52 protein-coding genes (1 of these 52 running past the window's edge) are annotated in these 57,671 nt (G+C 53.6%); 37 read left to right on the top strand and 15 right to left on the bottom strand.

Annotation, left to right across the window (positions count from 1 at the left end; all coding sequences use genetic code 11):
* The first annotated feature begins 262 nt into the window (after positions 1-262).
* The 5 genes from ACHHZ7_RS18065 to ACHHZ7_RS18045 all read left to right on the top strand — a co-directional run bounded on the left by ACHHZ7_RS18065 (position 263) and on the right by ACHHZ7_RS18045 (position 7,182).
* Positions 263-1,894, top strand: coding sequence for a sensor histidine kinase (locus ACHHZ7_RS18065; protein WP_003826772.1), 1,632 nt, complete (start codon positions 263-265; stop codon positions 1,892-1,894).
* Entirely contained in the window at positions 1,891-2,610 is a 720-nt protein-coding gene (gene dcuR / locus ACHHZ7_RS18060; protein ID WP_008786975.1) for a two-component system response regulator DcuR, read from the top strand. The genes ACHHZ7_RS18065 and dcuR overlap by 4 nt, the downstream gene beginning before the upstream one ends.
* Positions 2,611-3,327: 717 nt before the next feature.
* A complete protein-coding gene (gene dcuB, locus ACHHZ7_RS18055; protein ID WP_003031873.1) occupies positions 3,328-4,668 on the top strand; it encodes an anaerobic C4-dicarboxylate transporter DcuB in 1,341 nt (446 codons plus the stop codon).
* A gap of 96 nt (positions 4,669-4,764) precedes the next feature.
* Positions 4,765-6,411 carry a class I fumarate hydratase FumA gene (gene fumA, locus ACHHZ7_RS18050; RefSeq protein WP_008786974.1) on the top strand — a complete coding sequence of 549 codons (1,647 nt, stop codon included), beginning with the start codon at positions 4,765-4,767 and terminating at the stop codon, positions 6,409-6,411.
* Positions 6,412-6,558: 147 nt separating this feature from the next.
* A complete protein-coding gene (locus ACHHZ7_RS18045; RefSeq protein ID WP_057068409.1) occupies positions 6,559-7,182 on the top strand; it encodes a DUF2238 domain-containing protein in 624 nt (207 codons plus the stop codon).
* A gap of 20 nt (positions 7,183-7,202) precedes the next feature.
* Here the strand turns inward: ACHHZ7_RS18045 and ACHHZ7_RS18040 are convergent, their stop codons facing one another.
* The 3 genes from ACHHZ7_RS18040 to melA all read right to left on the bottom strand — a co-directional run bounded on the left by ACHHZ7_RS18040 (position 7,203) and on the right by melA (position 10,338).
* Positions 7,203-7,457, bottom strand: coding sequence for a SemiSWEET transporter (locus ACHHZ7_RS18040; protein ID WP_032942140.1), 255 nt, complete (start codon positions 7,455-7,457; stop codon positions 7,203-7,205).
* 2 nt (positions 7,458-7,459) lie between these two features.
* Entirely contained in the window at positions 7,460-8,890 is a 1,431-nt protein-coding gene (melB, locus tag ACHHZ7_RS18035; protein WP_060683115.1) for a melibiose:sodium transporter MelB, read from the bottom strand.
* A 92-nt stretch (positions 8,891-8,982) separates the two neighbouring features.
* Complete coding sequence (melA, locus tag ACHHZ7_RS18030; RefSeq protein WP_008786970.1) at positions 8,983-10,338, bottom strand: alpha-galactosidase; 1,356 nt, start codon at positions 10,336-10,338, stop codon at positions 8,983-8,985.
* A 269-nt stretch (positions 10,339-10,607) separates the two neighbouring features.
* On the opposite strand from melA, the gene melR reads away from it, so the two are divergent.
* From melR to pmrB, 7 genes are all read left to right on the top strand, one after another.
* Positions 10,608-11,540: a transcriptional regulator MelR gene (gene melR, locus ACHHZ7_RS18025; protein ID WP_003826756.1), complete on the top strand. Its 933-nt coding sequence runs from the start codon at positions 10,608-10,610 to the stop codon at positions 11,538-11,540.
* Positions 11,541-11,777: 237 nt separating this feature from the next.
* Positions 11,778-14,045, top strand: a complete 2,268-nt coding sequence (gene adiA, locus ACHHZ7_RS18020) for an arginine decarboxylase (protein WP_020996085.1) — start codon at positions 11,778-11,780, stop codon at positions 14,043-14,045.
* Positions 14,046-14,359: 314 nt separating this feature from the next.
* Positions 14,360-15,121, top strand: a complete 762-nt coding sequence (locus ACHHZ7_RS18015; RefSeq protein ID WP_008786968.1) for an AraC family transcriptional regulator — start codon at positions 14,360-14,362, stop codon at positions 15,119-15,121.
* A gap of 127 nt (positions 15,122-15,248) precedes the next feature.
* The gene (adiC, locus tag ACHHZ7_RS18010) at positions 15,249-16,586 is read left to right on the top strand and encodes an arginine/agmatine antiporter (RefSeq protein WP_003031853.1); all 1,338 of its coding nucleotides are present in this window, start codon (positions 15,249-15,251) and stop codon (positions 16,584-16,586) included.
* 146 nt (positions 16,587-16,732) lie between these two features.
* Complete coding sequence (eptA, locus tag ACHHZ7_RS18005) at positions 16,733-18,370, top strand: phosphoethanolamine transferase EptA (RefSeq protein ID WP_060683114.1); 1,638 nt, start codon at positions 16,733-16,735, stop codon at positions 18,368-18,370.
* Positions 18,371-18,374: 4 nt separating this feature from the next.
* Positions 18,375-19,043 carry a two-component system response regulator PmrA gene (gene pmrA, locus ACHHZ7_RS18000; protein ID WP_008786966.1) on the top strand — a complete coding sequence of 223 codons (669 nt, stop codon included), beginning with the start codon at positions 18,375-18,377 and terminating at the stop codon, positions 19,041-19,043.
* A 9-nt stretch (positions 19,044-19,052) separates the two neighbouring features.
* Positions 19,053-20,126 (top strand): two-component system sensor histidine kinase PmrB, encoded by a 1,074-nt coding sequence (gene pmrB / locus ACHHZ7_RS17995; RefSeq protein ID WP_123969820.1) that lies wholly within the window; start codon positions 19,053-19,055, stop codon positions 20,124-20,126.
* Here pmrB and pmrR read toward each other — a convergent pair.
* Together pmrR and proP are read right to left on the bottom strand one after the other, a co-directional pair.
* Positions 20,120-20,209, bottom strand: a complete 90-nt coding sequence (gene pmrR, locus ACHHZ7_RS17990) for an LpxT activity modulator PmrR (RefSeq protein WP_003826741.1) — start codon at positions 20,207-20,209, stop codon at positions 20,120-20,122. The genes pmrB and pmrR overlap by 7 nt on opposite strands.
* A 465-nt stretch (positions 20,210-20,674) precedes the next feature.
* On the bottom strand, positions 20,675-22,177 hold the full coding sequence (gene proP, locus ACHHZ7_RS17985; protein ID WP_003826737.1) for a glycine betaine/L-proline transporter ProP: 1,503 nt from the start codon (positions 22,175-22,177) through the stop codon (positions 20,675-20,677).
* Between the two features lie 699 nt (positions 22,178-22,876).
* On the opposite strand from proP, the gene kdgT reads away from it, so the two are divergent.
* Positions 22,877-23,875, top strand: a complete 999-nt coding sequence (kdgT, locus tag ACHHZ7_RS17980) for a 2-keto-3-deoxygluconate transporter (protein ID WP_060683112.1) — start codon at positions 22,877-22,879, stop codon at positions 23,873-23,875.
* Between the two features lie 30 nt (positions 23,876-23,905).
* Here the strand turns inward: kdgT and ACHHZ7_RS17975 are convergent, their stop codons facing one another.
* Both ACHHZ7_RS17975 and crfC read right to left on the bottom strand, forming a co-directional pair.
* Positions 23,906-24,799, bottom strand: a complete 894-nt coding sequence (locus ACHHZ7_RS17975; protein ID WP_060683111.1) for a diguanylate cyclase regulator RdcB family protein — start codon at positions 24,797-24,799, stop codon at positions 23,906-23,908.
* On the bottom strand, positions 24,796-27,153 hold the full coding sequence (gene crfC, locus ACHHZ7_RS17970) for a clamp-binding protein CrfC (protein WP_060683110.1): 2,358 nt from the start codon (positions 27,151-27,153) through the stop codon (positions 24,796-24,798). The genes ACHHZ7_RS17975 and crfC overlap by 4 nt, the downstream gene beginning before the upstream one ends.
* Before the next feature lie 541 nt (positions 27,154-27,694).
* On the opposite strand from crfC, the gene ACHHZ7_RS17965 reads away from it, so the two are divergent.
* From ACHHZ7_RS17965 to phnP, 16 genes are all read left to right on the top strand, one after another.
* Positions 27,695-28,030, top strand: a complete 336-nt coding sequence (locus ACHHZ7_RS17965; protein WP_003031835.1) for a zinc ribbon domain-containing protein YjdM — start codon at positions 27,695-27,697, stop codon at positions 28,028-28,030.
* Positions 28,031-28,169: 139 nt separating this feature from the next.
* Positions 28,170-28,619, top strand: coding sequence for a VOC family metalloprotein YjdN (yjdN, locus tag ACHHZ7_RS17960; RefSeq protein ID WP_032942129.1), 450 nt, complete (start codon positions 28,170-28,172; stop codon positions 28,617-28,619).
* 132 nt (positions 28,620-28,751) lie between these two features.
* Entirely contained in the window at positions 28,752-29,540 is a 789-nt protein-coding gene (phnC, locus tag ACHHZ7_RS17955; RefSeq protein ID WP_060683109.1) for a phosphonate ABC transporter ATP-binding protein, read from the top strand.
* Positions 29,541-29,563: 23 nt separating this feature from the next.
* Positions 29,564-30,580, top strand: coding sequence for a phosphonate ABC transporter substrate-binding protein (phnD, locus tag ACHHZ7_RS17950; RefSeq protein ID WP_060683108.1), 1,017 nt, complete (start codon positions 29,564-29,566; stop codon positions 30,578-30,580).
* Between the two features lie 133 nt (positions 30,581-30,713).
* Positions 30,714-31,493 carry a phosphonate ABC transporter, permease protein PhnE gene (gene phnE / locus ACHHZ7_RS17945; protein WP_016155398.1) on the top strand — a complete coding sequence of 260 codons (780 nt, stop codon included), beginning with the start codon at positions 30,714-30,716 and terminating at the stop codon, positions 31,491-31,493.
* A gap of 20 nt (positions 31,494-31,513) precedes the next feature.
* Positions 31,514-32,239, top strand: a complete 726-nt coding sequence (gene phnF / locus ACHHZ7_RS17940) for a phosphonate metabolism transcriptional regulator PhnF (RefSeq protein WP_003826721.1) — start codon at positions 31,514-31,516, stop codon at positions 32,237-32,239.
* Positions 32,240-32,692 (top strand): phosphonate C-P lyase system protein PhnG, encoded by a 453-nt coding sequence (gene phnG / locus ACHHZ7_RS17935; RefSeq protein WP_008786958.1) that lies wholly within the window; start codon positions 32,240-32,242, stop codon positions 32,690-32,692.
* Entirely contained in the window at positions 32,689-33,285 is a 597-nt protein-coding gene (phnH, locus tag ACHHZ7_RS17930; protein ID WP_008786957.1) for a phosphonate C-P lyase system protein PhnH, read from the top strand. The genes phnG and phnH overlap by 4 nt, the downstream gene beginning before the upstream one ends.
* On the top strand, positions 33,285-34,352 hold the full coding sequence (locus ACHHZ7_RS17925) for a carbon-phosphorus lyase complex subunit PhnI (protein WP_003844770.1): 1,068 nt from the start codon (positions 33,285-33,287) through the stop codon (positions 34,350-34,352). The genes phnH and ACHHZ7_RS17925 overlap by 1 nt, the downstream gene beginning before the upstream one ends.
* Before the next feature lie 46 nt (positions 34,353-34,398).
* Entirely contained in the window at positions 34,399-35,190 is a 792-nt protein-coding gene (gene phnJ / locus ACHHZ7_RS17920) for an alpha-D-ribose 1-methylphosphonate 5-phosphate C-P-lyase PhnJ (RefSeq protein WP_234096745.1), read from the top strand.
* Entirely contained in the window at positions 35,187-35,945 is a 759-nt protein-coding gene (gene phnK / locus ACHHZ7_RS17915) for a phosphonate C-P lyase system protein PhnK (RefSeq protein WP_060683107.1), read from the top strand. Before phnJ ends, phnK begins: the two co-directional genes overlap by 4 nt.
* A gap of 317 nt (positions 35,946-36,262) precedes the next feature.
* A complete protein-coding gene (gene phnL, locus ACHHZ7_RS17910; RefSeq protein ID WP_003826708.1) occupies positions 36,263-36,949 on the top strand; it encodes a phosphonate C-P lyase system protein PhnL in 687 nt (228 codons plus the stop codon).
* Positions 36,946-38,082: an alpha-D-ribose 1-methylphosphonate 5-triphosphate diphosphatase gene (gene phnM / locus ACHHZ7_RS17905; RefSeq protein ID WP_060683106.1), complete on the top strand. Its 1,137-nt coding sequence runs from the start codon at positions 36,946-36,948 to the stop codon at positions 38,080-38,082. The genes phnL and phnM overlap by 4 nt, the downstream gene beginning before the upstream one ends.
* 2 nt (positions 38,083-38,084) lie before the next feature.
* Entirely contained in the window at positions 38,085-38,639 is a 555-nt protein-coding gene (phnN, locus tag ACHHZ7_RS17900) for a ribose 1,5-bisphosphokinase (RefSeq protein ID WP_008786953.1), read from the top strand.
* On the top strand, positions 38,626-39,060 hold the full coding sequence (phnO, locus tag ACHHZ7_RS17895; protein ID WP_008786952.1) for an aminoalkylphosphonate N-acetyltransferase: 435 nt from the start codon (positions 38,626-38,628) through the stop codon (positions 39,058-39,060). Before phnN ends, phnO begins: the two co-directional genes overlap by 14 nt.
* Before the next feature lie 8 nt (positions 39,061-39,068).
* A complete protein-coding gene (gene phnP / locus ACHHZ7_RS17890) occupies positions 39,069-39,827 on the top strand; it encodes a phosphonate metabolism protein PhnP (protein WP_060683105.1) in 759 nt (252 codons plus the stop codon).
* 52 nt (positions 39,828-39,879) lie between these two features.
* Here phnP and ACHHZ7_RS17885 read toward each other — a convergent pair whose 3' ends face one another.
* The 4 genes from ACHHZ7_RS17885 to ACHHZ7_RS17870 form a co-directional block, all read right to left on the bottom strand.
* A complete protein-coding gene (locus tag ACHHZ7_RS17885; protein ID WP_008786950.1) occupies positions 39,880-40,221 on the bottom strand; it encodes a HigA family addiction module antitoxin in 342 nt (113 codons plus the stop codon).
* Positions 40,222-40,241: 20 nt separating this feature from the next.
* Positions 40,242-40,544, bottom strand: coding sequence for a type II toxin-antitoxin system RelE/ParE family toxin (locus ACHHZ7_RS17880; RefSeq protein ID WP_032942116.1), 303 nt, complete (start codon positions 40,542-40,544; stop codon positions 40,242-40,244).
* Positions 40,545-40,699: 155 nt separating this feature from the next.
* Positions 40,700-41,029 carry a DDRRRQL repeat protein YjdP gene (gene yjdP, locus ACHHZ7_RS17875; RefSeq protein WP_003031807.1) on the bottom strand — a complete coding sequence of 110 codons (330 nt, stop codon included), beginning with the start codon at positions 41,027-41,029 and terminating at the stop codon, positions 40,700-40,702.
* A 69-nt stretch (positions 41,030-41,098) separates the two neighbouring features.
* Positions 41,099-43,363 (bottom strand): hybrid sensor histidine kinase/response regulator, encoded by a 2,265-nt coding sequence (locus tag ACHHZ7_RS17870; RefSeq protein ID WP_060683104.1) that lies wholly within the window; start codon positions 43,361-43,363, stop codon positions 41,099-41,101.
* 114 nt (positions 43,364-43,477) lie between these two features.
* Between ACHHZ7_RS17870 and ACHHZ7_RS17865 the strand changes: the two genes are divergently transcribed.
* The 6 genes from ACHHZ7_RS17865 to ACHHZ7_RS17840 all read left to right on the top strand — a co-directional run bounded on the left by ACHHZ7_RS17865 (position 43,478) and on the right by ACHHZ7_RS17840 (position 49,699).
* Positions 43,478-45,001: a sugar ABC transporter ATP-binding protein gene (locus ACHHZ7_RS17865; RefSeq protein ID WP_060683103.1), complete on the top strand. Its 1,524-nt coding sequence runs from the start codon at positions 43,478-43,480 to the stop codon at positions 44,999-45,001.
* Complete coding sequence (locus tag ACHHZ7_RS17860) at positions 44,994-45,989, top strand: ribose ABC transporter permease (RefSeq protein ID WP_008786947.1); 996 nt, start codon at positions 44,994-44,996, stop codon at positions 45,987-45,989. The genes ACHHZ7_RS17865 and ACHHZ7_RS17860 overlap by 8 nt, the downstream gene beginning before the upstream one ends.
* Positions 45,990-46,077: 88 nt before the next feature.
* Positions 46,078-47,019 carry an ABC transporter substrate-binding protein gene (locus tag ACHHZ7_RS17855; protein WP_003826688.1) on the top strand — a complete coding sequence of 314 codons (942 nt, stop codon included), beginning with the start codon at positions 46,078-46,080 and terminating at the stop codon, positions 47,017-47,019.
* Between the two features lie 120 nt (positions 47,020-47,139).
* Positions 47,140-47,823 (top strand): D-lyxose/D-mannose family sugar isomerase, encoded by a 684-nt coding sequence (locus ACHHZ7_RS17850; protein ID WP_032942114.1) that lies wholly within the window; start codon positions 47,140-47,142, stop codon positions 47,821-47,823.
* 14 nt (positions 47,824-47,837) lie between these two features.
* Positions 47,838-48,698, top strand: a complete 861-nt coding sequence (locus tag ACHHZ7_RS17845; protein WP_060683102.1) for a ketose 1,6-bisphosphate aldolase — start codon at positions 47,838-47,840, stop codon at positions 48,696-48,698.
* Complete coding sequence (locus ACHHZ7_RS17840) at positions 48,695-49,699, top strand: carbohydrate kinase family protein (protein WP_100247236.1); 1,005 nt, start codon at positions 48,695-48,697, stop codon at positions 49,697-49,699. Before ACHHZ7_RS17845 ends, ACHHZ7_RS17840 begins: the two co-directional genes overlap by 4 nt.
* Before the next feature lie 87 nt (positions 49,700-49,786).
* Here the strand turns inward: ACHHZ7_RS17840 and ACHHZ7_RS17835 are convergent, their stop codons facing one another.
* Positions 49,787-50,518 carry a response regulator transcription factor gene (locus ACHHZ7_RS17835; RefSeq protein WP_008786942.1) on the bottom strand — a complete coding sequence of 244 codons (732 nt, stop codon included), beginning with the start codon at positions 50,516-50,518 and terminating at the stop codon, positions 49,787-49,789.
* Between the two features lie 288 nt (positions 50,519-50,806).
* On the opposite strand from ACHHZ7_RS17835, the gene fdhF reads away from it, so the two are divergent.
* On the top strand, positions 50,807-52,954 hold the full coding sequence (gene fdhF / locus ACHHZ7_RS17830; RefSeq protein ID WP_081003612.1) for a formate dehydrogenase subunit alpha: 2,148 nt from the start codon (positions 50,807-50,809) through the stop codon (positions 52,952-52,954).
* A 91-nt stretch (positions 52,955-53,045) separates the two neighbouring features.
* Positions 53,046-53,729 carry a Sel1 family TPR-like repeat protein YjcO gene (yjcO, locus tag ACHHZ7_RS17825; protein ID WP_060683101.1) on the top strand — a complete coding sequence of 228 codons (684 nt, stop codon included), beginning with the start codon at positions 53,046-53,048 and terminating at the stop codon, positions 53,727-53,729.
* A 78-nt stretch (positions 53,730-53,807) separates the two neighbouring features.
* Here the strand turns inward: yjcO and gltP are convergent, their stop codons facing one another.
* From gltP to nrfF, 3 genes are all read right to left on the bottom strand, one after another.
* The gene (gene gltP / locus ACHHZ7_RS17820) at positions 53,808-55,118 is read right to left on the bottom strand and encodes a glutamate/aspartate:proton symporter GltP (protein WP_020996087.1); all 1,311 of its coding nucleotides are present in this window, start codon (positions 55,116-55,118) and stop codon (positions 53,808-53,810) included.
* A 344-nt stretch (positions 55,119-55,462) separates the two neighbouring features.
* Complete coding sequence (gene nrfG / locus ACHHZ7_RS17815) at positions 55,463-56,074, bottom strand: heme lyase NrfEFG subunit NrfG (RefSeq protein ID WP_060683100.1); 612 nt, start codon at positions 56,072-56,074, stop codon at positions 55,463-55,465.
* Positions 56,071-57,671, bottom strand: partial view of a heme lyase NrfEFG subunit NrfF gene (gene nrfF / locus ACHHZ7_RS17810; protein ID WP_060683099.1) — the 3' portion only. Its footprint extends 613 nt past the window's final position; the window shows 1,601 of its 2,214 coding nt (coding positions 614-2,214); its start codon lies off the right edge, out of view; the stop codon is at positions 56,071-56,073. Before nrfF ends, nrfG begins: the two co-directional genes overlap by 4 nt.

The raw sequence follows: 57,671 nt of genomic DNA, 5'->3' as shown, positions 1-57,671 counted from the left end.
ATGACTGACTGCTGCATTCCACAGCAAAACCCCGCCTTATACCCATTTACGCACAGAGTTATCCACAATCGTAAGGAAATTATCTGTAAGCGTCCCTAAAAAGGGAGAGAATCGGTATGAAAACCTCTATATAGAAAGAAATTCACTCTACGCTATATAAAGAAGAAGGACTGACAACTTAAGCGCCATAATCCCTACCACCTTTGAATTACGCACCCCATCAGGCAATAATACCCGCACAAACCGTGATTTCAGGACCGTGATGAGATACTCCCTGCAACGTACTGCTATACGTAAACGCCCGATGAAGCTTGGCACCACCGTGATCCTCATGGTTAGTGCAGTACTCTTCTCCGTGCTGCTTGTCGTTCATCTGATTTATTTCTCGCAGATCAGCAACATGACGCGCGATGCATTAGCGAGTAAAGCGCTTGCGGTCGCGCGAACGCTAGCCAACTCTCCGGAGATCCGCCAGGGACTAATGAAAAAGCCCGAGGAAAGCGGCATTCAGGCGATTGCCCAGGCGGTGAATAAGAGCAACGACTTTTTGTTTATCGTCGTCACTGATATGCAAAGCATTCGTTACTCTCATCCCGAAGCGCAGCGAATCGGTCAGCCATTTAAAGGTGATGACATATTGCTGGCCCTGCAGGGTAAAGAGAATGTCGCCATTAATCGCGGATTCCTGGCTAAAGCTCTACGTGTATTTACTCCTATCTATGACGAACATCACCGGCAGATTGGCGTCGTGTCGATCGGCCTTGAGCTAAGCCGGGTGACTGAGCAGATCAATAACAGCCGCGGCAGCATCATCTGGTCAATCTTATTTGGCGTACTGGTTGGACTGCTCGGTACATGGGTATTTGTCAAAGTCCTCAAGCGCATTCTGTTTGGCCTAGAGCCTTATGAAATCTCCAATCTGTTCGAACAACGCCAGGCGATGCTGCACTCTATAAAGGAAGGTGTTATTGCCGTTGACGAATGCGGTGAAGTGACCCTGATTAACCAGGCGGCGCAGGAGCTGCTGGATTATCACAAATCACAAGATGATGCCCAGCTCTCCACACTCAGCCATGCGTGGTCACAGGTGGTCGATTTTTCACAGGTACTACATGACGGAACGCCGCGCCGCGATGAAGAGATCATGGTGAAGGATCGGCTACTCTTAATTAACACGGTCCCGGTACTCAGCAACGGTAAAATCATCGGTGCCATTTCAACCTTCAGAGATAAGACTGAAGTCCGAAAACTAATGCAACGTCTGGATGGTATGGTCAACTATGCCGACGCACTTCGTGAACGATCCCACGAATTCATGAATAAATTGCACGTGATTCTGGGATTATTGCATCTGAAAAGTTATAAGCAGCTTGAAAATTACATCCTGAAGACCGCAAACAATTATCAGGAAGAAATTGGCTCACTGTTAGGAAAAATAAAATCACCGGTGATCGCAGGATTTTTACTCAGTAAGATTAATCGCACATCTGATTTAGGCCATAGTCTGGTCATTAGCAATGAAAGCCAGTTACCGGAAAATAGCAACGAAGATCAGGTGGCGGTACTGATTACCGTTCTGGGGAATCTGATTGAAAACGCCCTGGAGGCGCTAGGTCAAGAACCTGGTGGTGAGATCAGCGTATCCTTGCATTATCGACACGGCTGGTTGCATTGCGAAGTGAATGACGATGGTCCGGGGATTGCCCCCGAAAACATTGAGCACATCTTTGAGAAGGGCGTTTCGTCAAAAGGAACCGAACGGGGCGTTGGTTTAGCGCTTGTTAAACAACAGGTTGAAAACGTTGGCGGTAATATTTCCGTCGAGTCTGAACCAGGGATCTTCACCCAATTTTTTGTACAGTTACCGTGGAATGGTGAGAGGGCCAGCAGATGATCAATGTCTTAATTGTCGATGACGATGCAATGGTAGCGGAATTAAACCGCCGTTATGTCGCGCAACTCTCCGGTTTTCACTGCTGCGGCACAGCCTCCACGCTGGAGAAAGCAAAAGAGATAATCTTTCATAGCGGTCATCATATCGATCTGATTTTGCTAGATATTTATATGCAAAAAGAAAACGGTCTGGACCTGCTACCGGTTCTGCACAGCGAAGGTTGCAAGTGTGATGTCATCGTCATCTCTTCCGCCGCTGATGCCACCACCATCAAAGATTCACTTCACTACGGTGTTGTTGACTACCTGATCAAACCTTTCCAGGCTTCCCGGTTTGAAGAGGCGCTCACCGGCTGGCTGCACAAGAAAAATGAAATGGACAAGCATCAGTACTATGAACAGTCTGAGCTTGACCAGCTGATTCACGGCAGCTCTTCCAATGAACAGGAAGCACGGCGCTTACCTAAAGGGTTAACGCCACAAACGTTACGCACGCTGTGTCAGTGGATTGATGAGCACCAGGATCAGGAGTTCTCCACGGATGAGCTGGCCAACGAGGTCAATATCTCGCGCGTCTCTTGCCGTAAATACCTTATCTGGCTCGTCAATTGTCACATCTTATTTACCAGCATCCATTATGGCGTGACCGGCAGACCTGTTTATCGTTATCGTGTGCAGGCTGAACACTACTCATTGCTTAAACAATATTGCCAATAAATACACTTGGGATTATTTGTTATTTGAAAGTAACAATTATTAAAATAATGAAAAATCCCGATTTCACCAGCTGGCACTGTAAAATTATAAATTTGCGTTAGATCAAATATATTTGTATCCGGCATGTTAAATGTATTATTTTAATATTGACAACCATCACACTGTTTTTAATTTCAAAATCGCTAACAAAAGTTAATTAAGTATTATCTAACTCGCAGAGTGTGTATTTTTACCCATAAAGGATTAGTCTGAAATTAACCAGACATACAAAATCTAGACTGGTAGCAATGGAGACCATGCTACGTACCATGGACACCGTACATTTTTGTGAGCAAATAAAAGTATCCGCACGCCGACCTCATCACATTATGAGATGGCGTGACCGTGATCACATAAATAATCTACTCACCCATTCTGTCGGTGGTTCACGTAATAGCGGAAAACGCAAAACAGATAAATTACAGCGTCAACCGCAGCTTTCCATGCCCAGCTCTGCTTCCCATCGCCTGAGGATTCTCTCCTCTGATCAAAGCCACAGAAAAAAGCTAAATATTTCCATAAATTTGAAAAAACATTCTAGCAAGACATTTGAACATTAATCGCAAATACGGACATATCGAATACTGACCATTTTTTGATGCTTATTCTGGCAAAAAAGAATGTGGCACAGATCCATTTTTCAAAAAATTGACTGGGTTTTTCGCGAGGGTAAATAAAATGTTATTTAGTATACAACTTCTCATAATATTAATATGTTTGTTTTATGGTGCCAGAAAGGGCGGTATCGCGCTGGGTTTATTAGGCGGTATCGGCCTGGTCATTCTGGTTTTCGTTTTCCATCTCCAGCCGGGTAAACCACCTGTAGATGTAATGCTGGTTATTATTGCCGTGGTGGCCGCATCGGCAACCTTGCAAGCCTCCGGCGGCCTTGACGTTATGCTGCAAATCGCTGAAAAGCTGCTGCGCCGTAACCCAAAATACGTTTCCATCGTCGCACCTTTCGTTACCTGCACCCTGACGATTCTCTGCGGTACAGGGCACGTGGTATACACCATCCTGCCAATCATTTATGACGTTGCCATTAAGAACAATATTCGCCCGGAACGTCCGATGGCGGCGAGTTCTATCGGTGCACAGATGGGGATTATCGCCAGCCCGGTTTCTGTAGCCGTTGTGTCACTGGTGGCAATGCTGGGTAACGTAACGTTTGAAGGCAAGCATCTCGAATTCCTCGACCTGCTCAGCATCACCATCCCGTCTACCCTGTTGGGTATCCTGGCGATCGGTATCTTCAGCTGGTTCCGTGGTAAGGATCTGGATAAAGATGAAGAGTTCCAGAAGTTCATTTCCGTACCTGAAAACCATAACTATGTGTATGGCGATACCGCCACGCTGTTAGACAAAAAGCTGCCGAAAAGCAACTGGCTGGCCATGTGGATCTTCCTGGCCGCTATTGCCGTTGTTGCCGTGCTTGGCGCGTTCTCTGAGCTGCGTCCTACCTTTAGCGGCAAACCGCTGTCAATGGTGCTGGTTATCCAGATGTTCATGCTGCTGACCGGTGCGCTGATTATTATTCTGACGAAGACCAATCCCGCTTCAATATCTAAAAACGAAGTCTTCCGTTCCGGTATGATCGCGATTGTGGCGGTGTACGGAATTGCCTGGATGGCCGAAACAATGTTCGGCGCGCACATGACAGAAATCGAAGGTGTGCTGGGCAATATGGTGAAAGAGTATCCGTGGGCCTATGCAATTGTTCTGCTGCTGGTATCCAAATTTGTAAACTCCCAGGCAGCGGCGCTGGCAGCGATTGTTCCGGTCGCGCTGGCAATCGGGGTTGATCCCGCGTACATCGTGGCTTCTGCTCCGGCATGTTACGGTTACTACATTCTGCCGACCTACCCGAGCGATCTGGCTGCAATCCAGTTTGACCGTTCCGGCACCACCCACATCGGCCGCTTCGTTATCAACCACAGCTTCATTCTGCCTGGCTTGATCGGCGTAAGCGTATCCTGTGTCTTTGGTTGGATCTTCGCCGCAATGTACGGTTTCCTGTAATCACAGTTCGCGTGCCGTCCACGTTGGTACGGCACGCCACCATGAAGACACAGAGAATTTTAAAATTCCTGAGAAAAATGAAAAGGCTGGAAGCAAATGTCAAAAGTTGAATTCACTTACCAGGCGGCTTTCCCACTGGGGGAAGACAAAACTGAGTACTACCTGCTGACATCCGATCACGTCAGCGTCGGCGAGTTTGAAGGCGAAACAATCCTGAAAGTAGCCCCTGAAGCACTTACGCTACTGGCCCAGCAAGCCTTCCACGATGCCTCCTTCATGCTCCGCCCAGAACACCAACAGCAAGTCGCCTCAATTCTCCATGATCCCGAAGCCAGCGAAAACGATAAGTACGTGGCGCTGCAGTTCCTGAGAAACTCCGAAATCGCCGCCAAAGGCGTGTTGCCAACCTGCCAGGACACCGGTACGGCAATCATCATGGGGAAAAAAGGTCAGCGTGTTTGGACCGGCGGCGGCGATGAAGCGGCGCTCTCCAAAGGCGTATTTAATACCTATATCGAAGATAACCTGCGCTACTCGCAAAACGCGGCGCTGGATATGTACAAAGAAGTAAATACCGGCACCAACCTGCCCGCACAGATCGATCTGTACAGCGTGGACGGTGACGAATACAAATTCCTGTGCGTGGCCAAAGGCGGCGGCTCAGCCAACAAAACCTATCTGTATCAGGAAACCAAAGCGCTGCTGACTCCCGGCAAACTGAAAAACTTCCTGGTTGAGAAAATGCGCACGCTGGGTACCGCAGCTTGCCCGCCGTATCACATCGCATTCGTTATTGGTGGTACGTCAGCGGAAAGCACCCTCAAAACGGTGAAGCTGGCCAGCACACACTACTATGACGCGCTACCGACTGAAGGCAATGCTCACGGTCAGGCGTTCCGCGATCTGCAACTGGAACAAGAACTGCTGGAAGAAGCGCAGAAACTCGGCCTTGGTGCTCAGTTCGGCGGGAAATACTTCGCACATGATATCCGCGTGATCCGCCTGCCTCGCCACGGCGCGTCCTGCCCGGTTGGTATGGGCGTTTCTTGCTCTGCAGACCGTAACATCAAGGCCAAGATCAACCGCGAAGGGATCTGGATTGAAAAACTGGAACATAACCCAGGTCAGTACATTCCGGAATCTCTGCGCCAGGCGGGCGAAGGCGAAGTGGTTAAAGTTGACCTTAACCGCCCAATGAAAGAGATCCTCGCCCAGCTCTCTCAGTACCCGGTTTCTACTCGTCTGTCACTGAGCGGTACTATCATTGTTGGTCGTGACATTGCCCACGCGAAGTTAAAAGAACGTATTGAGTCCGGCGAAGGTCTGCCGCAGTACGTGAAAGATCATCCGATCTACTACGCGGGTCCGGCCAAAACCCCTGCAGGCTACCCGTCCGGTTCTTTAGGTCCAACCACCGCGGGTCGTATGGACTCCTACGTTGACCTGTTGCAGTCTCACGGCGGCAGCATGATCATGCTGGCAAAAGGTAACCGTAGCCAGCAGGTGACTGACGCCTGCCACAAACACGGCGGCTTCTACTTAGGCAGCATCGGTGGACCGGCAGCGGTACTGGCGCAGCAGAGCATTAAGCATCTGGAATGCGTGGAATACCCGGAGCTGGGTATGGAAGCTATCTGGAAAATCGAAGTAGAAGATTTCCCGGCTTTCATTCTGGTCGATGACAAAGGCAACGATTTCTTCCAGCAAATCGTCAGCAAACAATGCGCTAACTGCGCGAAGTAACCCATTCGGCCCGGCACTGGACTGGCACTAAATTTTTGGCGTCAGTCCAGCGATCCCCCCGGGCCAACTTTATCCCCCCATTTACTGGTATTGAATTTTTGCCGTTCACAGGGAATAGTGATCTTTTCCATTACGTGTGAATTCGCAATGCTCCGCACTCTGAACCCCACAATCTTGCGCACCGGTGCATTGATCCTGGCGCTGATTCTTATCTACACCGGTATCTCTGCCTCGGAGAAAATCACCTGGCTGATGGAAGTCACGCCAGTCATTATTGTCGTCCCGCTGTTACTGGCAACCATGAAGCAGTACCCATTGACGCCGCTGCTTTATACGTTGATTTTCTTGCACGCCATCATTCTGATGGTAGGCGGGATGTATACCTACGCCAAAGTCCCCGTCGGTTTTCAGGTTCAGGAATGGCTGGATCTCAGTCGAAACCCCTATGACAAGCTGGGCCACTTCTTCCAGGGGCTGGTACCAGCCCTGACGGCAAGAGAGATTTTAGTGCGCGGCAATATTGTCCGTGGTCGTAAGATGCTGGCATTTTTGGTCTGCTGCGTAGCACTGGCGATTAGCGCAATGTATGAACTGATCGAATGGTGGGCTGCGCTGGCAATGGGGCAAGGTGCGGATGACTTCCTTGGCACGCAGGGTGACCCGTGGGATACCCAGTCGGACATGTTCTGCGCCCTGCTCGGTGCGTTAACAACGGTCCTCGCACTGGCGGGCTGGCACAATCGGCAATTGAAAATGGCCGGAGAGCGCTAACGCTTCTCCGGCAATCTACATTACCTACTGCGATACTTGATAACCAGAATCGGCAAGGCGAACAACAGTGTCAGAAAGTTCGCCATGCTGACGGCAGTATCTTCAATCAATAATCCGTAAATCAGCCACAAAACCAGCCCGCACACAAACATCACATACATCAAACCGGAGATACCTTGCGTGTTGCGGGTGGTAATAACCTTAATGGCTTGCGGTAAGAAAGAGAGCGTCGTCAGGCTGGCCGCCAAATATCCAATCAACGAATGCCATTCCATCGCTACGCCTTCACATCGCCTGGAGCCACTACCGCAATAGCCGGGATATCCGGTTGCTCATAGTGCTGCGGCACCTTGCGATACTTATCCAGTAAATGGATCTGGATCCTGCGCAGGGTGTCGCCATTCAGTCGATAAAAGCGGAAATACAGGACTAAGGTCACCACAAAAAAGAGTGCGGGTAGCGCTATCATAATAAACTGCATGCCAACGATGGTTTCGGCAGACTGCGCGACATTTGGCGCGTAATTAATCACCCCGAGTATCAACGCGATAAAGAAAGCGGCAAATGCTGACCCACCTTTTACCACCATTGTCTGCACCGAATAAGCGATACTTTCACAACGAACATTAAGTTTGTATTCGCCGTAATCAACGGTATCTGCCACCATAATGACCTGCAACACCCAGAAAAGCGCCGAACCAATATTCAGTAAAACACCCGCTATAACAATCAGTAAGATATTATGGAAATCTGCCAGCGCCATCACCAGTAGTACGCTACAGCTAAGCACCGGCAACACCGATGCCCCAGCCCACAAGATCCGTCGTGACAAAGCGTTTACCAGCCGAGGAAAGAAAATCAACGTCAACAGGTTTGCCGCACCTGCGTAAGACATGTAGTACGGGAAGAGACTTGCATCGCCAATGACGTAGGTAAAATAGTAAATGGCAAAGCCAGCAATGATATTGGATGCAATATTGTAAGCCAGTGCCATACCTAACAGGCAGGATAGCTGGTCATTTTTATAGATAAGCCCAACGATCGCTTTCAACCCAAGACGACTGCTGTCTGCCGTGGCCTCACTGTCTGACGAATAAACCTCATGCACATTCCGTAGCGTCACAACGGTGGAAACGATAAAGAACGCGATGAGAATTAGCGTAAACATCTGAAAACCAAAACCACGATCGGCTCCGCCAACATAGCTCACAAAAGGCAGCGTCACGCCTGCGGTAACAAACCCAGAAAGGCTGGCGAAGAAACGGGGGTACGGCACCAGTTGTTCACGCTCGCGTTTATCCAGCGTAATAGTTGGCACCAGTGACCAGAATGGAATATCCATAATGGTGTAGGTCATTCCCCATAATATATACGTCACGCAAACAAATACGACCTGCGCAGTACCCTCAAAAAGATGTGCGCTAAAAAGCAAAAACAGCACCAATGAGTTCGCCAGCGTACCGAGTAAAATCCAGGGTTTAAATTTTCCCCAGCGCGATCGGGTGGCGTTCACAATCCAGCCCATGATGGGATCGTTTACCGCATCCCAAATCCTTGCCGCCAGGAACAACGTTCCGACCAGCCCCACCGATAATCCCACCACGTCGGTGTAGTAATACATCAGGTACATGTACACAATACCGATGGCGAAATCCTTACCAAACGCTCCAAATCCATAACTGAGTTTTGTTGTCAGAGATATGCTCATAGGGTATCGGGTCGCTGTTACCAGCGCCCGCCTTCTGTAAGAGGAAACGTCAGAGGTTAAACGCCGGATACAATGCCCGGCGTGATTGTGTATTAACGGTGCAGCCAGGCCGGCAGCCAGTCGCCGTGAGACGCGATCAGGTCGTCCACCAGCGCATAAATCTCTTCAATCCCCAGTACCGCGGCGGTATGCGGATCCATCATTGCCGCGTGATAAACGCGATCGCGATTCTCCGTCAGGATGGCTTCCGTTAGCAGGGTCTGAACATTGATATTGGTTTGCATCATGGCCGCCAAATGTGACGGGAGAGTCCCGACTTTCGTTGGCTGAATACCATTTGCATCGACCAGACAAGCGACTTCAACGCAGCAGCCTTGCGGCAGGTTATCGATCAGATTGTCATTGCGAACGTTGCCATACACGACGCTCGGTTCACCGGTCCAGATAGCGTTCATGATAGTGCTGGCATATTCGCGCGACGGTTTAATGTCGATCCGCTCAGCCGTTTTGTACTCTTCCAGCTCTTTTTTCCAGTTCGCCAACTGTTCCACACAACGTTTCGGATATTCATCCAATGGCACCTTATAGCGCTCAATCAGATCTTCACGCCCCGGTTTGATAAACCACGGCGTATATTCAGCGAAGTGCTCCGACGATTCGGTGACGAAATACCCCAATTTTTTGAACATTTCATAGCGCACAATGTTCTGGCAACGGGTATTTCCGTGAATATTTGGTTTCGGCGCCTGACCGGATTCATAGGCCGCCAGCAGCTCCGGGTAGAGATTCACATAGGCACCGTCCGCCGTTTTGCGCTCCAGCTCCAGATAAAACGCCATATGGTTGATCCCGGCACTGCGATAGCGCAAAGAAGCAGGGTCGATGTTCAGATCGCGGGCCAACTCCTCCGCCGTCCCCTGCACCGAATGACACAACCCAACCTGCTTAATATGCGGATAGCGCGCATACATTGCCCAGGTGTTCATTGCCATCGGGTTAACGTAGTTAAGCATTGTGGCCTGCGGACAGACTTCGGTCATATCCTCACAAATCTGCCATAAATGCGGGATGGTGCGCAGCGCACGCATAATGCCGCCCGGCCCCAGCGTGTCGGCAATCGTCTGCTCCAGACCATGGCGTTTACACACCGTAAAATCGGTAACGGTACAGGGTTCATAGCCGCCGATCTGGAAAGCGACCACCACAAAATCGGCATCCTGTAATGCCGCTTTTTGATCGGTATAGCAGGTGATTCGTCCAGACGCGCCCGCAGAATCCATCAACTTGCGCACAACAACGTGTGATTCTTCCAGACGCGTAGGATCGAGATCCATCAAGGCGATATGCGCAGATTTAAGCGCATCGCGGTGAAAGACGTCCCCAAGAATATTTTTGACGAAAATCGTGGAACCGGCGCCGATAAAGGTAATTTTGGGTGCAGACATCATGACTCTCCAGAACATTAGTGAACACAGTCATGGTGGCACAGCGCATAGATGAAAACCTCCGACTTCCCTGCTGAGCATTCCCATAAACTCAGATCATCACTCTGCGCCCTATTGGATCTGAGTTTATGGGACAAAATCACCCAAAAAGCAGAGTATGCGGCCGCAAAATGTCGCTATGCTCAATGGTAACGGTCCAATTTGTGTCCTGATTCTCAGCCTTAATACGTGTTAAATGACATGATTCTGATAATTCAGGAAATGGAGCAACCATGAGTACATTACCGACATCGCCTCTCCCTCCCGATCCGCACATGTGCAGTAGCGATGAAGAACAAACCCGCAGCCCGCTATCGCTGTACTCAGAATATCAACGGATGGATATCGAGTTGCGCTCACCGCATGCTATGCCTGCCAGCCACTGGCATGGGCAGGTGGAGATCAATGTTCCGTTTGATGGTGACGTCGAGTACCTTATCAACAACGAAGTCGTGCAGATAAAACAGGGACACATCACGCTATTCTGGGCCTGTACACCGCATCAGCTCACGCGTCCGGGCAGCTGCCAAAGTATGGCTATCTTCAATTTACCGATGCACCTTTTCCTCTCCTGGCCGCTGGATCGCGAGCTGATCAACCATGTTACCCATGGAATGGTCATCAAATCGCTGGCGTCGCAGCAGTTGAGCACCTTTGAGGTTCAGCGCTGGCAACAGGAACTGAGCAACCCGAACGAACAAATTCGCCAGCTCGCCATTGATGAAATTGGTCTGATGCTCAAGCGGTTTAGCCTTTCCGGCTGGCAGCCTATCCTGGTCAATAAAACCTCGCGGACCCACAAAAACAGCGTGTCGCGGCACGCCCAGTTTTACGTCAGCCAAATGCTGAGCTTTATTGCCGACAACTACGATCAGGCGCTCACCATCAACGACGTCGCGGAACACGTGAAGCTCAACGCCAACTACGCGATGGGGATTTTCCAACGCGTAATGCAACTCACCCTGAAGCAGTACATCACGGCAATGCGGATTAATCACGTCCGCGCATTGCTTAGCGATACCGATAAAACCATTCTCGACGTTGCGTTGACCGCCGGATTCCGATCCAGCAGCCGTTTTTATGACACCTTCAGCAAGTTTGTCGGCATGTCGCCGCAGCAGTACCGCAAACTAAGCCAGCAGCATCGGCAAACAATCGCTGGTTGATATCATTCGGCAATATCAGTATCAGCCAAAAAAATATTCCCCCTGTCGATAAACGGCGGTGAAAAACCGCCAACAAGCAAACATAACCTACTGTTTAAAAACAAATTAAACACAAATCAGACTATTTTTCACCCGCTTTACAGCCCATTTTGACAGGATAATACTTGCCTGCGTCACATTCATACGGTGTGTCTGCAATTCATAGATTGCAACCTTTCCACAACCGGGTAAAAGATGATGAAAGTATTAATTGTTGAAAGTGAGTTTCTGCATCAGGACACCTGGGTCGGTAGCGCTGTCGAACGTCTGGCTGACGCATTAAGCCGCCAAAATGTTACCGTCATTAAGTCCACCTCATTCGACGATGGTTACGCAATCCTCGCCGCCAATGAAGCCATTGATTGCCTGATGTTCAGCTATCAAATGGAACAACAAGACGAGCACCTGAACGTCAGGCAATTGATCGGCAAGCTCCACGAGCGCCAGCAAAACGTTCCCGTTTTCCTGCTGGGCGATCGCGAAAAAGCCACCGCATCGCTGGATCGCGACCTGCTGGAGCTTGTCGATGAATTCGCCTGGATTCTGGAAGATACCGCAGACTTTATCGCCGGTCGCGCCGTTGCGGCGATGACCCGCTACCGCCAACAACTTCTGCCACCGCTGTTCAGCGCGCTGATGAAGTACGGCGACATCCATGAATACTCCTGGGCAGCTCCGGGTCACCAGGGCGGCGTCGGATTCACCAAAACGCCGGCCGGTCGTTTCTACCATGATTACTATGGTGAAAACTTATTCCGTAGCGACATGGGTATTGAACGCGCATCGCTCGGCTCGCTGCTGGATCATACCGGCGCGTTTGGCGAGAGCGAAAAATATGCCGCCCGCGTGTTTGGCGCTGACCGCTCCTGGTCCGTAGTGGTCGGGACTTCCGGCTCTAACCGCACCATCATGCAGGCTTGTATGACCGATGATGACGTCGTGGTGCTGGATCGTAACTGCCATAAATCCATCGAGCAGGGGCTTATCCTCACCGGGGCAAAACCGGTGTACATGGTGCCAAGCCGCAACCGGTACGGCATTATCGGGCCTATCTACCCGCAGGAAATGCAGCCTGAAACATTGCAGAAAAAGATCAGCGAAAGCCCGCTGACCAAAGGTAAAGCCGGGCAAAAACCGTCTTACAGCGTTGTGACCAACTGTACCTACGACGGTGTTTGCTACAACGCCAAAGAGGCCCAGGACCTGCTCGCGCAAACCAGCGATCGCATCCACTTCGATGAGGCCTGGTACGGCTATGCTCGCTTCAACCCAATTTACGCCGATCACTACGCCATGCGTGGCGCGCCGGGCGATCATAACGGTCCTACCGTTTTTGCCACCCACTCGACCCACAAACTGCTGAATGCGCTTTCTCAGGCATCTTACATTCACGTTCGTGAAGGTCGTGGGGCCGTGAACTTCTCCCGCTTTAACCAGGCGTACATGATGCACGCCACTACCTCTCCGCTGTATGCCATCTGCGCCTCAAACGACGTGGCGGTTTCCATGATGGACGGTAACAGCGGCCTGTCGCTCACCCAGGAAGTGATCGACGAAGCGGTCGATTTCCGTCAGGCCATGGCGCGGTTGTACAAAGAATTCACCGCCGAAGGCGACTGGTTCTTCAAACCGTGGAACAAAGAGATTGTGACCGATCCGCAGACCGGCAAAACCTATGACTTTGCCGATGCGCCAACCCAACTCCTGACCACCGACCAGAACTGCTGGGTAATGCGCCCGGGTGAATCCTGGCACGGATTTAAAGACCTGCCGGATAACTGGAGCATGCTGGACCCGATCAAAGTCAGCATTCTGGCTCCGGGGATGGGCGACGATGGTGAACTGGAAGAGAACGGCGTACCGGCTGCACTGGTCACCGCCTGGCTTGGCCGTCACGGCATCGTGCCGACCCGTACCACCGACTTCCAGATTATGTTCCTGTTCTCCATGGGGATTACCCGCGGGAAATGGGGCACACTGATCAACACGTTGTGCTCTTTCAAACACCATTACGATGCCAATACCCCGCTGGCACAGGTGATGCCAGAACTGGTTGAGGAACATCCAGACACTTACGCCAACATGGGCATTCACGATCTGGGCGACACCATGTTCGCCTGGCTGAAAGAGAACAACCCTGGCGCACGTCTTAACGCGGCCTACTCCGGCCTGCCTGTTGCTGAAATCACCCCGCGTGAAGCCTATAACGCGATAGTCAGCGATAACGTTGAGATGGTGGCCATTGAAAATCTGCCGGGTCGTATAGCCGCGAATTCCGTTATTCCTTACCCACCAGGAATTCCGATGCTGCTGTCCGGGGAAAACTTTGGCGACGCCAATAGCCCGCAGATTAGTTATCTACGTTCGTTGCAGTCCTGGGACCACCACTTCCCTGGATTTGAACATGAAACCGAAGGAACGGAAATTATTGACGGTGTGTACCACGTTATGTGCGTGAAAGCATAATGTCGTTTTATAGATAGTCCGATGTTTAAGGTAGACATGTCATGCTTGAGTAATTCCTGAGTATTGCTGCAAAACAATAACATTGTCATACCTTTTTGCGCGGGACCACCCCGCGCTTTTTTTATACGCAAATAGCGCCTTTCCACTTGCGTACAAAAATGTGTACATAAGAAAAATCCCGCCAAACATTGTAATTAATTTCAGACACGTTATTTTATTGCAGTCCTGGTTTCATCATACAATTTCAATTTAGCCGATTTGGCTCATCTGATGTTGAGCTACGGTGTTTTATGTTCATATTCCTGGAGTTGGGTATGAGGCTTTGCAGCAAAGAAGCTTGTGTTGTTGTATTAACGGAGAAGGATGTTTGGTTAAGGATTAACGGTAAAGAAGCCATCAGTTTAAAAGCTAATCATATGGCACTGGTGGCATGCGATAATAATATTATCGATTTCTCATCACTTAATAACGCATTGGTCGTACATATCAGCCGCGATATCATTAAAGATTATCTGCGCTTTTTAAATAAAGACCTTTCACAGATCCCACTCTGGCAACGCAGTGCCAGCCCAGTGATGACCGCCGCGTGTCTGACGCCGGATGTCTTCAGGGTGGCAGCCCAACACAGCGTAATGGACACAGTGAACGAAGCTGAAAGAGAGCGTACGCGCTCGCTACTGTTCACGGTGTTATCACGCTTTCTCGACAGCAAAAAGTTTATTTCTTTGCTCATGTATATGCTGCGCAACTGTATCAGCGATAGCGTTTATCACATTATTGAGAGCGATATACATAAAGACTGGAATTTAAGCATGGTTGCCAGTTGCTTATGCCTGAGTCCCAGTTTGTTAAAGAAAAAGCTCAAAAGTGAAAATACAAGTTACAGCCAAATAATTACCACATGTCGCATGCGATATGCCGTCAATCAATTACTGATGGACGGCAAAAACATTTCTCAGGTCTCTCAACTGTGTGGATATAACAGTACCTCATACTTTATCTCCGTATTCAAAGAGTTCTATGGGATGACGCCTCTGCATTATGTGAGTCAACATAGGGAGCCATCCGCCGCCTGATTTTTAATCAGTTAGCAATAAGCCATAATAATATCAGCATTAGCGATACCCCAGCTCCGTCATCATTAAATAGACTTTTGACGAGGTATGATAAGGCGTCATTTATCCTTATCAGGAGTTAAAAAATATGTCGACGGATGCTGATGCTCACAAAGTGGGCTTAATCCCCGTCACCCTTATGGTGTCGGGGAATATTATGGGTTCCGGTGTATTCCTGCTACCCGCAAACCTTGCGTCAACTGGCGGGATTGCAATCTACGGATGGTTGGTCACGATTATCGGTGCTCTGGCACTGTCGATGGTGTACGCCAAAATGTCGTCCTTAGACTCCAGTCCCGGTGGTTCTTATGCTTACGCCCGCCGCTGCTTCGGTCCTTTTTTGGGCTACCAGACCAACGTGCTGTACTGGCTGGCCTGCTGGATTGGTAACATCGCCATGGTGGTCATTGGCGTCGGTTACCTGAGCTACTTCTTCCCCATCTTAAAAGATCCGCTGGTCCTGACGCTGACCTGCGTCGTAGTGCTGTGGATCTTCGTATTACTGAACATTGTCGGACCGAAAATGATCACCCGCGTGCAGGCCGTCGCAACGGTACTGGCACTGGTGCCAATTGTCGGGATTGCCGTCTTCGGCTGGTTCTGGTTCCGCGGTGAAACCTATATGGCAGCCTGGAACGTCAGCGGGATGAACACCTTCGGCGCGATTCAAAGCACTCTGAACGTCACCTTGTGGTCATTTATCGGGGTGGAAAGCGCCTCCGTTGCGGCTGGCGTGGTTAAAAATCCCAAACGTAACGTACCTATCGCTACCATGGGCGGCGTGCTGATTGCCGCTGTTTGCTACGTGCTCTCCACCACCGCAATCATGGGTATGATCCCTAACGCGGCGCTGCGTGTATCAGCCTCCCCGTTCGGTGATGCCGCACGTATGGCGCTGGGTGACACCGCTGGGGCGATAGTTTCCTTCTGTGCTGCTGCCGGGTGTCTTGGTTCTCTGGGTGGCTGGACGCTGCTTGCCGGGCAAACCGCCAAAGCCGCAGCCGATGACGGCCTGTTCCCACCGATTTTTGCCCGCGTGAACAAAGCCGGTACGCCAGTGGCCGGGTTAATTATCGTCGGCATCCTGATGACCATCTTCCAGTTCAGCAGCATGTCGCCGAACGCAGCGAAAGAGTTTGGTCTGGTCTCTTCGGTTTCCGTTATCTTCACCCTGGTGCCGTATCTGTACACCTGCGCCGCGCTGCTGCTGCTCGGCCATGGTCACTTTGGTAAAGCACGCCCGATGTACTTACTGGTCACCTTTATCGCCTTTGTCTACTGCATCTGGGCGGTTGTCGGTTCCGGCGCCAAAGAAGTGATGTGGTCGTTCGTCACGCTGATGATCATCACCGCGCTGTACGCATTGAACTACAACCGGATCCATAAAAACCCGTATCCACTGGATGCCCCGGTAAACAATAACTAACGCCAACAATCGTCGTGGCCCGATGGCGTAAGTTCATCGGGTCAACGTTCTCCTACCGCTCTTCGAAAAATCAACATTAAGAACTTAAGGTTGGCTTAATTTTACTTTGAGAGGATTTGCGCCACATAGTCGATGGAACCCCCTTAATGTTAAAGCTCTTGTTTAAAAGGCCCACTCTCGGGCTAATCAGCTGGCTTCTGCTGATCTCATTTTATCTTGCGACTTTCCTGAACATTGCGTTCTACAAACAAGTGCTGCAAGACCTGCCTCTGGACTCTGTGCGTAACGTGCTGGTGTTTTTATCAATGCCGGTGGTCGCGTTCAGCGTCATGAACATTGTGCTGACGCTGGCCTCATTCCTGTGGCTTAATCGCCTGGTGGCGTGCATTTTCATTCTGGTTGGCGCATCGGCCCAATATTTCATCATGACCTACGGCATCATCATCGACCGCTCGATGATCGCCAATATGATGGACACTACGCCCGCCGAAACCTTTGCTTTGCTGACGCCGCAAATGCTCATCACGCTCGGGGTGAGCGGCATTCTGGCCGCGCTCATTGCCTGCTGGGTAAAAATTAAACCGATCACGCCAGTTATGCGCAGCATACTGTTTCGTGGCGCGAACATTCTGATCTCCGCGCTGCTGATCGTGCTGGTCGCAGCGTTCTTCTATAAAGATTACGCCTCACTGTTTCGCAACAACAAAGAACTGGTGAAATCCCTCAGTCCATCCAACAGCATTGTGGCGACGTCATCCTGGTATTCACACCAGCGACTGGCCCACCTGCCGCTGGTGCGCATTGGCGAAGATGCCCATCGCAATCCGTTGATGGTAAAAGAAAAGCGTAAGAACCTGACGATTGTGGTTCTCGGCGAGACCTCGCGCGGCGATAACTTCTCGCTGTCAGGCTATTCGCGCCAGACCAACCCGCTGCTGGAAAAAGATGATGTGGTCTATTTCCCCCGCACCACATCCTGCGGAACGGCAACGGCAGTATCAGTACCCTGCATGTTCTCGGATATGCCACGCGCGCACTACGACGAAGAACTGGCACAGCATCAGGAAGGCGTACTCGACATCATTCAGCGGGCGGGAATTAACGTTCTGTGGAACGATAACGACGGCGGCTGCAAAGGAGCCTGTGATCGGGTTCCACACCAGAATATGACTAAGCTGAACCTGCCAGGGCAGTGTATTGACGGTGAATGCTACGATGAAATCCTGTTCCACGGGCTGGAAGAGTACATTAATAACCTGCAAGGCGACGGGGTGATTGTGCTGCACACCATCGGCAGCCACGGTCCGACCTATTACAACCGCTATCCTGCGCAGTTTAAGAAATATACGCCAACCTGCGATACCAACGAAATCCAGACCTGTTCGCAGCAACAGTTGGTCAATACTTACGACAACACCATTCTTTACGTTGACTATATTGTTGATAAAGCGATCAATATACTGAAAGAACACCAGGATAATTTCACCACCAGCCTGGTCTATCTTTCCGATCACGGCGAATCCTTAGGGGAAAATGGCGTCTATTTGCACGGCCTGCCGTATTCGATTGCACCAGATACGCAAAAACATGTGCCGATGCTGCTGTGGCTCTCCGAGGATTATCAGCAACGCTATCAGGTCTCTCAGACATGTTTGCAAAAACGGGCAAGCTCAGAAGACTTCTCGCAGGATAATCTCTTCTCAACTCTGCTGGGATTAACGGGCGTGCAAACACAGAAATATCAGGCGGCAGATGATATTCTGCAACCCTGCCGGGGAGGCTAAACGAATGAAAATTCTGATTGTTGAAGACGACACGTTGTTACTACAGGGACTGATACTCGCTGCACAAACAGAAGGCTACGCCTGTGATGGCGTGTCAACCGCCCGTGCAGCCGAGCAGTGTCTGGAGACCGGACATTACAGTCTGGTTGTTCTGGACCTGGGCTTGCCGGATGAAGACGGCTTGCACTTCCTGACCCGCATCAGACAGAAGAAATACTCTCTCCCCGTGCTGATCCTCACCGCCCGTGACACGCTCAAAGACCGGGTCAGCGGGCTGGATGTGGGTGCCGATGACTATCTGGTCAAACCGTTCGCACTGGAAGAACTGCACGCCCGTATCCGGGCACTTCTGCGTCGCCACAACAATCAGGGTGAAAGTGAATTAATTGTCAGCAATCTGACGCTGAATATCGGTCGTCGCCAGGTGTGGATGGACGGACAAGAGGTTATCTTAACGCCGAAAGAATACGCGCTCCTGTCACGCCTGATGCTCAAAGCGGGCAGCCCGGTACACCGGGAAATTTTGTATAACGACATCTACAGCTGGGATAACGAACCGTCTACCAACACGCTGGAAGTGCACATTCACAATCTGCGCGATAAAGTCGGAAAATCACGCATCCGTACGGTCAGGGGATTTGGCTATATGCTGGTCGCCACTGAGGAAAGCTAAGTGAAGCTGCTGCAATATCTAAAACGACCTCTCCCTCTTCGCCAACGGTTAATACTGACGATCGGTCTAATTCTGCTGGTCTTTCAGTTGATTAGCACCTTCTGGTTGTGGCACGAAAGTACCGAACAAATACAGTTATTCGAACAGGCGTTACGCGAAAATCGTAATAACGATCGCCACATCATGCATGAGATCCGCGAGGCCATCGCCAGCCTGATCGTCCCCGGCATCTTTATGGTCAGCCTGGCGCTGCTGATTTGCTATCAGGCGGTGCGACGAATAACCCGCCCGCTGGCAGATCTGCAAAAAGAGTTAGAAGCGCGAGCAGCCGATAACCTGGCCCCGATTGAAATTCACAGCTCAACCGTTGAGATCCAGGCCGTTGTCTCAGCGCTCAATGACCTGGTAACGCGGCTGACCAGCACTATTGAAAACGAACGTTTATTTACCGCCGATGTCGCCCACGAACTGCGCACACCGCTGTCAGGCGTTCGCCTGCATCTGGAATTATTATCCAAAACCCATAAGGTCGACGTTACGCCGTTGATTGCCCGCCTTGACCAAATGATGGACAGCGTATCGCAGCTGCTGCAACTCGCCCGCGTCGGACAGTCGTTTTCGGCCGGGAGCTACCAGCATGTCAAACTGCTGGAGGACGTTATTCTGCCCTCCTACGATGAACTCAGCACCATGCTGGACCAACGTAAACAGACGCTGCTCCTGCCACAAAGCGCGGCGGACGTTGTCGTGCGTGGCGATGCTACGCTGTTGCGGATGCTGCTACGAAATCTGGTGGAAAACGCGCATCGTTACAGCCCGGAAGGCACCCATATTACGATTAGCCTGAACACCGAGCATGATGCCGTCCTGGCCGTCGAGGATGAAGGGCCTGGCATTGATGAAAGTAAATGCGGGGAGTTGAGTAAAGCATTCGTCCGTATGGACAGCCGTTTTGGTGGGATTGGGCTGGGGCTGAGCATTGTCAGTCGCATCACCCAGTTACATCACGGGCATTTCTATCTGCAAAATCGCCAGGGAGCCAGCGGCACTCGCGCATGGGTGGAATTGGCGAAAAATCAGTAAGAGCTCACCCACACATACAAAAAGCTGCTGACGATCAGCACACTGCACACGGTGGTCAAACTTTCATAAATACGGGTTTTCATGACACTCTCCTCCGAAACTATGGAGGAGAGTTTGCCTGACACAGATTAAGCCAACCTTAAGTTGATATCATAAGACACCTTATCCGGCCTACTGAGTACAATGCTGCCCGTAGGCCTGATAAACGTAGTGCCATCAGGCAATAACACGAATGCCCGGGCCATGCGCCGGATGGCGGCTAGCGCCTTATCCGGCCTACGAAAGTACAACACTGCCCGTAGGCCTGATAAACGTAGTGCCATCAGGCAATAACACGAATGTCCAGGCCATGCGCCGGATGGCGGCTAACGCCTTATCCGGCCTACTGAGTACAACGCTGCCCGTAGGCCTGATAAACGTAGTGCCATCAGGCAATAACACGAATGCCCAGGCCATGCGCCGGATGGCGGCTAGCGCCTTATCCGGCCGACTAAGTACGGCGCTGCCCGTAGGCCTGATAAACGTAGTGCCATCAGGCAATAACACCGTTACTCTTCAATACGCGGATGCTGCTGCACCAGACGCGTGCGCTTAACCTGTAGCTCAGCAATTTCCTGATCGATATCTTCGATTTTCTGTTCAATGTTATCGTAGTGTTCGCCGAGGATCTCTTTCGCTTCCTGAATATCCGAAGCAGCAGGTGTCGCGCCTTTCAGCGGCTGATTAGCCGTCTCTTTCATGGTCACGCCGGTAATCAAACCTACTACCGCAATCACCATCAGATAATAAGCAGGCATCATCAGATTCTGCGAGCTTTCCACCAGCCATGCGGCCAATGTCGGAGTCAGACCGGCGATTAATACCGAGATATTAAACGCGGCGGCCAGCGCACTGTAGCGAATATGCGTCGGGAACATCGCCGGTAACGTTGACGCCATCACCCCGGTAAAGCAGTTGAGGATCACCGCCAACATCAGCAACCCGGCGAAAATCAGGCCGATAACATTACTGTTAATCAGAATAAATGCCGGAATCGCCAGCACAAACAGCGCAATACTGCCCATGATCACAAACGGACGACGCCCGAAACGGTCGCTGAGCAAACCCATAATCGGCTGCACAAACAGCATACCAATCATGATGGCGATAATAATCAACACGCCGTGGTCTTCAGAGTAATGCAGGTTATGCGACAGATAGCTCGGCATATAGGTGAGCAGCATGTAGTAGGTGACGTTGGTGGCAATCACCAGACCAACACATGCCAACAGGCTGCGCCAGTGCTTAGTTGCAATCTCTTTAAACGAGACCTTAGGACCTTCCTGCAGACCCTGACGATCGCCCTGCTCCAGTTTATCCACGTGCTGCTGGAACGCCGGCGTCTCTTCCAGCGCATGGCGCAGGTACAGACCAATCAGGCCTAACGGTAGAGCCAGGAAGAACGGAATACGCCAGCCCCACTCAAGGAAGTTATCCTCGCCGACGATAGTTGAGATCAGGACCACCACGCCCGCGCCCAGCACAAACCCGGCAATCGAGCCGAAGTCCAGCCAACTGCCCATAAATCCGCGCTTACGGTCTGGCGAGTACTCTGCGACAAAAATCGATGCCCCGGTATACTCTCCGCCGACCGAGAACCCCTGCGCCATCTTACATAGCAACAGCAGAATCGGTGCCCAGATACCAATTGAGGCATAAGAGGGAATAAGACCGATACAGAAGGTACTGATCGACATAATCACGATGGTGATAGCGAGTATCTTCTGACGACCGTATTTATCGCCGAGCATACCGAAGAACAATCCGCCAAGCGGTCGAATCAGAAAGGGAACAGAGAAGGTGGCGAGTGCAGCAACCATCTGCACGCTGGGGTCAGCCCCCGGGAAGAACACTTTACCTAATGCGTAAGCAACAAATCCATAAACACCAAAATCGAACCACTCCATCGCATTACCTAACGACGCTGCGGTAATAGCTTTTCGCAATTTACCGTCATCAATGATGGTAACGTCGCGCAGCGTTATCGGTTTTATTTTTTTCCTTTTTAGCATACTCGTCCTCATAGACTTAGCCCTGTCACGCTCCAGTTCGAGTCCCCTAACGCCCATGCGTCAGAGTCATCATCGAGCGGGGAATGCACAGGCGCATTCCCTGTAACAAGCGTAGCAGGTTTACTTACACTGACGAGAAACGCACAGTACAACCGAACCTGTTGACGCCTGATTGGGCGGTTAATGACCTCTTTACCCTAACAGCGTTTAAATTTGTGATCAACTTCACATATAGTTTTTCATTTCGTCAACATGCGTAAATTAGGTCATTCTTAGTCAGCTTTTTTACATGTCATGCTTGCGATTTACTGACAATTAAATACAAGAATAAATCGCTTTATTGCACCAACAATCACAGCGGTCACTATTATTCTGCTAGCAAAAAAACCACCTAATCCCTTCACAAAAAGATCACAGCTTTTTTCATAATCAGACCGACCGGGAACTTTTGCTCGGAATATGTGATGAAGATAACTAAAACATCGTTTTATTTTGATTGAATCAATGTTCCCATGAATGCAAACTAATTCCAGACGCAATATCCCTGGGAGCAGCAACACGCTCAACGTATGCCGCGTTAGATTTTATAAAACAAAGAGATAGCGATTTTCTTTGTTAAGAAATACCAGTAACCATTTGAATTTATTAATTTTTACCCTCTTGCGCGAGTTTTAGCAGCGACAAGACATGAGGACGTTTATGAAAATTAAAGCCACGATTGAACGCATCCCCGGCGGAATGATGTTGATTCCTCTGTTATTAGGCGCAGTGTTAAATACGTTAGCTCCGGATACCGGTGCGTATTTTGGTTCGTTTACCAAAGGAATGATCAGCGGAACGGTACCGATTCTGGCAGTGTGGTTTTTTTGTATCGGCGCATCTATTGATTTGCGGGCAACCGGTACGGTATTACGCAAGTCCGGTACGCTGGTAATAACCAAAATAGCCGTGGCGTGGGTAGTGGCAATGATTGCTGCTTCATTTATTCCTGATACCGGTATTCAAACCGGGTTCTTTGCAGGCCTCTCAGTTTTGGCAATTGTCTCCGCGATGGACATGACCAACGGTGGTTTGTACGCCAGCCTGATGAACCAGTACGGCACCAAAGAAGAGTCCGGCGCATTTGTGTTGATGTCTCTGGAATCCGGTCCGTTAATGACCATGGTGATCCTCGGCTCTGCGGGTCTGGCCTCCTTCGAGCCACACCATTTCATCGGCGCGGTATTACCGTTCCTGATTGGCTTTACGTTGGGCAACCTGGATCACGACCTGCGTTCTTTCTTCAGCAAAGCCACACCGGTGCTGATCCCGTTCTTCGGCTTCGCGTTGGGTAACACTATTAACCTGAGCGTGATCGTTGATACCGGTCTGCTGGGTATCCTGCTGGGTGTCGCGGTTATCGTCATCACCGGTATCCCGCTGATTATTGCTGACCGTGTTATTGGTGGCGGGAACGGTACGGCAGGCGTCGCAGCCTCTTCAGCAGCAGGCGCTGCGGTAGCAAACCCGGTGATTATCGCCCAGATTAACCCGGCGTTCGAACCGGTTGCCGCATCCGCTACGGCGCTGGTTGCCGCCAGCGTAATTGTCACCGCCATTCTGGTGCCGATTATCACCGCGCTGTACGCCAAACGTTTTAATAAAAACCTGGTCGTCAACGAAGCGGTGGCCACCCCGGCAGACTCTCTGCACCACTAAACCTGCCTTTATCCTACTCACCAGCCCTGCTCAATTGACGAGCAGGGTCGGTGCAAAAATCTCCTCAACCATCGCATCGACCAGCCGCTTTGCCGAACACAATCGCGGCATCCCCAAGGCCACGTTTTGCCACCGCTGCGTCACCGACCAGCTTACCGGATGGCGTTGCGCATCGCACCAGCTCCCCAGCCAGCTCAGCATATCGTTATACTCGCCCGATCCGCCGACAGCTGGCGTGCTGAGCCAATGATGATAGTAATGACGCGTAGCGGGCGCTGCATTCACGCTGTCCGCCAATGCCTGAGCCGCCATGGTTCGCAGGTTGTCTTTTAGCATTAACACCACATCGGCATTCGCTAACCGGCAGGCATCACCAAAAGCTCCCCAACGTAGCTCCTCCAGCGCGACAAAACAGCGTCCTGGTAACGACCAGCCGTCATACGCGCCAGCCCGCCAGCGGGTAAAAATTTGTTCGCTATGCTCACCCGCCTGAACCGTCAGGCCGCGCTGGGTCAGCGCCTTCTCTTTATACGCACCGCGTTGGGTAAACCAGTCAGTCAGTGAATTTATTTGCTGTAAAAGACCGGGGGTTGAAAGCCCACGCGGGTGTTCGGTTTGTTGCAACAACATCAACCCTTCAACGATCCGTACCAGCGCCAGATGACCCGGATCAATCATGCCTGCCAGCTTCTCCACCAGCTTAAGGCGCATCACCAGATGTTCGCTGGACACTCCCGCCATCACCCACGCACGCAGTTGCGTTTGGGATAGCACCTCCTGCGTCAGACGCGCGCGCAGCCGCTGCTGCTGTTGCAGAAAACCGCCGGAACGTTTGGTTTCATCTCCCTGAACCAGATCGACCATAAACTTCGGGTAGACACACTCCAGCGTCCTCCCGGGGCCTTCCAGTAAAACGTTAGTCATGTGTGCTCGGTTGCAAAAAGGGTATTGATATCGTCACGCAGCAAACGGGAATCTTCATAAAGCCATGCCGCAATCGTAATGCGCTGCTGCAATTGCTCATTCATTGCATTCACCGCCGATTCATTTTGTTGGCGTAGCGTCAGGCTCTCACTCAGACTCGCCTGCAATTGCGCCAGGCACAGAGAGAAATCAGCAAAAAATGTGGCCATGCCAGCCGTAACGGAAATATCGACCTGAGCAGCTAAAGCTTTACGAATTTGTTGGCAAAACTGGGAGACGTACTGCACAAGGTTTTTATGCAATGCGCCCATATCAATGAGATAACGCGTTTTTGTTTCGACGTAATCATTCCATCCCCAGTTGGGTTGATTTAGCCAACGAGAGAAAGTGTCACGCACCACACCGCCAGTAGACGGCGCATTTTCTGCCGGAATATCCTGCTCAATGGCCTCGTTAAACAATTGGCGGGTATTGAAATTAAACATCGCCGTATGGAACGCTGGAAAACGGATCCGCGCACGAAAACCGGCGTGGTTTAGCTCCTCCTTCACCCTTTGTTCAATTGGCCGCATCGCGTCATTTAGCGCCCGGGAGAGCGTCGACTCAAGCTGTTCAAAACGCAGGGCTAAGTCCCGGCTGATGCTTTCCTGCGCCGCCAGCAATACCCCCTCACAGGATGAGCGAATTTTATCTAACACAATTTTCGCCTGCCCTTCATCATGCAGCACCAACATCTCTCCGGCCATTTCTGCCGTATTCACAGCATTCCCCAGACCGTGTTGTGACATCATCAGGACATTTTCTTTGACAAAAAACGTGTTGATACCGCAAAGAATCTCAGTCTGTTGCTCACTGAGATAGGCAGCGGCAGCCTCCAGCGCCAGTTCTACTTCATGGCTGACTTCATCGCTCACCCGCCCCTGGCTCACTTCTAACTGCTGCATATCCTCTTCAATATGCGTGATGTTCAGCCGCAGTTTGTCATAGGCGACCGTTAACCCGTGGGCGCGAAATTCCAGATATTCGTGCACGCTTTGTGCATAGTTCAATAACTTATGTGACGCAGAGCGAAGCGCATACAACGAAGCATTAGCATAAGCGGCGTGGATCACTTTCTGAATTGGCTGTTCAAACAGCGAGTCTTCCCACAACAGGTCGGCGGCATGGCGGATGTGTTCTGTATCGTCAAGATCGGTGGTGCGCCAGCGTCTGCCAAGCGCCGCTTCGGCAAAATCCTGCACCCAACGTTGCTCCTGATGATCCGGCAGTCGCCCGCGCGTCGTCAGCTCATGACGTGCCCTGTTCGCCAGATAGCCCCACATTGAGGAGACCGGATAAATTCTTTCAGGGGCAATTCCGCCTTGCATCAACGTGCCGGAAATCAACGCCCGCACCTGTTCTTCATCATCACTGTTGCGGTCTTTCTGATCGAACTTGTTCACCAGCGCATACAGCGGTACTGACTTGCCGACCGCCATAATCGCCTGACGCACTTCCTCATCGGAAATCGATTTCAGTTGGGTGTAATCCAACACCGCCAGCACCGCAGAGGCCCGCACCAGCTGTTCATTGAGCATTTTTTGTAAGTGCGGTTGTCCTGCCTCGTTCGGCCCCGGCGTATCCAGCAGCGTTAATTGCCCTGGGTAGCTTGCCTGTCCGGCCAAATGGACAAACTCAACTTCAATAACCGGAATATGCTCAATCGCGGCATAGGCGGCAAAAGGAAAATCAACGTCCAATGCTTTTGACAGGCGCACCAGGTCGTTCAGGCTTTTAAGGCAATGGAAAATAGGCTGTGCGCCAAGATAATACCGTTCAAATGCCACACCATTTTCAATATGTTGCAGCAGGACATTCATATCCTTGTCAATTTCCAGGGTCTGCGTAAGACGCAGGCGATCGCACTCGCGCACGCGCTGCTGCAAAACCTTCATTAAGGCATCGATCGGCGCGACATGTGAAAAATGCAGCACCGGCTCTTTCTGCCCCGGCGTATGGCGTATTAGCGTTGGTAACGCCGTCATGGGGCGATTACGATTAGGTAACACCTCTGTCCCCACAATCGCGTTAATCGTCGTCGATTTTCCCGCTTTCATCGTGCCAACAATCGCCAGTACCATTTCCAGACGCGTAATCTTGCGCAGCTCATTATTGAGCGTTGCTTGCTGGACATCCATGCCACGCGCGCTGAAATGCAGGGGCTGAACAATCTGACTGCTATGCTCTCCTTGTTTTAGCGCGACATCATCCAACGAGGTCACGGGCAATTTTTGCAATTGCCTGAGATGTTCAAGCGAGAGCATCAGCAAGCGTTCCGCTTCCTGACTTAATTCATATATTGTCTGTGTGTGCATGGAAAATTTTTCCTTAACGCAAATGGCATTGCTTTTATTTAGCCCAATCGTTTTATTTATAGATTTTTTGGCTTTTATAATTACGTATAGAAATAATTAAAATCAAAACAACCAATTGATATTATTAAAATAAATTTGGTGTATAACCGCTGGCCTGATGCCTCTCACTTATGAAAATAAGTAAGAAAGATAGACAGCGTAGTTCAGTTTTAAAAAATGCCAGCGGAATCCCCCTACTAAATTTAAGGGGTTCAATGATATTCAATCACAATGACTTAGGCATTTCTAAGCAATGTTACCTATGAATATCAGATATTTCGCCTCACCTTATCTTAAATATCTAAGCGTAGCAATTTCCCTTAAAAAATATTCCGCCATACTTTCATTGAGGTGAAAGCAGAGGGTCTTTACAGCAGATCATTTTGCGTAATCGCGCAGTAGTCCCGACAAATGCAGGGATTTTATGTATAATTGCGGCCTTTTTCGGCAATCTGCCATTTTTTGGGCGCATTTGCCCCTGCTGACTTTTGAGGAAATCCACATGTCATTACCACACTGCCCGCAATGCAACTCCGAATACACTTACGAAGATAACGGCATGTTCATCTGCCCGGAATGCGCTCACGAATGGAACGATGCTGAACCGGCGCAGGACAGCGACGAACTGATCGTTAAGGATGCCAACGGCAACCTGCTGGCTGACGGCGACAGCGTTACCGTCGTGAAAGACCTGAAGGTAAAAGGTAGCTCTTCCATGCTGAAGATTGGTACCAAAGTGAAAAACATTCGTTTGGTTGAAGGTGACCACAACATCGATTGCAAAATTGATGGCTTTGGCCCAATGAAGCTGAAATCTGAGTTTGTGAAAAAGAACTGATGCAAATTGCCTGATAGCGCGACGCTAATCAGGTCAACACCAGCTCATCTGCCAGGCGGGAAGCTCATACTTCCCGCCTGGTTTATTTTTGCAGACGCTAACTACACTTAATTGGCTTCTTTTACCTGAGGTAAAGATTATGCCGTTAAGTCCCTATATCTCCTTTGCAGGCAACTGCGCTGACGCTATCGCCTACTATCAAAAAACGTTAGGCGCTGAGCTACTCTACAAAATCAACTTCGGTGAAATGCCCAAATCGGCGCAGGATAGCGAAGATGGTTGCCCTTCAGGCTTGAAATTCCCCGACACCGCCATCGCCCACGCCAACCTGCGCGTTGCGGGCAGTGACATCATGATGAGCGATAGCGCCCCGGACGGAAATGCTCACTACTCTGGCTTCACGCTGGTGCTCGACACGCAAAACGTCGATGAAGGCAAACGCTGGTTTGATAACCTGGCAGCAAACGGAAAAATCGAAATGGACTGGCAGGAAACCTTCTGGGCCCACGGTTTCGGTAAAGTGAGCGACCAGTATGGCGTGCCGTGGATGATCAACGTTGTCAAACAACAGCAACCCCCTACAGAGTAATCCAACGGGAGGCCAGCCCTCCCGTACTGTCATCAAATAGCGCTCAACTCTTCATCGTCGAGTAACCATCCCTTAACGAAAACGTCACATTGATCCGCCACGATGGGGCCACTTTTTTAGGGAGGCCGCATCATGCAAACGATTATTCGCGTCGAGAAACTCTCCAAGTCCTTCAATCAACATCAGGCGCTCAATGCGGTTGATCTGAACATCTGTTCCGGTGAGATGGTGGCTCTGCTTGGGCCGTCTGGCTCCGGCAAATCCACCCTTTTACGTCATTTAAGCGGTTTGATCACCGGTGATAAATCCCCCGGTAGCCGCGTCGAGCTGCTGGGCCGCACCGTTCAACATGAAGGCCGCCTGGCGCGCGATATCCGCAAAAGCCGCGCCCACACCGGCTACATCTTCCAGCAGTTCAATCTGGTGAACCGCCTGACAGTGCTGGAGAACGTCCTGATTGGCGCGCTCGGCAGCACGCCGTTCTGGCGTACCTGTTTTAGCTGGTTTAGCCAGGAACAAAAACAGCGTGCATTACAGGCGCTGACCCGCGTGGGCATGGCGCACTTTGCATACCAGCGCGTTTCCACGCTTTCGGGCGGTCAGCAGCAGCGCGTTGCAATCGCCCGCGCGCTGATGCAGCAGGCCAAAGTGATCCTCGCCGATGAGCCGATTGCTTCGCTGGACCCGGAATCCGCACGCATCGTGATGGACACCCTACGCGATATAAACCAGACCGACGGCATCACCGTGGTCGTCACGCTGCATCAGGTGGATTACGCCCTGCGCTACTGCGAACGCATCGTCGCGCTGCGCCAGGGCAGCGTCTTCTTTGATGGCAGCAGCCAGCATTTTGATAACGATCGTTTTGACCATCTCTACCGCAGCATGAACCGCATCGAACAGAGCGCGCAGGCTGCCTGACATCCCCACAATGAGGAATGGAAATGAGTTATAGAACAATTGCCGCGCTGGCTTTCACCAGCATGTTTAGTCTCAGCACACTGCTCACCCCGGCCCATGCCGAAGAGCAAGAAAAAGCGCTGAACTTTGGCATTATTTCGACCGAATCACAGCAAAATCTGAAGCCGCAGTGGGAACCGTTCCTGAAGGACATGGAAAAATCACTGGGCGTGAAAGTGAACGCCTTCTTCGCCCCGGACTACGCCGGGATCATCCAGGGAATGCGCTTTAACAAAGTTGATATCGCCTGGTACGGCAACCTCTCGGCAATGGAAGCGGTGGATCGCGCTAACGGGCAAGTGTTTGCCCAGACCGTCGCCGCCGACGGATCCCCAGGTTACTGGAGCGTGTTGATCGTTAACAAAGACAGTCCGATCAATAACCTGAACGATCTGATCGCCAAACGTAAGGATCTGACCTTCGGCAACGGCGATCCCAACTCAACGTCAGGCTTCCTCGTCCCCGGCTACTACGTCTTCGCCAAAAACAACATCTCCGCCAGCGACTTCAAACGCACCGTTAACGCCGGACACGAAACCAACGCGCTGGCCGTCGCCAACAAGCAGGTCGATGTCGCCACCAACAACACCGAAAACCTCGACAAGCTGAAAACTTCTGCACCGGAAAAACTGAAAGAGCTGAAGGTGATCTGGAAGTCGCCGCTGATCCCGGGCGATCCGATCGTCTGGCGTAAAAACCTCTCCGAAACCACCAAGGACAAGGTGTACGACTTCTTTATGAATTACGGCAAAACGCCGGAACAGAAAACCGTACTGGAACGCCTGGGATGGGCACCGTTCCGCGCCTCCAGCGATCTGCAACTGGTGCCGATTCGCCAGCTGGCACTGTTTAAAGAGATGCAGGGTGTGAAGGACAACAAAGGGCTGAACGAGGAAGAGAAAACCAGCAAAACCTCGGCATTGAAAGCGCAGCTCGATGACCTTGACCGTCTGACCGCCGCACTGGGCGCTATGACCAGCGTCACCAAAGCGGTGCAGTAAACCTGGTGACCAAATTGTAGGCCTGATAAGCGCAGCGCCATCAGGCAATGCAAGGGATTCCATGCCGGATGGCGGTGCCAGCACCTTATCCGGCCTACAACAGACCCGAAACATCGACACCCAGGAGCTAAACATGCAAACCATCACCGTCGCCCCGCCCAAACGTAGCTGGTTCTCGCTGCTGAGTTGGGCCATTCTTCTCGCCGTGCTGGTGGTCTCGTGGAAAGGTGCCGAAATGGCCCCGCTCACGCTGATCCAGGATTCCGGCAATATGGCGACCTTCGCCGCCGACTTCTTCCCGCCGGACTTCAGCCAGTGGCAGGACTATCTCGGTGAAATGGCCGTCACCCTGCAAATTGCCGTCTGGGGGACTGCCCTCGCCGTTGTGCTGTCGATTCCCTTCGGCCTGATGTGCGCCGATAACCTCGTGCCGTGGTGGATTTACCAGCCGATGCGTCGCCTGATGGACGCCTGCCGCGCCATCAATGAAATGGTCTTCGCCATGCTGTTCGTGGTCGCCGTCGGGTTAGGCCCATTCGCCGGGGTGATGGCGCTGTTTATCCACACTACCGGGGTGCTCTCCAAACTGCTTTCTGAAGCGGTAGAAGCTATTGAGCCAGGTCCGGTAGAAGGCATTCGCGCCACCGGTGCCAACAAAATTGAAGAGATTCTGTACGGCGTTCTGCCACAGGTCATGCCGCTGCTTATCTCCTACTCGCTGTATCGCTTTGAATCCAACGTTCGCTCGGCCACGGTGGTCGGAATGGTGGGTGCAGGCGGTATTGGTGTGACCTTATGGGAAGCGATTCGCGGCTTTCAGTTCCAGCAAACCTGCGCCTTGATGGTGTTAATCATCGTCACCGTCAGCCTGTTGGATTTCCTTTCCCAGCGTTTGCGTAAGCACTTTATCTGATTAGCGAGGCATTGATTGCTATGCACTTGTCTACACATCCGACCAGTTATCCAACGCGTTATCAGGAAATTGCCGCGAGACTTGAGCAGGAGCTACGTCAACATTATCGCTGCGGTGACTATCTGCCCGCCGAGCATCAGCTTGCCGCGCGCTTCGAGGTAAACCGCCACACCCTGCGCCGCGCCATTGACCAGTTGGTTGAACGCGGTTGGGTTCAGCGTCGTCAGGGCGTCGGCGTGCTGGTGCTGATGCGCCCGTTCGATTACCCGCTTAATGCCCAGGCGCGCTTTAGTCAGAATCTGCTGGACCAGGGCAGCCATCCCACCAGCGAAAAACTGCTGGCGGTGCTGCGTCCGGCCTCCAGCCACATTGCCGATGCGCTCAGCATAAACGAGGGCGATAACGTGATTCACCTGCGCACCCTGCGCCGGGTTAACGGCATCGCACTGTGCCAGATCGACCACTATTTTTCCGACCTCTCGCTGTGGCCGCTGCTGCAAGGCTTCAACAGCGGTTCGCTGCATGACTACCTGCGCGAACAGTCCGGTCTGACGCTGCTACGCACGCAAACGCGCATCAGCGCCCGCCGTGCGCAGGCCAAAGAGAGCAAGGTGCTGGAAATCCCCAATATGGCGCCGCTGCTGTGCGTGCGCACCCTGAACCACCGTGAAGGCGAAGAACACGCGGCGGAATACTCCGTCAGCCTGACCCGCGCCGACATGATCGAATTCACTATGGAGCACTGAATGCATTTCGATACCGCCACCCGCCAGCGCTGGATGCGCGCGCTGGCTTACAGCAATGCCGATGCCCTGAACGCCCGCATCACCGCGCTCAAACTGACGCCGGACTATGAACTTATCCGCGCCCCGGAAAGCGGACTGATGCAGATCCAGGCCCGTATGGGCGGTACCGGCAACCGCTTCTTTGCCGGTGACACCACGCTAACTCGCGCAGTGGTACGTCTGAAGAGCGGCACGCTGGGTTACAGCTACCTGCTGGGACGCAATAAACAACATGCCGAGCAGTGCGCGGTGATTGACGCACTGCTGCAGGAACAAACGCATTTCCAGAACCTAATGGAAACCTTAATTGCCCCGCTGGAAGCGGAACGCGATGCGCTGATTAACGCACGCCGTGCCGAAGTCAACGCCAGCCGGGTCGACTTCTTCACGCTGGTACGCGGAGATAACGCATGACACGATCTACAGCACTTCTGACCGCTTTTAATTTACCCGTTCAGGATGCTCAGCAGAGCTTTCGTCGCCTGCTGAAAGCCATGAGCGAACCGGGCGTAATCGTCGCCCTGCATCAACTGAAACACGGCTGGCAGCCGCTGGGTCTGGCGACCACCAGCGTGCTGCTGACCCTGGTCGATGGCGACACGCCGGTCTGGCTGGCGCCGTCGATGGATAACGATATTGCCCGCCAGAACCTGCGTTTTCATACCAACGCGCCGCTGGTGGATCAGCCGCAGCTGGCGGCCTTTGCCGTCGCCGACGAGCGCATCAGCAGCGAACAGCTTAACGCCCTCTCCGCCGGTTCAGCCGTCGCGCCAGAGACCAGCGCCACGCTGATTGTGCAGGTCTCTGGCTTAAGCGGCGGACGCATGCTGCGTCTGACCGGCGCGGGCATCGCCGAAGAGCGCATGATCGCGCCACAGCTGCCGGAATGTCTGATTCACGAACTCACCGAACGCCCGCACCCGTTCCCACTGGGGGTCGATCTGATCCTCACCTGCGGCGAACGCCTGCTGGCTATTCCGCGAACCACCCATGTGGAGGTGTGCTGATGTACGTCGCCGTCAAAGGGGGCGAAAAGGCGATAGCCAACGCCCACGCCCTGCAGGAAAACCGACGCCGGGGCGATGAGACCATTGCTGAACTGAGCGTGGCGCAAATCGAACAGCAGATGAACCTGGCCGTCGACCGGGTGATGACCGAAGGCGGCATCGCCGACCGCGAACTGGCGGCACTGGCGCTGAAGCAGGCCAGCGGCGATAACGTCGAAGCCATCTTTTTGCTCCGCGCCTACCGCACTACGCTGGCAAAAGTGGCGGTCAGTGAACCGGTTAACAGCGCAGAAATGCGCCTTGAGCGCCGAATCTCGGCGGTCTACAAAGATATTCCCGGCGGGCAACTGTTGGGTCCAACCTATGACTACACCCATCGCCTGCTGGATTTTACCCTGCTGGCCAATGGCGAAACGCCGCCTCTGCGCAGCGCAGACGGCGCGCAGGATGCCTCCCCGCACGTTTTTTCCCTGCTGGCCAACCAGGGGCTGGCAAAGCGTGAAGAGGATGATGGCGCGACACCCGACGACATCACCCGCACGCCGCCGGTTTACCCCTGCTCACGCGCTTCACGTCTGCAACAGCTGATGCGCGGTGACGAAGGCTATCTGCTGGCGCTGGCCTACTCCACCCAGCGCGGCTACGGGCGCAATCACCCGTTTGCCGCCGAAATCCGCAGCGGCTATGTGGCACTGGAAACGGTGCCGGAAGAGCTGGGATTTGCGGTTAACGTCGGCGAACTGCTGATGACCGAATGTGAAATGGTGAACGGGTTTGTCGCACCAGAAAACGAATCCCCCCATTTTACCCGCGGCTACGGGCTGGTGTTCGGTATGAGCGAACGTAAAGCGATGGCGATGGCGCTGGTGGACCGCGCCCTACAGGCAGCCGAATACGATGAAACGGTCACAGGACCGGCGCAGGACGAAGAGTTCGTGCTGGCGCATGCGGATAACGTCGAGGCGGCGGGTTTTGTTTCGCACCTCAAACTTCCCCATTACGTCGATTTTCAGGCCGAACTGGAACTGCTCAAACGCCTGCAACAGGAGGCCACCCGTGACCACTAACCTCTCCGGCTACAACTTTGCCTATCTTGATGAGCAGACCAAACGCATGATCCGCCGCGCAATTCTGAAAGCGGTGGCAATCCCGGGTTACCAGGTCCCGTTTGGCGGACGTGAAATGCCGATGCCCTACGGCTGGGGAACCGGCGGCATCCAGCTCACCGCCAGCGTGATTGGCGAGCCGGACGTATTGAAGGTGATTGACCAGGGCGCGGATGACACCACCAACGCCGTGTCGATTCGCAACTTCTTCAAACGCGTAACCGGGGTGAATACCACTGAGCGTACGGAAGATGCGACGCTGATCCAGACCCGCCACCGCATCCCGGAAACGCCGCTGGTGGAAGATCAGATAATCATCTTCCAGGTACCGATCCCTGAGCCGCTGCGCTTTATCGAACCGCGTGAAACGGAAACTCGCACCATGCACGCGCTGGAAGAGTACGGCATCATGCAGGTAAAACTGTATGAAGATATCGCCCGCTTCGGCCATATTGCCACCACTTACGCCTATCCGGTGAAGGTCAATAACCGCTACGTCATGGACCCGTCGCCCATCCCGAAATTCGACAATCCAAAGATGGACATGATGCCAGCCCTGCAACTGTTTGGCGCTGGCCGCGAAAAGCGTATCTATGCCGTTCCACCTTACACCCGCGTGGAAAGCCTCGATTTCGACGATCACCCGTTTACCGTGCAGAGCTGGGATGAGCCTTGCGCCATCTGCGGCTCAACCCACAGCTATCTCGATGAAGTGGTGCTCGATGACACCGGCAAACGCATGTTTGTCTGCTCCGACACCGACTACTGCCGCCAACAGAGCGAGGCCCTCAGCAAATGACGCAACCGCTGCTTTCAGTCAACAACCTGACCCATCTCTACGCGCCGGGCAAGGGCTTCAGCAATGTCTCTTTTGACCTGTGGCCAGGCGAAGTGCTGGGTATCGTCGGCGAGTCCGGTTCCGGCAAAACCACGCTGCTGAAATCGATCTCTTCACGGCTGACGCCGCAGAGCGGTGAGATTTTGTATCAGAACCGTTCGCTGTACGGCATGAACGAAGCCGACCGTCGCCGTCTGCTGCGCACCGAATGGGGCGTGGTGCATCAGCATCCGCTGGATGGCCTTCGCCGTCAGGTCTCCGCAGGCGGCAATATCGGCGAACGTCTGATGGCCACCGGCGCACGTCACTACGGCGACATCCGCGCCACCGCGCAGCGCTGGCTGGAGGAGGTAGAGATCCCTGCCTCGCGTATCGACGATCTGCCCACCACCTTTTCCGGCGGCATGCAGCAGCGCCTGCAGATTGCCCGCAACCTCGTCACCCATCCCAAACTGGTGTTTATGGACGAACCTACCGGCGGGCTGGACGTTTCGGTACAGGCCAAACTGCTGGACCTGCTGCGCGGCCTGGTGGTGGAACTGGATCTGGCGGTAGTGATTGTCACCCACGATTTGGGCGTCGCGCGCCTGCTGGCCGACCGTTTGCTGGTGATGAAGCAGGGTCAGGTGGTGGAAAGTGGGTTAACCGACCGCGTGCTCGACGATCCGCATCATCCGTATACCCAGCTGCTGGTGTCGTCGGTGTTGCAGAACTGATTTTTTGTTGTGCCGGATGGCGGCTGCGCCTTATCCGGCCTACGGAGTGGTATCGCTTGTGCCGGATGGCGGCTGCGCCTTATCCGGCCTACGGAGCGGTATCGCTTGTGCCGGATGGCGGCTGCGCCTTATCCGGCCTACGGAGCGGCATCGCTTGTGCCGGATGGCGGCTACGCCTTATCCGGCCTACGGAGTGGTATCGCTTGTGCCGGATGGCGGCTGCGCCTTATCCGGCCTACGGAGCGGCATTGGTTGTAGGCCTGATAAGCGAAGCGCCATCAGGCAATCGAACGCAAAAATGTCTAAAGAGGCTAAAAATGAACGCGATCCGCGTTGAAAATGTCAGTAAAACCTTTGTCCTGCATCAGCAAAATGGCGTGCGTCTGCCGGTGCTGCAAAACGCCACTCTGGACGTTAAAAGCGGCGAATGCGTGGTGCTGCACGGTCACTCGGGCAGCGGCAAATCCACATTGCTGCGTTCGCTGTACGCCAACTACCTGCCGGATGAAGGACACATCCACATCCGCCACAGCGATGAATGGGTCGATCTGGTGCAGGCCCCGGCGCGCAAAGTACTGGAGGTTCGCCGTTCAACCATCGGCTGGGTGAGCCAGTTCCTGCGCGTGATCCCCAGGATTTCCGCGCTGGATGTGGTGATGCAACCGCTGCTGGATCTGGGGGTCTCCCGTGAGGAGTGTGCAGCCAAAGCAGCTAACCTGCTTACCCGCCTGAACGTGCCGGAGCGGTTGTGGCACCTGGCGCCGTCGACCTTTTCCGGCGGCGAACAGCAGCGCGTCAACATCGCCCGCGGGTTTATCGTCGATTACCCAATTCTGCTGCTCGATGAGCCTACCGCCTCGCTGGACGCCAAAAACAGCGCCGCCGTCGTCGCATTAATTGAAGAGGCGAAAGCCCGCGGCGCAGCAATTGTCGGCATTTTTCACGATCAAACCGTGCGCGACCGCGTAGCGGATCGTCTGCATCTGATGGGAACAACAGCATGATTATCAATAATGTAAAGCTGGTACTGGAAGATGAAGTGGTGCAAGGATCGCTGGAAATCGAGGGCGGGGTCATTCGCACCTTTGCAGAAAGTCCGAGCAGCCTACCTGAGGCGCTGGACGGCGAAGGCGGCTGGCTGCTACCAGGGCTTATCGAGCTGCATACCGATAATCTCGACAAATTTTTCACCCCGCGCCCGAAGGTAGACTGGCCTGCCCACTCGGCGATGAGCAGCCACGACGCGCTAATGGTCGCCAGCGGCATTACCACCGTGCTGGACGCGGTGGCAATTGGCGATGTGCGCGACGGCGGCGACCGTCTGGAAAATCTGGAGAAGATGATCAATGCGGTCGAAGAGACGCAAAAGCGCGGGGTCAATCGCGCCGAGCATCGCCTGCACCTGCGCTGTGAGCTGCCGCATCACACTACCCTGCCGCTGTTTGAAAAGCTGGTCGGCCGCGAGCCGGTAACGCTGGTGTCGCTGATGGATCACTCGCCAGGCCAGCGTCAGTTCGCCAATCGTGAGAAGTACCGCGAGTATTATCAAGGCAAGTATTCGCTCACCGACGAGCAGATGGCCCGCTATGAAGAAGAACAGTTAGCGCTGGCGGCGCGTTGGTCACAGCCCAATCGCACGGCGATTGCCCAGATGTGTCGTGAGCGCCAGATTGCGCTGGCGAGCCATGATGATGCCACCCATGATCATGTGCTGGAATCGCACCAGCTTGGCAGCGTGATCGCCGAATTTCCCACCACCTTCGAAGCAGCTGAAGCCTCGCGCCAGCATGGTATGAACGTACTGATGGGGGCGCCCAACATCGTGCGCGGCGGTTCTCACTCCGGCAACGTAGCGGCGCATAAGCTGGCTGAGCTGGAGCTTTTGGATATTCTCTCCTCCGACTACTACCCCGCCAGCCTGCTCGATGCGGCGTTTCGCGTAGCGGACGACGACGCCAACCGCTTTACGCTGCCACAGGCCATTCGTCTGGTGACCCGCAATCCCGCGCGGGCATTAAATCTCGACGATCGTGGCGTTGTTGCCGAAGGCAAACGCGCGGATCTGGTGCTGGCACACCGCAAAGGCGGCAACATCCATATCGACCACGTCTGGCGTCAGGGCAAAAGGGTATTCTGACTATGGGTAAACTGATCTGGCTGATGGGGCCATCCGGCTCCGGTAAGGACAGTCTGCTGGCCGAACTCCGCCAGCAGGAACCGGCGCAACTGCTGGTGGCGCACCGTTACATCACCCGCGCCGCCAACGCCGGGAATGAAAATCATATTGCGCTGAGCGAACAAGAATTTTTTACCCGCGCCGGGCAGAACCTGCTGGCGCTGAGCTGGCACGCCAATGGCTTCTACTACGGCGTTGGCGTGGAGATTGACCTCTGGCTACACGCCGGTTTTGATGTGGTGGTCAACGGCTCACGGGCGCATCTGCCCCAGGCGCAGGCCCGTTACGGCACATCTTTACTCCCCATTTGCTTACAGGTTTCTCCGGCGATTTTACGCCAGCGCTTGCAGGCTCGTGGACGGGAGAGCGAAACGGAAATCGCCGCCCGTCTTGAGCGCGCAGCCCGCTACGCCCCGTATGACTGCCACGTCCTGAACAACGATGGAAGTTTGCTACAGTCTGTCGATACACTACTCACACTGATGGGACGCAAGGAGAAGAAACATGTCTGTCTGTGAATTACGCCGCGCTACGCTATACGATACCGATGCGGTTTATGCGCTCATCTGTGAGTTGAAACAGGGTCAATTCGACCTGCAGGCCTTTAGTGCCGGATACGCCGCAAATCTGCAAGATCCCAATATGCACTACCAACTGGCGCAGCTCGACGGACAGGTCGTCGGCTTGATCGGTCTGCACCTGCAGTTTCATCTGCACCACGCTAACTGGATTGGTGAAATACAGGAACTGGTGGTGATGCCGCAGGCGCGAGGATTAACGGTAGGCAGTCAGTTACTGGCCTGGGCCGAAGCCACCGCGCGCGAAGCGGGTGCAGAGATGACCGAGCTTTCCACCAGCACTCAACGCCTTAACGCTCACCGTTTTTATCAGCGCGAAGGCTATACCCAGAGCCATTTTCGCTTCACTAAACCGTTGTAGGGGGAGCCATGAGTCTGACCATTACGCTGACGGGAACGGGCGGCGCGCAGCTGGTGCCGACATTTGGCTGCGACTGTGCGGCCTGCCAACGAGCACACTTACAGGCGCAATACCGTCGACGCCCTTGTAGCGGGGTGGTTAAGTTCAATAATGCGGTGACGCTGCTGGACGCGGGGATCCCGCATCTGATGGACGACTGGCCGGCGGGCAGCTTCCAGCAGTTTCTGCTGACTCACTATCATATGGATCATGTGCAAGGGCTGTTTCCGTTGCGCTGGGGTGTGGGGGCGACCATCCCGGTGTACGGTCCGCCGGATGAACAGGGTTGCGACGATCTGTTTAAGCATCCCGGCATCCTCGATTTTAGCCATACCGTGGCACCGTTCGTGGTGTTCGACCTGCAAGGATTGCAGGTAACGCCGCTACCGCTCAACCATTCAAAGCTGACGTTTGGTTATCTGCTGGAGACCGCACATAGCCGCGTGGCGTGGCTCTCCGATACCGCCGGACTTCCCGACAAGACTTTGAAGTTTCTCCACAATAACCAGCCTCAGGTGATTATCATTGACTGCAGCCATGCCCCGCGCGCCGAGCCACCGCGCAATCATTGTGATTTAAACACCGTTATCGCGTTGAACGACGTTATCCGCTGCCCACGAGTGATCCTGACGCATATCAGCCATCAGTTTGACCTGTGGATGATGGAACATCCGCTTCCCGCAGGGTTTGAGGCAGGATATGACGGAATGGAGATTGTGCTGGAGTAAGGAAATTTGCCGGATGCGATGAAAACATCTTATCCGGCCTACAAACAGATGATTAAGCGACTTTTTTTGCGCCGACATCTCGCTGCGCAATAAAATCTTTAACTGAAACAATCCGGTTCAGTTCTTCTTGCGCCCGCATGTCATTTTCAACTTCCCACAGGTCAACCGCCGCCTGTAGGTTACGCCAGAAATCAACGGAGGTATCGAACGCTTTTGCCAAACGAAACGCCATATCCGTTGTTAATTTGCGATTATTGTTGACCAGTGCGCTCACTGTATTGCGGTGAACATGCAGAATTTCAGCCAGATCGTTGATTTTCAGATCAAGCGGTTCCAGGTATTCATATTGCAGGATATCACCCACAGTCGTTGGTTTTCTGGATGCCTGTTTCATATCGTTACCTTACGTTTTCTCTAATAGATGTGTGGATCTAAGTACACATCTTCGGCCTTACCATTAATCCATTTAAATATTAATCGGTACTGCTTGTTTACTCTGATTGAAGAATATTCCTGTAATTTTCCGGTTAACTCTTCATATCTGTTACCGGGTGGCGAGCGCAAATCCCGATGCGAAACAGCCGCATTAATGATATCCAGCTTTCTGGCTAATGCAGTGTGAATATCCGCAGGTATTTTTCTGTGCGATGTCGCCCGTTCAAAAAAATCTTCAAGCCATGTATCCCGAAAATTTCTGATATTTAATGATTTAGACATTCCATTGCCAGCACCACTTCCATAAGCATAGAGAGATTGTAGTGCATACATGCACTGTGCTCAAGTGCATTCATTAACATAAAATGGTGAGCTGTTGGGCGAGCAGGTAAATCCCTGCCAGAAAGATAAAATACCCATAAATTTAATCGTTACCGCTAACGATCGTAATCCTCTTCCATTCTGCGCTCTTCGTCTTCTAACTGACGCCGTTCTTGATCGAGCTGGCGCTGACGGTCATCCAGTTGGCGACGTCGATCTTCAAACTGGCGGCGGCGATTGTCATATTGCCTGCGCCGGTCGTCACTCATCTGGCGCTGCCAGCTTTCATCACGGGAGTCATCATAATCCCGCCCGTTGTCCGGTTTGTATGCGTCGTTAATCGCCTGCTGAATATTACCAATGGCGTCATCGATAATATCCGCCTGTGCCGATACGGTGGTCAGCATTAGCAAACTAAAAAGAAGGAATGTCGCGGAGCGTTGCATAAAACCAGCCTCATCAAGAAACTCGCCCCACGGTAATCAAAGCGTATTTGCGCGGGTAGCGGAGGAATCTCAATTACGCGAATGCCGCAGCGCCTGCGCCAGCTCTCCCCGAGTAAAAGGCTTACGCAATAGCGCCACATCCGGCAACGCCGGGTTATGCGCCGGACGTAAATCCTGACCGCTTATCAGCAGGATGGACAACTGCGGATAATGTGCCTGGGCATGGTTAACCACATCCACGCCGCTTAAACCACCTGGCAGCATTAAGTCGCTGATAAAAATATCAATCTCGGATGAAGCCGCCAGCATATGCATCGCCTGTTCCCCGTTGGCGGCCTCTAACGTCAGGTAGCCCAGCAGGTGTAATTGCTCGCACAACGTCTGACGTACATCGGCTTCATCTTCAAGCACCAACACCAGTTTTTCACCGCTGTTCGCCGCATGTACCGCCACCGGTTCTGCCTGAGCCTGCACCGGCACAACGGCGCGAGGCAGTTGTAGCCTGACCGTCGTTCCCTGCCCGGGAGCGCTTTCAATCTCCACCCGACCACCGGACTGGCGCACAAAACCGTAAACCATCGACAGCCCCAGTCCGCTGCCGCTACCGGTCTGTTTGGTGGTGAAAAACGGTTCGAAGACCTGGGCTTTCACCTCCTGTGACATCCCGCTTCCCTGGTCGGCAACCTCCAGCATCACCATATCCTGCTTGCGCCCATCGCTGCGCGTGACCCGCTGATTCCAGGTACGGATTTTAATCGTGCCCGCCTGCCCGTCCATGGCGTCACGGGCGTTCATCACCAGATTGATAATGGCGTTTTCCAGTTGGCTGACGTCAATCCACGCGGGCCAGGCGGGAGACTGGGCTTCAATCTCCAGCGTCAACGTGGCCGGAAGAGAGTGGCGCATCAGTTCGCCCAGATTTTCCAGCAGCGTTTTCAGCTCCACCGCATGAGGGTGCAACGACTGTTTGCGCGAAAAGGCCAGCAGTCGCTGGGTAAGCAACGCCCCACGCTCGGCGGCTTTTAGCGCCCGATTGACCCGCGGCGCGTCGGGAGAATCCGGATCCACCAGATCCAGACTGCCAATAATAACCGCCAGCAGGTTATTGAAATCATGTGCTAATCCACCCGTCAGTTGCCCCACCGCCTTCAGCTTTTGGCTGTGCAACAGCGCTTCTTCCAGCCCCTGACGTTCGGTGCGATCGATTTCCATCTGGCTGGTTTTTTCTTTGAGCAGTCGGGTGGTGTGCTCCAGCGACGCCGTATTCCGGGCAAAGACGCTAAAGGCGCGGGCCAGCTCGCCTAACTCATCACGCCGCTGCAGGGCCGGGACGCTGACGTCTGATTCACCGTGCGCCAGCCGGGTCATCGCCCGTGAAATGGCCGTCAGGTTGGAACCGAGATTACGGTAGATATACCACCCAGCAAAACCGGTGATCACCACCGCCAGCAGCGCAAACACTAAAATAAACAACGCGCCGGATTGCAGTTCCTGATGGCTTTGCGCCACCCGTTGCTCTGAGATCAGCGCCACCTGCGAGGCATACTGATTGATATCGCTGTTGAGGATCGCCACCAGCGCTTTGATATGAAACATATACCAGTTGATGGCCAAATCGCTCTGCTCCAGCGCGGAAGAGAGCGGCTCCAGCTTATGCAGCTCCTGGTTGAAGTCGTTGAGGATACCGCTAATCAGCGGACTAGCATGGCGCAAGGGAAGCGCAGGCATCACCGCATCCAGTTGTTTCACCACCGAACGCGGCGTGGGCGTGTCGATGGCGGCAACAATTAAGCGGTCCATCTGCCCCAGCAGCGCATCATCCTGCGCGCCGGTCAACTTTTGCAGATGACGTAAATAGCTTTGATTTTGATACAGCGAACTGAGCAACGCGTTACGCTCCAGGTGTCGCCGCTGCCCGCGCTGCAACATCCCTTCTACGCTGCTTTGTAGTTCATTACTGCGCTGGATAATACGCTCGACCAGCACCGGCTCTTGCTGTGCCAGCGGCGCGGTAGCCAGTTGTTCCAGCGACTGCTTCAGCGCCCTTTGCGTCTCCTGCAGCCGCTCCGCTTCCCCTTTGTATTCCAGCGCCCCGACCACCTGCGACAACCGCACCGCCGCTGTCGCCACGTTCGCCGTATCCCGCGCCAGGTTCATGCTGCCGGTCATGTCGTCAACGGTTTGCTGCTGCACCTGCTCCTGAATCTGACTGGCATGCTGAAAACCCAGCACCGCCACGCCGCTCACCATCAGCGTGACTGCCACCACCAGCAGATTGAAGAACAGCAATCGTCCGCGCGCACTGGCGAGAAAGTGACGTCCCGGTTGCGGCATATCACGCTCCGTGAAGAAAAATCGCAATATGACAAATATGAACGGCTTCTGACATTTTGCATTTACATTCCTGTGATGGACTGCTGATATCGGCCACCCCACAGGAGATCCGCCATGAGCAGGACACCGGTTCTGGAGATGCGCAACATTGCTAAAGCGTTTGGCAAATTTTACGCGCTGAAAGGGGTCGATTTAACGGTCTGGCCGGGCGAGATTCATGCCCTGATGGGCGAGAATGGCGCGGGGAAGAGCACCCTGATGAAGATCCTCGCAGGCGCCTATACCGCCACCAGCGGTGAGATCCTGATTGACGGTCAGCCGTTTCACATTCGCGGTCCCAAAGATGCACTTAGCGCAGGCATCACGCTGATTTATCAGGAGATGCAGCTCGCGCCGAACCTGACGGTAGCGGAAAATATCTTTCTTGGCAGCGAGCTGTCGCGCGGCGGGCTGGTCCAGCGTAAAGAGATGGTCATGCAGTCGCAGAAAGTCATCGACCGACTCGGCGCCCAGTTTAAGGCCAGCGACCGTGTGATGACATTGACCATCGCCGAACAGCAGCAGGTGGAAATTGCCCGCGCCCTGCACCGTAACAGCCGCATTCTGGTAATGGATGAACCCACCGCCGCCCTCTCCTCACGTGAAACCCACCGCCTGTTTGAACTGATCATGCGCCTGCGCGATGAGGGGATGGCGATTATCTACATCAGCCACCGCATGGCGGAAGTGTACGAACTCTCGGACCGCGTCAGCGTCCTGCGCGATGGGCAATATGTTGGCAGCCTGACCCGCGACAAGCTCAACGCCTCGGAGCTGGTACGCATGATGGTGGGCCGTCCGTTGAGCGATCTGTTCAACAAAGATCGCGACATTCCCTTAGGTAAAGCACGCCTCAATGTTCATCACCTGACCGACGGCCATAAAGTCCAGCCGTGCAGCTTGCTGGTGCGCTCCGGGGAGATCGTCGGCCTGGCCGGGCTAGTCGGTGCCGGGCGTTCTGAACTGGCTCAGCTGATTTTTGGCGTGCGTAAAGCCATCGGCGGCATGATTGAAGTAGACGGTGAACCAGTAGTGATCCACTCCCCGCGCGAAGCGATTGACCACGGCATTGGCTTTCTGACGGAAAACCGCAAAGAACAGGGATTATTTTTAGAGCTGGCAGCGGCAGAAAACATCACCATGGCAACGCTGGAGCGTGACGCCAACTGGGGCATGCTTGATCGCAAAAAGGCGCAGGCTATTTCCGATGACGCCATCAAGCTGCTCAACATCCGCGTGCCGCACGCACAGGTACGCGCGGGTGGGCTGTCCGGCGGAAATCAGCAAAAACTGCTGATTTCACGCTGGGTCGCGATCGGCCCACGTATTTTGATCCTCGATGAACCCACGCGCGGCGTGGACGTCGGTGCCAAAAGCGAGATCTACCGGATCATGAACGATATGGCGCGCAAAGGCGTAGCGATCCTGATGATCTCCAGCGAGCTGCCGGAAGTCGTCGGTATGAGCGATCGCGTGTACGTCATGCGGGAAGGCAGTATTGCCGGCGAGCTGAACGGACAAAGCATTACCCAGGAAAATATTATGACGCTGGCAACCGGCGTGAACGACTCCCACCATCAGGCGGTGCCCCATGAATAATCCAACCACTCCCCAGCAGGTGGCGAAATCCGCCTCCGCAAAAAAAATGCTGATGAGCGATCTGATGCAAACGGTCGGCATCTTACCGATTCTCATCCTGATTGTGGCGGTATTTGGCTTTATCGCGCCTAACTTTTTTACCGAAAGTAACCTGCTGAATATTACCCGTCAGGCCTCGATCAACATCGTGCTGGCGGCTGGCATGACCTTCATTATTTTGACCGGCGGGATCGACCTCTCGGTTGGCTCGATTCTCGGTACCACCGCTGTCGCAGCCATGGTCGTTTCTCTTATTCCTGAGCTTGCCATGCTATCGATTCCGGCGGCGCTGATGCTCGGTCTGGTGCTGGGATTGTTTAACGGCGCGCTGGTTGCTTTTGCCGGACTACCGCCGTTTATCGTCACGCTTGGAACCTATACGGCGCTGCGCGGTGCGGCCTATCTGCTGGCCGACGGAACAACGGTAATTAACTCCAATATCAGCTTTGAGTGGATCGGTAACAACTATCTCGGCCCGGTTCCGTGGCTGGTGGTCATTGCGCTAGCGGTGGTGGTGGTGTGCTGGTTCATTCTGCGCCGCACCACGCTCGGCGTTCATATCTACGCGGTCGGCGGCAATATGCAGGCCGCACGTTTAACCGGGATCAAAGTGTGGCTGGTGCTGCTGTTCGTCTACGGCATGAGCGGTTTGCTCTCAGGCCTTGGCGGGGTGATGAGCGCCTCGCGGCTGTATAGCGCCAACGGCAACTTAGGCATGGGTTACGAGCTGGACGCCATCGCGGCGGTGATCCTCGGCGGCACCAGCTTTGTTGGCGGGATCGGCACCATCACCGGCACGCTGGTGGGGGCGTTGATAATCGCCACGCTCAATAACGGCATGACGCTGATGGGCGTCTCCTATTTCTGGCAACTGGTGATCAAAGGGGCGGTGATCATCATAGCGGTGCTGATCGACAAATACCGTACCCGACACCATCAAAGTGCATAGACAAGCTTACTGGCCTACTCATTCGTAGGCCTGATAAGCGCAGCGCCATCAGGCGTATAACAACAATACCCTACGTGAGGAAACGAGTATGCGTTTGAAGCCATTAGTAACCGCGCTCTGTGCTGGCGCCCTGCTTGCTGCAGCTCCGTTTGTGCAGGCAAAAGAACTGAAATCGATCGGCGTTACGGTGGGCGATCTGGCCAACCCGTTCTTCGTGCAGATCACCAAAGGCGCGGAGCTGGAAGCACGCAAGCTGGCAGGTGATAGCGTTAAAGTAACGCTGGTTTCCAGCGGCTACGATCTGGGTCAACAGGTGTCGCAGATCGACAACTTTATTGCCGCCAAAGTCGACATGATTATCCTTAACGCCGCCGACTCCAAAGGCATCGGCCCGGCGGTAAAACGCGCGAAAGACGCCGGGATCGTGGTGGTTGCCGTTGACGTGGCGGCGGAAGGCGCAGATGCGACCATTACCTCCGATAACACCCAGGCAGGTGAAATGGCCTGTAAATACATTACCGACCGCCTGAAAGGCAAAGGCAACGTCGTCATCATCAACGGGCCGCCGGTTTCCGCCGTCCAGAACCGCGTGGAAGGCTGCCAGACTGAGTTTAAACGCCACCCTGACATCAAGGTGCTGTCGCATAACCAAAACGCCAAAGGCAGTCGTGAAGGCGGGCTGGAGATCATGACCGCGCTGCTGGCGGCGAATCCGAAGATCGACGGCGTATTCGCCATTAACGATCCGACGGCGATCGGTGCCGATCTGGCGGCAAAACAGGCGCAGCGTAGCGAATTCTTTATTGTCGGCGTAGATGGATCCCCGGACGGTGAAGAAGCGCTGAAGCGCGAAAACTCACTATTTGTGGCGACTCCGGCACAAGATCCGCAGGTGATGGCTGCCAAAGCGGTCGAAATCGGCTATGACATATTGCAGGGGAAACCCGCCCCGAAAGAACCCGTGCTGATCCCAGTGACGATGATCGATAAAAACAACGTCGGCAGTTATAAGGGTTGGACGGTTAAATAGCCCGCCACAACAACGCCGGATGGTGGCAAAAATGCCCTATCCGGCCTACAAGATCGCTATGAATTTGTAGGCCGGATAAGCGCGGCGCCATCCGGCATTATATTAAGGAGGATTCAGCCGATGAAACGCTCCGCAATAAACGAGATCCTTGGCCACACGCGCCAGTTTTTCTCTCAGCACGACGTGCATCTCCCCCCTTTTGCCAGCTTCCCCCCGACCCAATGGCGCAAGCTTGATGCTGCAGCCTGGAGCGAAGTGTTCGACCTTAAGCTCGGTTGGGATGTCACCGCATTTGGCGGCAACAATTTCGCCGCGCAAGGGTTAACGCTGTTCACTCTGCGTAATGGCTCGCCGAAAGGAATGCCTTACGAGAAATGCTACGCCGAGAAAATCATGCATGTTCGCGATGCGCAGGTCACGCCGATGCATTTTCACTGGCGCAAACGCGAAGACATTATCAATCGAGGCGGCGGCAATTTAATTGTGGAACTGTGGAATGCGGGGATCCGGGAACAAACGGAGGAGACCGACGTCAGCGTGGTGATTGACGGCTGTCGGCAAACCCATGCAGCGGGCAGTCAGTTACGCCTGACGCCGGGTGAAAGCATCTGCCTGCCGCCGGGACTGTATCACAGCTTCTGGGCGGAAGAAGGTTTTGGCGACGTGCTGGTCGGCGAGGTTTCTTCTGTTAATGACGACGACCACGATAACCACTTTTTGCAACCGATCGCCCGCTATAACGACATTGAAGAAGACGAGCCGGCGCAGCTGGTGCTGTGTAACGAATATCGCCTGTTCCGCTAACCAAGGAGCGCATTATGCCGTTGATATCTCTCGCTGATGGTCTTGCCCATGCCCGTGAGCATCGTTATGCCTTAGGGGCATTTAATGTTCTGGATTCACACTTCCTGCGCGCGCTGTTTGCCGCGGCAAAGCAGGAACGTTCGCCGTTTATCATCAATATCGCCGAAGTACATTTTAAATATATCTCGCTGGATTCTCTGGTCGAAGCGGTCAAGTTCGAAGCCGCGCGGCATGACATTCCGGTGGTGCTAAACCTTGACCACGGCCTGCACTTTGAGTCGGTAGTGCGGGCACTACGCTTAGGGTTCAGTTCAGTGATGTTCGATGGCTCCACGCTGGAGTATGAAGAAAATATCCGCCAGACCCGAGAAGTGGTGAAGATGTGCCGCGCCGTCGGCGTGTCGGTGGAAGCCGAACTGGGTGCGGTGGGCGGTGATGAGGGCGGCGCGCTGTACGGTCATGCCGACGAGTCGCTGTTTACCGACCCAATGATGGCGCGTGATTTCGTCGACAGAACCGGGATTGACGCGCTGGCGGTCGCCATTGGCAATGCCCACGGCAAATACAAAGGCGAACCGCTGCTCGACTTCCCGCGTCTGGACGCCATTCGCCAGCAGGCGGCAATCCCGCTGGTACTGCACGGCGGCTCCGGCATCAGCGACGACGATTTCAAGCGTGCGATTGAACTCGGCATTCACAAAATCAACTTCTATACCGGCATGTCGCAGGCGGCGCTGTCGGCGGTAGAAACACGGATGGCGAATCGCCAGCCGCTGTACGACGAATTCGCCGAACTGCTGCTCGGCATTGAAGAGGCCATTACCGATACCGTTTCGGAACAGATGCGCATTTTTGGCAGCGCGGGACGGGTCTGATGGAACGCAAAGGCGTTATCGCCGCAGGCAACATGCTGGTCGATCACGTGCATCAAATTGTGCAGTGGCCGGAACGTGGCTGGCTGGCGGAAATCACCCGTAGCGAACGCGCCACGGGCGGTGCGCCGCTTAATGTGCTGCTGACGCTGGCAAAAATGCACACTGGGCTGCCGTTGCAGGCGGTGGGGTTAATCGGTCAGGACAGCGACGGCGACTACATCATGGCGATGCTGGAGCAGTATCACGTTAATCGCCAACACGTGCAGCGCACCACATTCGCCCCCACGTCGATGTCGCAGGTGATGACCGATCCCAGCGGTCAGCGCACCTTTTTCCACTCGCCCGGTGCCAATCGGCTACTCGATCTGCCTGCGTTTGAGCAACTGGATACCTCGATGAAAATCTTCCATCTGGGATATCTGCTGCTGCTCGACAGTCTGGACATGCCGGATGAGGAGTTCGGGACGCGTAGCGCACGGCTGCTGGCGCAAATGCGCGACAACGGCTTTGAAACGTCGCTGGATCTGGTCTCACGCAAGGGCGACCCGCGCTATCAACCGCTGGTGATGCCAGCCCTGCGCCATCTAGACTATCTGGTGATTAACGAGCTGGAAGCCGGGGAGTTCAGCGGGCTGGAGATCCGCCAGCCCAACGGCGAACTGCATATTGCGCACATCGCCACCGCCGCACGCGAATTATTGGATGCAGGTGTACGCCAGCGGGTGGTGATCCACTGTCCGGAAGGTGCCTGGGGTGAAGCGCCGGATCTGCCGGGCGTCTGGATCCCGTCGCAGTACCTGGCGCAGGAGGAGATCGTTGGCAGCGTCGGGGCGGGAGATGCGTTTTGCGCTGGATTTTTGTATGGCTGTCATGAGCGCTGGTCGCTGACGGACAGCGTCAGGTTGGCACACGCCTGTGCGCGGGCAAGCTTGCTGTGCGCGAATGCGATAGATGGCGCGAAGACGCTGGCAGAGTTGAAAGCAGAAATGGCTGACGCCTGATGCGCTACGCTTATCAGGCCTACGGAGTTGTTATCGCTTTTGTAGGCCGGATAAGGCGTTTACGCCGCATCCGGCAACTGCACACGTTCACGCCGCCTTATCGTGATGTTGCACGTCGGCGGCAAACACATAACCCAGCCCGCGCAGGGTTTTGATCAACATTGGCTGGTGCGGGTTGTTCTCTATTTTTCGCCGCAGCCGCATGATTAACACGTCAATAGTGCGGTCAAACACCTCAACGCTGTCGCTGCGCGTCAGCTCCAGCAGTTGTTCTCGGCTCAGCACCCGCCGGGCATTTTGGGCCAGCGCCAACAGCAGGCTGTATTCCCCTTGCGTCAACTCCACCTTCAACTGCTGGGGATTATGTAACTGGCAACCGGCGGTATCGAGATGCCAGCCATTAAAAGAAAGCCCCGTGGTCTGTGGGCCGCCGCTTTCTGCCGTTAACACGCCAACGCGTCTGAGCACCGCCTTTACCCGCGCCACCAGCACCCGCGCATTGAACGGCTTACCGATATAGTCGTCAGCCCCCATTTCCAGCCCAACAACCACATCCGACTCGCTGCCAAGCCCGGTCAGCATCACCACCGGTAATCCGGGTCTCATCTTTTGCACCTGCTGCAACACCATCAGACCGTTGATATCGGGCAACATCATGTCCAGCAATACCAGAGCGATATCCGGCTGAGTCTCAATGCAGCGCAGCGCCTCCTGCCCGGTGTGACAGGCGGTCACCGTAAAGACGTGTTCGCTCAGCACATCCTGTAAAAGCGTGCAGACAGCGATGTCATCATCCACAACCAGTATGGCTGGCTTCATTGTTTTTCCCCATTTCTGGCCAACTTAAATGAGTGTGATTGATTCTGCACAGAGTGACAGCGATAAGGCACAAGGATGTGCGGGAAACATAACCTCGGTCACACTGCCGGGGCGTCACGTATTGGAGATTCGTCACGTCAAATATGACGACAGCCTGTTTTTCGTCAGGGTTTTGCGCAAAATTCGCCCGTAATATCGACTAATGCCCCTGATAAAAACATGGCATAAAAGATGCATAACAAAAACGACAAGCGCGTATGCGCGATTTGATTAACTGGAGCGAGACCGATGAAAAAAGTCGTCACGGTTTGCCCATATTGCGCATCAGGTTGCAAAATCAACCTGGTGGTCGATAACGGCAAAATCGTCCGGGCTGAAGCGGCGCAGGGGAAAACCAACCAGGGTACCCTGTGTCTGAAGGGCTACTATGGCTGGGATTTTATCAATGATACCCAGATCCTGACCCCTCGTCTGAAAACCCCTATGATCCGTCGCCAGCGTGGCGGCAAACTGGAATCCGTTTCCTGGGATGAAGCGCTTGATTACGTCGCCAGTCGTCTGAGCGCCATCAAAGCGAAGTATGGCCCGGACGCTATTCAGACGACCGGTTCATCTCGCGGTACGGGTAACGAAACCAACTATGTAATGCAAAAATTCGCGCGCGCCGTTATTGGTACCAATAACGTTGACTGCTGCGCTCGCGTCTGACACGGCCCATCGGTTGCAGGTCTGCACCAATCGGTCGGTAACGGCGCAATGAGTAATGCTATCAATGAAATTGATAACACAGATTTAGTATTCATCTTCGGGTACAACCCGGCGGATTCCCACCCGATCGTGGCGAATCACGTGATTAATGCTAAACGTAACGGGGCGAAAATCATCGTCTGCGATCCGCGCAAAATTGAAACCGCGCGTATTGCCGACATGCACATCGCGTTGAAAAACGGCTCGAACATCGCGCTGCTCAACGCTATGGGTCATGTCATCATCGAAGAAAAACTGTATGACCAGGCGTTCGTCGCCTCCCGTACGGAAGGATTCGAAGAGTACAGCAAGATCGTCGAAGGCTACACGCCGGAGTCCGTCGAAGATATCACTGGCGTTAGCGCGCAGGATATTCGTCAGGCTGCACGTATGTATGCCACGGCGAAAAGCGCGGCCATCCTGTGGGGCATGGGTGTTACCCAGTTCTATCAGGGCGTGGAAACCGTGCGTTCACTGACCAGCCTCGCAATGCTGACCGGCAACCTCGGTAAGCCGAGCGTGGGCGTTAACCCGGTTCGTGGGCAGAACAACGTTCAGGGCGCATGTGACATGGGCGCGCTGCCGGATACTTATCCGGGCTATCAGTATGTGAAAGATCCGGCTAACCGCGAGAAGTTCGCTAAAGCCTGGGGCGTGGAAAGTCTGCCTGCTCATACCGGCTATCGCATCAGCGAACTGCCGCACCGTGCAGCGCATGGCGAAGTACGCGCGGCGTACATCATGGGTGAAGATCCATTACAAACCGATGCTGAACTCTCCGCAGTGCGCAAAGGCTTTGAGGATCTGGAACTGGTCATCGTGCAGGATATCTTCATGACCAAAACTGCCGCTGCCGCAGACGTTATTTTACCGTCTACGTCATGGGGTGAGCATGAAGGCGTATTCTCCGCAGCTGACCGTGGCTTCCAGCGCTTCTTTAAAGCCGTTGAGCCGAAGTGGGATCTGAAAACGGACTGGCAGATTATCAGTGAAATCGCCACCCGTATGGGCTACCCGATGCACTACAACAACACCCAGGAAATCTGGGACGAGTTGCGTCATCTGTGCCCGGATTTCTACGGTGCCACTTACGAGAAAATGGGCGAACTGGGTTATATCCAGTGGCCTTGCCGCGACACCTCAGAGGCCGACCAGGGTACGTCTTATCTCTTCAAAGAGAAGTTCGACACCCCGAACGGCCTGGCGCAGTTCTTCACCTGCGACTGGGTAGCGCCAATCGACAAACTCACTGAGGAGTACCCGATGGTACTGTCTACAGTGCGTGAAGTCGGCCACTACTCTTGCCGTTCGATGACCGGTAACTGTGCGGCGTTGGCCGCGCTGGCGGATGAACCGGGCTATGCCCAGATCAACACCGCCGATGCAGAACGCCTGGGCATCCAGGATGAAGAGCTGGTGTGGGTGAACTCGCGTAAAGGTCGGGTCATTACCCGTGCGGCAGTCAGCGATCGTCCAAACAAAGGCGCAATTTACATGACCTACCAGTGGTGGATTGGCGCATGTAATGAGCTAGTAACCGAGAACTTAAGCCCGATTACCAAAACGCCGGAGTACAAGTACTGTGCTGTTAACGTTGAACGCATTGCCGATCAGCGCGCTGCCGAGCAGTATGTCATTGATGAGTACACCAAGCTGAAAGCCAGCCTGCGCGAAAGCGCGATGGGTTAAGCTTCCCCTGACGGCCTCCATTCGGAGGCCGTTTTTTTATGCACATAATCTCTCTATACTGTTCATTCCCTACACTAAATCTAAATATAAGATGAAACGACTTTTCGCCTTGATGGTGTTAATGACATGCTTTGTCCATGCCGAAGAGCCCGGTAGTCAGTTTTTGAAAGCCGCCGAGTCCGGAGACCGACGCGCACAATATTTCCTCGCTGATACCTGGTTTAGTTCAGGCGATTTGGGTAAAGCGGAATACTGGGCGCAAAAAGCCGCCGATAACGGCGATGCGGATGCCTGGGCTTTGCTGGCGCAGATTAAGATTACCAATCCGGTCAGTCTGGATTATCCCGAGGCCAAAACGCTGGCGGAAAAAGCGACCCAGGCAGGCAGTAAGACAGGGGAAATTACGCTGGCGCGTATTCTGGTCAACACTCAGGCTGGACACACCGATTACCCCAAAGCCATTACCTTGCTGCAAAACGCCTCCGAAGACCTGGAAAACGACTCCGCCGTCGACGCGCAAATGCTGCTTGGGCTGATTTACGCCAACGGCGTGGGTATTCCCGCAGACGATGAGAAAGCGACGTGGTATTTCAAACGTAGCTCTGCCATTTCCCGCACCGGCTATTCCGAATACTGGGCCGGGATGATGTTCTTAAACGGTGAGCAGGGTTTTATCGTGAAGAATAAACAGAAGGCACTGCACTGGCTGAATCTGAGCTGTACGGAAGGATTCGATACCGGCTGCGAAGAGTTTGATAAGTTAACCAACGGGTAGTCGTTGTAGGCCTGATAAGCGTAGCGCCATCAGGCAACCCGGAGCAGGTTGCCTGATGGCGGCGTTGCCTTATCCGGCCTACAAGGCGGTCTTATCAAACTTACCTAATACTTCGCGCTCATAGGCCAGCGCTTTTTTGCGGTCAAATTTGTGTTCCCACTTGGAGATAACCAGCACCGCCAGTGCGTTACCCACCACGTTCAGCGCGGTACGCGCCATGTCGAGGATACGGTCAACACCGGCAATAAACGCCAGGCCTTCCAGCGGGATCCCCACGCTGCCCAGCGTTGCCAGCAGCACCACGAATGATACGCCCGGCACGCCCGCAATCCCTTTCGAGGTCACCATCAACGTCAACACCAGCACTATTTCCTGCCACAGCGACAGGTCGATACCATACAGCTGCGCAATAAAGATCGCGGCAATACTCTGGTACAGCGTTGAACCATCAAGGTTGAATGAGTAGCCGGTCGGCACCACAAAGCTGGTGATTGAAGCCGGTGCGCCATAGGCTTCCATCTTCTCGATAATACGCGGCAGTACGCTCTCGGAGCTGGCGGTAGAGTAAGCCAGAATCAACTCGTCTTTCAGAATGCGGATCAGGATCCAGATGCTCAAACCGCAGATACGCGCGACAATCCCCAGCACCACCAGCGCGAAGAACAGGATGGCAAAGTGCACCAACAGCACCAGCTTCGCCAGCGGCCACAGGGAGGCAAAACCGAAGTTTGCGACGGTAACGGCAATCAGCGCGAAAACGCCGACTGGCGCATAGCGCATAACCATGTGGGTCACTTTAAACATGGTTTCGGAAATAGAGCGGAACACGGTAACCAGCGGTTCGCGGTGAGTTGCCGGCAGGGAAGACAAACCTAAACCGAACAGCACCGAGAAGAAGATAATCGGCAGCATATCGCCTTTTGCCATCGAGGCGACGATATTGGTCGGCACCAGTGACAAAATTGTCCCCATCAAACCATGCGCGTGGCTCTGTACTTCTGCAGTCGTGCTTTGATATTTCGAAATATCCACGGTCGCCAGTTGCGACATATCAATCCCGGAACCCGGCTGGAACACATTAGCCAGCGTGATCCCAAGGATAATCGCCACGGTGGTGATCACTTCGAAATAGAGAATAGTTTTGGCGCCAATGCGGCCCAGCTGTTTTGCATCACCGACTCCGGCAATACCGACAACCAGCGTAGAGATGACAATGGGCACAACGATCATTTTGATCAGATGGATAAAGATATCGCCCGCCGGTGACAGCAGGTTTACAACCAGCCATTCACGGCTGTCACTATGGTAATGCAGGTAACTCCCTAGCAGAATGCCCAGCACCATGGCGATTAGAATCTGCCATGCCAGGCTGACTTTCAAATTTTTCATAACAACGGACTTCCTCGATGGAGCGCTATTCCACATGCGGTGTGTGGGAATAGTACATACTGAAAGGGTATGAATTGTGTTGCGTTCGTTTATGGAGTTTTTTAACGCTTATTATCATTATCATCTGCATGGCATTCCGCGCAACCCTCTAAGAACAGGGCTTTTGGCTGATTTTATGCATAAAAATGCAATTTTATCGCGGTATTGATGAATAACTTTTTGTTATAAAAGAATTTTAATATGTTCAAAAATGAAGAAGTCATGGTGTGAGTTTTTTTCGCCCATTTGTTCGTTTGCCTGTTTTTTAAACAGGCCAAATGATACAAATCACAAAAAAAACAAATTTATTTTTGCCGATTCTGCAATAACTTCGCCATATTAATAGAGTCAACGAGCTGTGCCCGGTTCACCCTAGGCGAGTTTAAATCCATAACCTTTTGCCACACTGAAATAGCCTGGGCGTAGTCTGCCTGCATAAACGCATCTGAGGCTAACAGCATCAGCGCGGTGACCTCTGCCGGGTCCAGCGCCAGAGCCTTATCAATCATCTCGCGAGTGGGTGGCGTCATATGTTGTCCGGACTGGTAATACAATACCGTTGCCATCGCTGAATAGATCTCAGCATTTTCACCGCCGACACGCAGCGCCTGCTCGTAGGCCAGCAGCGCATTATGATACGCGTTTTGCCAAAGATAGTACTCCCCGAGTTGCGCCCATTTCACGCCGTCCTGGGGATTAGCGCGAATCTGCGATTGCAGCAAAAGCAACTGTTTTTCCTGAACATTCTCATCGGAGAAAGCATGTAAAGGGTCCGCCAGTCTCGTCTGCTCCTGACGAACCGCCTGCCATTTTGGCGTCAACAAGTAGCCTCCAATGCAGGCCACAACCATCAGCACCGCCGCAGCGGTCAGCCGCTTCACAGGCATTGGGCGTAACAGCGGTTCGGACTGGTTCATTGTTCACCTTCCTCCGTATGCTGACGTCTTCTCACTCGCCAGACCACCACACCTACCAGCAATAACAACAGGCACGGTAACGCCCACAGCAGCAGCGTTTGCTCATTCAGCGGCGGATTATAACGAACGAAGTCACCATAACGCTCGGTCATCCATGTCGTGATCTCAGCTTCGCTTTTCCCTTCCGCCACCATGCTATAAACCTGATGGCGCATACTGACCGCTACCGGCGCATTGGATTCCAGTAGGTTTTGGTTCTGACACTGTGGGCAGCGAAGCTGGCTGGCAATGGACAGCGCTTGTTCCTGCTGTTGCGGATTTTCAAAGTGCCAGGTATCCACAACCTGGGCATGGGTGGTAAAAGGTAGAAAAATCAGTAAAGCCACAAGTAACATCGTTTTGCCGGATGGCGGCGTGAACGCCTTATCCGGCCTACCCTGCTTTTCACTCGTAGGCCTGATAAGCGCAGCGCCATCAGGCAATAACTCTGGATGCTTCCTTCCTCGCCATGCGCTCAGCAGCGCGCCAAAGACCATTAATAGTCCCCCACCCCAAATCCAGCGCACGCCGGTCTGCACGTACAAACGCATGGCATAGCGGTCAGGTCCGGTTTTTTCACCCATTACCGTGTACCAGTCATGCATCAGATTCCAGCGGATCCCCGGCTCCATCATCTGTTGACGGCGCGCGGCATAGAAGCGCCTTTCGGGTTGCAGGCTGCCAATACGTTTCTCATTGTGCCACAGCGTGATCTGCGCTTTTTCACTGGTGTAGTTACCTTTGGCTTCCAGGTCGAGACGCTCAAAACGGAAAATGTAACCCGCCAGTTCAACCTGCTGCCCAGGGCTCAGGTTCAGGCTTATCTCCTGACGGCTACCGCTGGAAAAGACGATCCCCGCCGCAAACACCAGCACCCCAGCATGCGCCAGCAGTGCCGGAAGCTGGATGCGGAAAGACACGTTGCGGCTTCTGACCGTTGCCAGCACGATAACCAGCAGCATCAGCAGGCCAAAGGGCAGCGTAGCACGGTTAAAGTACGGTGCGCCTACGGAGAGCCGTCCCCAGCCGAACAGCCCGTAAATCATCGGGTAGAGCGTGCCAATCAACACAATCAGCAGCACCGCACTAAAGAGCAGCAGCGCAACCAGAATCAGCATCTCGCGTGACCAACCGCCAAAACGCGCATTCTGCCGGACTTGCTGGCCCCGCCAGGCGTACAGCCCGAGCGACGCCAGACTCAACACGGTAAACAGCGCAAACAGCGGCGCGGCGCGGACGTTATCCAACGCGAAAGCATGCACCGAAACGAGAATGCCGGAACGTACAATCAGCGTCCCAAGCAGCGATAAAATCAGCGTGACGATCGCCAGTAGCAGCGACCAGTGGCGGAAGATTCCGCGCTGGCGCGTGATATACAGGCTATGCAGCAGCGCGCTGGCGGAAAGCCAGGGTAATAAGGAAGCATTTTCAACCGGGTCCCAGAACCACCAGCCGCCCCAGCCCAGCTCGCAGTAGGCCCACCAGGAGCCGAGGATAATCCCCAGCGTCAGCGCGCACCAGCCGGGCAGCGCCCAGCGCCAGCACACCCAGGCGCTCT

The organism is Citrobacter freundii complex sp. 2024EL-00216, from assembly GCF_043945515.1.
Lineage (GTDB): Bacteria > Pseudomonadota > Gammaproteobacteria > Enterobacterales > Enterobacteriaceae > Citrobacter > Citrobacter portucalensis.
This window is presented reverse-complemented; position numbering and strand designations above follow the sequence as displayed.

Bases quoted from the DNA above. Each gene is read 5' to 3' on its own strand.
- ACHHZ7_RS18065 (WP_003826772.1), top strand. From the start codon at position 263: ATGAGATACTCCCTGCAACGTACTGCTATACGTAAACGCCCGATGAAG.
- dcuR (WP_008786975.1), top strand. From the start codon at position 1,891: ATGATCAATGTCTTAATTGTCGATGACGATGCAATGGTAGCGGAATTA.
- dcuB (WP_003031873.1), top strand. From the start codon at position 3,328: ATGTTATTTAGTATACAACTTCTCATAATATTAATATGTTTGTTTTAT.
- fumA (WP_008786974.1), top strand. From the start codon at position 4,765: ATGTCAAAAGTTGAATTCACTTACCAGGCGGCTTTCCCACTGGGGGAA.
- ACHHZ7_RS18045 (WP_057068409.1), top strand. From the start codon at position 6,559: ATGCTCCGCACTCTGAACCCCACAATCTTGCGCACCGGTGCATTGATC.
- ACHHZ7_RS18040 (WP_032942140.1), bottom strand. From the start codon at position 7,457: ATGGAATGGCATTCGTTGATTGGATATTTGGCGGCCAGCCTGACGACG.
- melB (WP_060683115.1), bottom strand. From the start codon at position 8,890: ATGAGCATATCTCTGACAACAAAACTCAGTTATGGATTTGGAGCGTTT.
- melA (WP_008786970.1), bottom strand. From the start codon at position 10,338: ATGATGTCTGCACCCAAAATTACCTTTATCGGCGCCGGTTCCACGATT.
- melR (WP_003826756.1), top strand. From the start codon at position 10,608: ATGAGTACATTACCGACATCGCCTCTCCCTCCCGATCCGCACATGTGC.
- adiA (WP_020996085.1), top strand. From the start codon at position 11,778: ATGAAAGTATTAATTGTTGAAAGTGAGTTTCTGCATCAGGACACCTGG.
- ACHHZ7_RS18015 (WP_008786968.1), top strand. From the start codon at position 14,360: ATGAGGCTTTGCAGCAAAGAAGCTTGTGTTGTTGTATTAACGGAGAAG.
- adiC (WP_003031853.1), top strand. From the start codon at position 15,249: ATGTCGACGGATGCTGATGCTCACAAAGTGGGCTTAATCCCCGTCACC.
- eptA (WP_060683114.1), top strand. From the start codon at position 16,733: ATGTTAAAGCTCTTGTTTAAAAGGCCCACTCTCGGGCTAATCAGCTGG.
- pmrA (WP_008786966.1), top strand. From the start codon at position 18,375: ATGAAAATTCTGATTGTTGAAGACGACACGTTGTTACTACAGGGACTG.
- pmrR (WP_003826741.1), bottom strand. From the start codon at position 20,209: ATGAAAACCCGTATTTATGAAAGTTTGACCACCGTGTGCAGTGTGCTG.
- proP (WP_003826737.1), bottom strand. From the start codon at position 22,177: ATGCTAAAAAGGAAAAAAATAAAACCGATAACGCTGCGCGACGTTACC.
- kdgT (WP_060683112.1), top strand. From the start codon at position 22,877: ATGAAAATTAAAGCCACGATTGAACGCATCCCCGGCGGAATGATGTTG.
- ACHHZ7_RS17975 (WP_060683111.1), bottom strand. From the start codon at position 24,799: ATGACTAACGTTTTACTGGAAGGCCCCGGGAGGACGCTGGAGTGTGTC.
- crfC (WP_060683110.1), bottom strand. From the start codon at position 27,153: ATGCACACACAGACAATATATGAATTAAGTCAGGAAGCGGAACGCTTG.
- ACHHZ7_RS17965 (WP_003031835.1), top strand. From the start codon at position 27,695: ATGTCATTACCACACTGCCCGCAATGCAACTCCGAATACACTTACGAA.
- yjdN (WP_032942129.1), top strand. From the start codon at position 28,170: ATGCCGTTAAGTCCCTATATCTCCTTTGCAGGCAACTGCGCTGACGCT.
- phnC (WP_060683109.1), top strand. From the start codon at position 28,752: ATGCAAACGATTATTCGCGTCGAGAAACTCTCCAAGTCCTTCAATCAA.
- phnD (WP_060683108.1), top strand. From the start codon at position 29,564: ATGAGTTATAGAACAATTGCCGCGCTGGCTTTCACCAGCATGTTTAGT.
- phnE (WP_016155398.1), top strand. From the start codon at position 30,714: ATGCAAACCATCACCGTCGCCCCGCCCAAACGTAGCTGGTTCTCGCTG.
- phnF (WP_003826721.1), top strand. From the start codon at position 31,514: ATGCACTTGTCTACACATCCGACCAGTTATCCAACGCGTTATCAGGAA.
- phnG (WP_008786958.1), top strand. From the start codon at position 32,240: ATGCATTTCGATACCGCCACCCGCCAGCGCTGGATGCGCGCGCTGGCT.
- phnH (WP_008786957.1), top strand. From the start codon at position 32,689: ATGACACGATCTACAGCACTTCTGACCGCTTTTAATTTACCCGTTCAG.
- ACHHZ7_RS17925 (WP_003844770.1), top strand. From the start codon at position 33,285: ATGTACGTCGCCGTCAAAGGGGGCGAAAAGGCGATAGCCAACGCCCAC.
- phnJ (WP_234096745.1), top strand. From the start codon at position 34,399: ATGATCCGCCGCGCAATTCTGAAAGCGGTGGCAATCCCGGGTTACCAG.
- phnK (WP_060683107.1), top strand. From the start codon at position 35,187: ATGACGCAACCGCTGCTTTCAGTCAACAACCTGACCCATCTCTACGCG.
- phnL (WP_003826708.1), top strand. From the start codon at position 36,263: ATGAACGCGATCCGCGTTGAAAATGTCAGTAAAACCTTTGTCCTGCAT.
- phnM (WP_060683106.1), top strand. From the start codon at position 36,946: ATGATTATCAATAATGTAAAGCTGGTACTGGAAGATGAAGTGGTGCAA.
- phnN (WP_008786953.1), top strand. From the start codon at position 38,085: ATGGGTAAACTGATCTGGCTGATGGGGCCATCCGGCTCCGGTAAGGAC.
- phnO (WP_008786952.1), top strand. From the start codon at position 38,626: ATGTCTGTCTGTGAATTACGCCGCGCTACGCTATACGATACCGATGCG.
- phnP (WP_060683105.1), top strand. From the start codon at position 39,069: ATGAGTCTGACCATTACGCTGACGGGAACGGGCGGCGCGCAGCTGGTG.
- ACHHZ7_RS17885 (WP_008786950.1), bottom strand. From the start codon at position 40,221: ATGAAACAGGCATCCAGAAAACCAACGACTGTGGGTGATATCCTGCAA.
- ACHHZ7_RS17880 (WP_032942116.1), bottom strand. From the start codon at position 40,544: ATGTCTAAATCATTAAATATCAGAAATTTTCGGGATACATGGCTTGAA.
- yjdP (WP_003031807.1), bottom strand. From the start codon at position 41,029: ATGCAACGCTCCGCGACATTCCTTCTTTTTAGTTTGCTAATGCTGACC.
- ACHHZ7_RS17870 (WP_060683104.1), bottom strand. From the start codon at position 43,363: ATGCCGCAACCGGGACGTCACTTTCTCGCCAGTGCGCGCGGACGATTG.
- ACHHZ7_RS17865 (WP_060683103.1), top strand. From the start codon at position 43,478: ATGAGCAGGACACCGGTTCTGGAGATGCGCAACATTGCTAAAGCGTTT.
- ACHHZ7_RS17860 (WP_008786947.1), top strand. From the start codon at position 44,994: ATGAATAATCCAACCACTCCCCAGCAGGTGGCGAAATCCGCCTCCGCA.
- ACHHZ7_RS17855 (WP_003826688.1), top strand. From the start codon at position 46,078: ATGCGTTTGAAGCCATTAGTAACCGCGCTCTGTGCTGGCGCCCTGCTT.
- ACHHZ7_RS17850 (WP_032942114.1), top strand. From the start codon at position 47,140: ATGAAACGCTCCGCAATAAACGAGATCCTTGGCCACACGCGCCAGTTT.
- ACHHZ7_RS17845 (WP_060683102.1), top strand. From the start codon at position 47,838: ATGCCGTTGATATCTCTCGCTGATGGTCTTGCCCATGCCCGTGAGCAT.
- ACHHZ7_RS17835 (WP_008786942.1), bottom strand. From the start codon at position 50,518: ATGAAGCCAGCCATACTGGTTGTGGATGATGACATCGCTGTCTGCACG.
- yjcO (WP_060683101.1), top strand. From the start codon at position 53,046: ATGAAACGACTTTTCGCCTTGATGGTGTTAATGACATGCTTTGTCCAT.
- gltP (WP_020996087.1), bottom strand. From the start codon at position 55,118: ATGAAAAATTTGAAAGTCAGCCTGGCATGGCAGATTCTAATCGCCATG.
- nrfG (WP_060683100.1), bottom strand. From the start codon at position 56,074: ATGAACCAGTCCGAACCGCTGTTACGCCCAATGCCTGTGAAGCGGCTG.